This window comes from Microcoleus sp. D2_18a_B4 (assembly GCF_036702475.1).
Taxonomy (GTDB): Bacteria; Cyanobacteriota; Cyanobacteriia; order Cyanobacteriales; family Microcoleaceae; genus Microcoleus.
The window spans coordinates 1-57,671 of record NZ_JAUBTL010000021.1 but is presented as its reverse complement, the minus strand read 5'-3'; the positions used below and the strand labels follow the sequence as shown (position 1 = coordinate 57,671).

54 protein-coding genes and 1 riboswitch (1 of these 55 running past the window's edge) are annotated in these 57,671 nt (G+C 46.9%); of the genes, 29 read left to right on the top strand and 25 right to left on the bottom strand.

Going from position 1 to position 57,671, the window contains the following annotated elements:
* On the top strand, positions 1-156 hold the final stretch of the coding sequence (locus tag QUB04_RS14570) for a polysaccharide deacetylase family protein (RefSeq protein WP_333285270.1). The gene continues 780 nt to the left of window position 1, outside the view; only the last 156 of its 936 coding nucleotides appear in the window; the start codon falls outside the window, past its left edge; it ends in the stop codon at positions 154-156.
* A 20-nt stretch (positions 157-176) separates the two neighbouring features.
* Here the strand turns inward: QUB04_RS14570 and QUB04_RS14565 are convergent, their stop codons facing one another.
* On the bottom strand, positions 177-437 hold the full coding sequence (locus QUB04_RS14565; protein WP_333285268.1) for a hypothetical protein: 261 nt from the start codon (positions 435-437) through the stop codon (positions 177-179).
* Between the two features lie 61 nt (positions 438-498).
* Here QUB04_RS14565 and QUB04_RS14560 point away from each other — a divergent pair, with 61 nt between their 5' ends.
* Complete coding sequence (locus QUB04_RS14560; RefSeq protein ID WP_333285266.1) at positions 499-1,383, top strand: Uma2 family endonuclease; 885 nt, start codon at positions 499-501, stop codon at positions 1,381-1,383.
* A 68-nt stretch (positions 1,384-1,451) separates the two neighbouring features.
* Here the strand turns inward: QUB04_RS14560 and QUB04_RS14555 are convergent, their stop codons facing one another.
* Both QUB04_RS14555 and QUB04_RS14550 read right to left on the bottom strand, forming a co-directional pair.
* Positions 1,452-2,519, bottom strand: a complete 1,068-nt coding sequence (locus QUB04_RS14555; RefSeq protein ID WP_333285264.1) for an FAD-dependent oxidoreductase — start codon at positions 2,517-2,519, stop codon at positions 1,452-1,454.
* Positions 2,520-2,583: 64 nt separating this feature from the next.
* Positions 2,584-3,336 (bottom strand): methyltransferase domain-containing protein, encoded by a 753-nt coding sequence (locus QUB04_RS14550; protein ID WP_333285263.1) that lies wholly within the window; start codon positions 3,334-3,336, stop codon positions 2,584-2,586.
* Between the two features lie 476 nt (positions 3,337-3,812).
* Here QUB04_RS14550 and QUB04_RS14545 point away from each other — a divergent pair, with 476 nt between their 5' ends.
* Together QUB04_RS14545 and QUB04_RS14540 are read left to right on the top strand one after the other, a co-directional pair.
* Positions 3,813-4,658 (top strand): YaaW family protein, encoded by an 846-nt coding sequence (locus tag QUB04_RS14545; RefSeq protein WP_190659331.1) that lies wholly within the window; start codon positions 3,813-3,815, stop codon positions 4,656-4,658.
* Positions 4,659-4,701: 43 nt separating this feature from the next.
* Positions 4,702-6,201 (top strand): O-antigen ligase family protein, encoded by a 1,500-nt coding sequence (locus tag QUB04_RS14540; protein WP_333285261.1) that lies wholly within the window; start codon positions 4,702-4,704, stop codon positions 6,199-6,201.
* On the opposite strand, the gene QUB04_RS14535 is transcribed toward QUB04_RS14540, so the two are convergent.
* The 6 genes from QUB04_RS14535 to QUB04_RS14510 form a co-directional block, all read right to left on the bottom strand.
* Positions 6,166-6,339, bottom strand: coding sequence for a hypothetical protein (locus QUB04_RS14535; protein WP_333285259.1), 174 nt, complete (start codon positions 6,337-6,339; stop codon positions 6,166-6,168). The two genes, QUB04_RS14540 and QUB04_RS14535, sit on opposite strands and share 36 nt — an antisense overlap.
* Before the next feature lie 127 nt (positions 6,340-6,466).
* Positions 6,467-8,389, bottom strand: coding sequence for a glutamine--fructose-6-phosphate transaminase (isomerizing) (glmS, locus tag QUB04_RS14530; protein WP_333285256.1), 1,923 nt, complete (start codon positions 8,387-8,389; stop codon positions 6,467-6,469).
* Between the two features lie 159 nt (positions 8,390-8,548).
* A complete protein-coding gene (psaC, locus tag QUB04_RS14525) occupies positions 8,549-8,794 on the bottom strand; it encodes a photosystem I iron-sulfur center protein PsaC (protein ID WP_015175986.1) in 246 nt (81 codons plus the stop codon).
* A 598-nt stretch (positions 8,795-9,392) separates the two neighbouring features.
* A complete protein-coding gene (locus QUB04_RS14520; RefSeq protein ID WP_333285254.1) occupies positions 9,393-10,604 on the bottom strand; it encodes a chloride channel protein in 1,212 nt (403 codons plus the stop codon).
* A gap of 579 nt (positions 10,605-11,183) precedes the next feature.
* Entirely contained in the window at positions 11,184-12,089 is a 906-nt protein-coding gene (locus tag QUB04_RS14515) for a CoB--CoM heterodisulfide reductase iron-sulfur subunit B family protein (protein ID WP_333285251.1), read from the bottom strand.
* A gap of 244 nt (positions 12,090-12,333) precedes the next feature.
* Positions 12,334-12,456 carry a hypothetical protein gene (locus QUB04_RS14510; RefSeq protein ID WP_333285248.1) on the bottom strand — a complete coding sequence of 41 codons (123 nt, stop codon included), beginning with the start codon at positions 12,454-12,456 and terminating at the stop codon, positions 12,334-12,336.
* Positions 12,457-12,601: 145 nt separating this feature from the next.
* On the opposite strand from QUB04_RS14510, the gene QUB04_RS14505 reads away from it, so the two are divergent.
* The 3 genes from QUB04_RS14505 to fabF all read left to right on the top strand — a co-directional run bounded on the left by QUB04_RS14505 (position 12,602) and on the right by fabF (position 14,810).
* The gene (locus QUB04_RS14505; RefSeq protein WP_333285246.1) at positions 12,602-12,913 is read left to right on the top strand and encodes a hypothetical protein; all 312 of its coding nucleotides are present in this window, start codon (positions 12,602-12,604) and stop codon (positions 12,911-12,913) included.
* 291 nt (positions 12,914-13,204) lie between these two features.
* Positions 13,205-13,459 (top strand): acyl carrier protein, encoded by a 255-nt coding sequence (gene acpP / locus QUB04_RS14500; protein ID WP_333104466.1) that lies wholly within the window; start codon positions 13,205-13,207, stop codon positions 13,457-13,459.
* A 97-nt stretch (positions 13,460-13,556) separates the two neighbouring features.
* Entirely contained in the window at positions 13,557-14,810 is a 1,254-nt protein-coding gene (gene fabF / locus QUB04_RS14495) for a beta-ketoacyl-ACP synthase II (RefSeq protein ID WP_333285244.1), read from the top strand.
* A 443-nt stretch (positions 14,811-15,253) separates the two neighbouring features.
* Here the strand turns inward: fabF and psbA (QUB04_RS14490) are convergent, their stop codons facing one another.
* Positions 15,254-16,336, bottom strand: coding sequence for a photosystem II q(b) protein (psbA, locus tag QUB04_RS14490; protein ID WP_333060032.1), 1,083 nt, complete (start codon positions 16,334-16,336; stop codon positions 15,254-15,256).
* Positions 16,337-16,566: 230 nt separating this feature from the next.
* Positions 16,567-16,646: riboswitch (adenosylcobalamin-variant (AdoCbl-variant) riboswitch) on the top strand.
* Positions 16,647-16,654: 8 nt separating this feature from the next.
* On the opposite strand from psbA (QUB04_RS14490), the gene cobG reads away from it, so the two are divergent.
* From cobG to QUB04_RS14465, 5 genes are all read left to right on the top strand, one after another.
* The gene (cobG, locus tag QUB04_RS14485) at positions 16,655-18,232 is read left to right on the top strand and encodes a precorrin-3B synthase (protein WP_333285242.1); all 1,578 of its coding nucleotides are present in this window, start codon (positions 16,655-16,657) and stop codon (positions 18,230-18,232) included.
* A 154-nt stretch (positions 18,233-18,386) separates the two neighbouring features.
* Positions 18,387-19,016 (top strand): precorrin-8X methylmutase, encoded by a 630-nt coding sequence (locus QUB04_RS14480; protein ID WP_015176091.1) that lies wholly within the window; start codon positions 18,387-18,389, stop codon positions 19,014-19,016.
* On the top strand, positions 19,013-19,723 hold the full coding sequence (locus QUB04_RS14475) for a precorrin-2 C(20)-methyltransferase (protein ID WP_333285239.1): 711 nt from the start codon (positions 19,013-19,015) through the stop codon (positions 19,721-19,723). The genes QUB04_RS14480 and QUB04_RS14475 overlap by 4 nt, the downstream gene beginning before the upstream one ends.
* 228 nt (positions 19,724-19,951) lie before the next feature.
* Positions 19,952-21,034, top strand: coding sequence for a photosystem II q(b) protein (psbA, locus tag QUB04_RS14470; protein WP_333070606.1), 1,083 nt, complete (start codon positions 19,952-19,954; stop codon positions 21,032-21,034).
* A 424-nt stretch (positions 21,035-21,458) separates the two neighbouring features.
* Positions 21,459-22,229 (top strand): GerMN domain-containing protein, encoded by a 771-nt coding sequence (locus QUB04_RS14465; RefSeq protein ID WP_333285237.1) that lies wholly within the window; start codon positions 21,459-21,461, stop codon positions 22,227-22,229.
* Positions 22,230-22,498: 269 nt separating this feature from the next.
* On the opposite strand, the gene QUB04_RS14460 is transcribed toward QUB04_RS14465, so the two are convergent.
* From QUB04_RS14460 to QUB04_RS14445, 4 genes are all read right to left on the bottom strand, one after another.
* Positions 22,499-22,891, bottom strand: a complete 393-nt coding sequence (locus QUB04_RS14460) for an ArsR/SmtB family transcription factor (RefSeq protein ID WP_006631662.1) — start codon at positions 22,889-22,891, stop codon at positions 22,499-22,501.
* 30 nt (positions 22,892-22,921) lie between these two features.
* On the bottom strand, positions 22,922-23,479 hold the full coding sequence (gene accB, locus QUB04_RS14455) for an acetyl-CoA carboxylase biotin carboxyl carrier protein (RefSeq protein ID WP_333285235.1): 558 nt from the start codon (positions 23,477-23,479) through the stop codon (positions 22,922-22,924).
* A 200-nt stretch (positions 23,480-23,679) separates the two neighbouring features.
* The gene (efp, locus tag QUB04_RS14450; protein WP_333058573.1) at positions 23,680-24,237 is read right to left on the bottom strand and encodes an elongation factor P; all 558 of its coding nucleotides are present in this window, start codon (positions 24,235-24,237) and stop codon (positions 23,680-23,682) included.
* A 563-nt stretch (positions 24,238-24,800) separates the two neighbouring features.
* Positions 24,801-24,947 carry a DUF6290 family protein gene (locus QUB04_RS14445; RefSeq protein ID WP_333285233.1) on the bottom strand — a complete coding sequence of 49 codons (147 nt, stop codon included), beginning with the start codon at positions 24,945-24,947 and terminating at the stop codon, positions 24,801-24,803.
* 36 nt (positions 24,948-24,983) lie between these two features.
* Between QUB04_RS14445 and QUB04_RS14440 the strand changes: the two genes are divergently transcribed.
* The 4 genes from QUB04_RS14440 (at position 24,984) to thiL (ending at position 29,219) form a co-directional block, all read left to right on the top strand.
* Entirely contained in the window at positions 24,984-26,258 is a 1,275-nt protein-coding gene (locus tag QUB04_RS14440) for a transposase (protein WP_333285231.1), read from the top strand.
* 89 nt (positions 26,259-26,347) lie between these two features.
* Positions 26,348-27,472 (top strand): peptidylprolyl isomerase, encoded by a 1,125-nt coding sequence (locus tag QUB04_RS14435; protein ID WP_333285335.1) that lies wholly within the window; start codon positions 26,348-26,350, stop codon positions 27,470-27,472.
* A 344-nt stretch (positions 27,473-27,816) separates the two neighbouring features.
* A complete protein-coding gene (locus QUB04_RS14430) occupies positions 27,817-28,131 on the top strand; it encodes a hypothetical protein (RefSeq protein WP_333058575.1) in 315 nt (104 codons plus the stop codon).
* Positions 28,132-28,163: 32 nt separating this feature from the next.
* Positions 28,164-29,219: a thiamine-phosphate kinase gene (gene thiL, locus QUB04_RS14425; protein WP_333285230.1), complete on the top strand. Its 1,056-nt coding sequence runs from the start codon at positions 28,164-28,166 to the stop codon at positions 29,217-29,219.
* Between the two features lie 71 nt (positions 29,220-29,290).
* Here the strand turns inward: thiL and QUB04_RS14420 are convergent, their stop codons facing one another.
* From QUB04_RS14420 to QUB04_RS14410, 3 genes are all read right to left on the bottom strand, one after another.
* The gene (locus QUB04_RS14420; protein ID WP_333143339.1) at positions 29,291-29,947 is read right to left on the bottom strand and encodes a hypothetical protein; all 657 of its coding nucleotides are present in this window, start codon (positions 29,945-29,947) and stop codon (positions 29,291-29,293) included.
* A gap of 562 nt (positions 29,948-30,509) precedes the next feature.
* A complete protein-coding gene (locus tag QUB04_RS14415) occupies positions 30,510-31,700 on the bottom strand; it encodes a cysteine desulfurase family protein (RefSeq protein ID WP_333285228.1) in 1,191 nt (396 codons plus the stop codon).
* Positions 31,701-31,775: 75 nt separating this feature from the next.
* Positions 31,776-32,177 (bottom strand): DUF7682 family zinc-binding protein, encoded by a 402-nt coding sequence (locus QUB04_RS14410; protein WP_333285226.1) that lies wholly within the window; start codon positions 32,175-32,177, stop codon positions 31,776-31,778.
* A gap of 191 nt (positions 32,178-32,368) precedes the next feature.
* Here QUB04_RS14410 and QUB04_RS14405 point away from each other — a divergent pair, with 191 nt between their 5' ends.
* Together QUB04_RS14405 and QUB04_RS14400 are read left to right on the top strand one after the other, a co-directional pair.
* Positions 32,369-34,033 (top strand): DUF655 domain-containing protein, encoded by a 1,665-nt coding sequence (locus QUB04_RS14405; RefSeq protein WP_333285224.1) that lies wholly within the window; start codon positions 32,369-32,371, stop codon positions 34,031-34,033.
* Between the two features lie 326 nt (positions 34,034-34,359).
* On the top strand, positions 34,360-35,004 hold the full coding sequence (locus tag QUB04_RS14400) for a hypothetical protein (protein WP_333285222.1): 645 nt from the start codon (positions 34,360-34,362) through the stop codon (positions 35,002-35,004).
* A gap of 252 nt (positions 35,005-35,256) precedes the next feature.
* On the opposite strand, the gene cax is transcribed toward QUB04_RS14400, so the two are convergent.
* The gene (gene cax, locus QUB04_RS14395) at positions 35,257-36,357 is read right to left on the bottom strand and encodes a calcium/proton exchanger (protein ID WP_333143346.1); all 1,101 of its coding nucleotides are present in this window, start codon (positions 36,355-36,357) and stop codon (positions 35,257-35,259) included.
* A 195-nt stretch (positions 36,358-36,552) separates the two neighbouring features.
* On the opposite strand from cax, the gene QUB04_RS14390 reads away from it, so the two are divergent.
* Positions 36,553-37,281 (top strand): Uma2 family endonuclease, encoded by a 729-nt coding sequence (locus QUB04_RS14390; protein ID WP_333285220.1) that lies wholly within the window; start codon positions 36,553-36,555, stop codon positions 37,279-37,281.
* Between the two features lie 84 nt (positions 37,282-37,365).
* Here QUB04_RS14390 and QUB04_RS14385 read toward each other — a convergent pair whose 3' ends face one another.
* From QUB04_RS14385 to QUB04_RS14370, 4 genes are all read right to left on the bottom strand, one after another.
* Positions 37,366-37,986, bottom strand: coding sequence for a DUF6391 domain-containing protein (locus QUB04_RS14385; protein ID WP_333285218.1), 621 nt, complete (start codon positions 37,984-37,986; stop codon positions 37,366-37,368).
* A 178-nt stretch (positions 37,987-38,164) separates the two neighbouring features.
* Positions 38,165-38,881 (bottom strand): MORN motif-containing protein, encoded by a 717-nt coding sequence (locus tag QUB04_RS14380; RefSeq protein WP_333285216.1) that lies wholly within the window; start codon positions 38,879-38,881, stop codon positions 38,165-38,167.
* A 102-nt stretch (positions 38,882-38,983) separates the two neighbouring features.
* Positions 38,984-39,736, bottom strand: a complete 753-nt coding sequence (locus QUB04_RS14375) for an MORN motif-containing protein (RefSeq protein WP_333285214.1) — start codon at positions 39,734-39,736, stop codon at positions 38,984-38,986.
* A 183-nt stretch (positions 39,737-39,919) separates the two neighbouring features.
* A complete protein-coding gene (locus QUB04_RS14370; protein WP_333285212.1) occupies positions 39,920-41,416 on the bottom strand; it encodes a hypothetical protein in 1,497 nt (498 codons plus the stop codon).
* 231 nt (positions 41,417-41,647) lie between these two features.
* On the opposite strand from QUB04_RS14370, the gene QUB04_RS14365 reads away from it, so the two are divergent.
* The 5 genes from QUB04_RS14365 (at position 41,648) to QUB04_RS14345 (ending at position 46,505) form a co-directional block, all read left to right on the top strand.
* Complete coding sequence (locus QUB04_RS14365) at positions 41,648-42,295, top strand: retropepsin-like aspartic protease (protein ID WP_333285210.1); 648 nt, start codon at positions 41,648-41,650, stop codon at positions 42,293-42,295.
* A gap of 426 nt (positions 42,296-42,721) precedes the next feature.
* A complete protein-coding gene (gpmI, locus tag QUB04_RS14360; protein WP_333285208.1) occupies positions 42,722-44,323 on the top strand; it encodes a 2,3-bisphosphoglycerate-independent phosphoglycerate mutase in 1,602 nt (533 codons plus the stop codon).
* Positions 44,324-44,953: 630 nt separating this feature from the next.
* On the top strand, positions 44,954-45,193 hold the full coding sequence (gene secG / locus QUB04_RS14355; RefSeq protein ID WP_333103648.1) for a preprotein translocase subunit SecG: 240 nt from the start codon (positions 44,954-44,956) through the stop codon (positions 45,191-45,193).
* 81 nt (positions 45,194-45,274) lie between these two features.
* Entirely contained in the window at positions 45,275-46,000 is a 726-nt protein-coding gene (locus tag QUB04_RS14350; protein ID WP_333285333.1) for a peptidase, read from the top strand.
* 37 nt (positions 46,001-46,037) lie between these two features.
* Positions 46,038-46,505, top strand: coding sequence for an NUDIX domain-containing protein (locus tag QUB04_RS14345; protein WP_333285205.1), 468 nt, complete (start codon positions 46,038-46,040; stop codon positions 46,503-46,505).
* Between the two features lie 260 nt (positions 46,506-46,765).
* Here the strand turns inward: QUB04_RS14345 and QUB04_RS14340 are convergent, their stop codons facing one another.
* A complete protein-coding gene (locus tag QUB04_RS14340; RefSeq protein ID WP_333285204.1) occupies positions 46,766-47,245 on the bottom strand; it encodes a rhodanese-like domain-containing protein in 480 nt (159 codons plus the stop codon).
* Between the two features lie 765 nt (positions 47,246-48,010).
* On the opposite strand from QUB04_RS14340, the gene QUB04_RS14335 reads away from it, so the two are divergent.
* From QUB04_RS14335 to QUB04_RS14325, 3 genes are read left to right on the top strand one after another with little or no spacing between them, the layout of a single operon-like run.
* Entirely contained in the window at positions 48,011-48,733 is a 723-nt protein-coding gene (locus QUB04_RS14335; RefSeq protein ID WP_333285203.1) for a hypothetical protein, read from the top strand.
* Positions 48,734-48,780: 47 nt separating this feature from the next.
* A complete protein-coding gene (locus tag QUB04_RS14330) occupies positions 48,781-50,760 on the top strand; it encodes a P-loop NTPase fold protein (RefSeq protein WP_333285202.1) in 1,980 nt (659 codons plus the stop codon).
* Positions 50,761-50,762: 2 nt separating this feature from the next.
* The gene (locus QUB04_RS14325; RefSeq protein ID WP_333285200.1) at positions 50,763-52,223 is read left to right on the top strand and encodes a DUF1802 family protein; all 1,461 of its coding nucleotides are present in this window, start codon (positions 50,763-50,765) and stop codon (positions 52,221-52,223) included.
* A gap of 59 nt (positions 52,224-52,282) precedes the next feature.
* Here the strand turns inward: QUB04_RS14325 and QUB04_RS14320 are convergent, their stop codons facing one another.
* A complete protein-coding gene (locus tag QUB04_RS14320; protein WP_333285198.1) occupies positions 52,283-52,546 on the bottom strand; it encodes a hypothetical protein in 264 nt (87 codons plus the stop codon).
* Positions 52,547-53,352: 806 nt separating this feature from the next.
* Between QUB04_RS14320 and QUB04_RS14315 the strand changes: the two genes are divergently transcribed.
* Positions 53,353-53,547 (top strand): hypothetical protein, encoded by a 195-nt coding sequence (locus QUB04_RS14315; RefSeq protein ID WP_006631905.1) that lies wholly within the window; start codon positions 53,353-53,355, stop codon positions 53,545-53,547.
* Between the two features lie 890 nt (positions 53,548-54,437).
* Positions 54,438-55,679 carry a bifunctional ornithine acetyltransferase/N-acetylglutamate synthase gene (argJ, locus tag QUB04_RS14310; protein ID WP_333285331.1) on the top strand — a complete coding sequence of 414 codons (1,242 nt, stop codon included), beginning with the start codon at positions 54,438-54,440 and terminating at the stop codon, positions 55,677-55,679.
* 484 nt (positions 55,680-56,163) lie between these two features.
* On the opposite strand, the gene QUB04_RS14305 is transcribed toward argJ, so the two are convergent.
* Positions 56,164-57,477, bottom strand: a complete 1,314-nt coding sequence (locus QUB04_RS14305) for a hypothetical protein (RefSeq protein ID WP_445301059.1) — start codon at positions 57,475-57,477, stop codon at positions 56,164-56,166.
* Between the last annotated feature and the right edge of the window lie 194 nt (positions 57,478-57,671).

The window sequence follows — 57,671 nt, the reverse complement described above, 5'->3', positions numbered from 1 at the left end:
ATGCACGACGGCGGCGGCAATCGAGCGAGAACAGTAAAGGCTTTACCTGATATTATTGCTCGATTGAGAAAGGAAGGGTACAGTTTCGTAACAGTTCCCGAGTTATTGCAGATGCAAGAACAAGACTTACAGCAACAGGAAACAGCAAAAAAATAACAATTTGGAAAAGTGGGATTTTACACCATTTTTCCATTTTTTTGTATGTCGTTAGATGAATTTTTCATAACTCTAGCCGAACGAAGAAGGAAGAAGTAGCAACCTCGCCCGATTCCCGGCGACGTTCTTAACTCCTGAAACCATTGCTTTAATTCCATTTCCTTCTTCCTTCTTCCTTCTTCCCTTTTCCCTCTTCCTTCTTCCCTTTTCCTTCTTCCCTCTTCCTTCTTCCTTCTTCCTTCTTCCTTCTTCCTTCTTCCTTCTTCAACTACACAAATCAATCGAAAATCGCTAGGCTATAACAGAGCATCAGTTCGATCGCCAGTTGATCGCGTACCAGCCATGACCCAAAGTCTTAGTGCGACAGGGTTGCCCCCCGCCTTCCCGGATCACACCCAACTCCCCGAATCCGACGGCACGTTTGTGAAAAACTTTCAAGAACATCCCCAGAGTATTCTGCTAACCGACTCCCTAGAAAGCACACTGCAAACGCTTCACCCCGACGGACAATATGCGATCGGGCAAGATTGTGGCATCTACTGGCGCGAAACCGACCCACCAGAACGCGGAGCCGAAGCCCCTGACTGGTTCTACGTCCCCAACGTTCCGCCTTTGTTAGACGGCGAAATTCGCCGCTCTTACGTGATTTGGCGCGAGTATATGGTGCCAATAATTGCGATCGAATTGGCGAGTGGGGATGGTTCCGAAGAACGAGACAACACGCCTTTATCTCGTTTGCCAGAAGGTACTAATCAGAAACCAGGGAAGTTTTGGGTATACGAACAGATTATCCGCATTCCCTACTACGCCATCTATACAATCAAAACCAGCCAACTGGAAGTCTACAACTGTGTAAACGCCCGTTATTGTCGATTGGAACCCAACGATCGCGGACATTACCCGATCGAGCGCATGGGAGTAGAGTTAGGCGTATGGGAAGGCAGCTATCAAAATCAGACACAGCGTTGGTTGCGCTGGTGGGATAATCAGGGGAATTTGTTGCTGACGGGGAGCGAGCAAGCTCGACTAGAACGCCTCCACACCGAACAGGAACGCCAGCGGGCTGAAGCTGAGAGTCAACGGGCTGAAGCTGAAAGTCAACGAGCCGATCGCGTGGAGCAAACACAACGAGATGCTATCCCCCAACTACTGGCAATGGGTTTGACTGTCGAACAAGTTGCCCAGGCGCTTTCTCTGTCGGTGGAAGATTTGCAGCGATTGGGATAAATGGCGATCGAGCTGACCATTTCCTAGCAAGGACTCTGGTCTTTTTCGATACATTAATTGGAGCCATATTACCAATTTAGGCTTGAATCTAAGGGCAAATTTTGCAACTGAGAATTCACCCAATTAGCCGCCGCCAAACCCGATCGCAAAGCACCCTCTATTTGACCTTCCCCGCACAAATCCCCCGCACAAACCAGCGGCAAATTCCCCCCAGCAGGCAAACAAGAAACAGGCAAAGGATTTCGACAAAAAGCATAGCGCCAGCGGTGAACCTGCAACCATTCCGGCTGTTTCAGCCAAGGGATTAAATATTCAGAAGTGCGATCGAGCAATTCCTGACCGACAGTTTCCAAATCAGCAGCTTCTAAATAGCGTTCTGCAAAATTTGCGCTGCTGTGAACCACAAACACCGGCTGCTGCGGATCGAGCCGTTTGCTGCTGTCCAAACCAACCCAAGCTAAATCAGAATTATCGGGAAAAGAAACAGCTTTCCACGGCGGATTTAGATTGCTCAAATCTTGCTGTTTTGCCGCAGGATAGCCAGCCATAACCGTAATGCAAGGCTCGTACTCCACAGAAAGCAATTTGTCAAGAAAATCCGATTTCAAACCAATTTCCGAATTCAAAAACATTAAAGCTTGAGGTGCAGGAATTGCCACAACCACAGCCTTAGCAATCAATTCTTGAGGTATCTCTAAATTGCTGTCAGTGACTTCTAGGGAAAGATGCCACATTTGGTTATCTGTAGTCGAAATAGCTTGTACGCGGCGGCCAAACCAAATATCTACCCCCTCCGCCAGATACTTACCGATCGCATTCATACCCGCAGGTGCGACATAGCAAGAACTAGCAATAGCAGAAAGTTTCCCCTGTCTGAATTCCCAGACAGTATCAGTCCAGAGTTTGAGGATGTGGCGATCGACCAAAACCTCAATTAACCCCTGCACCGCATCCCCCTGCGGTTCCAGATACCGCGCCCCGTGATCGGCCCTAGTACCCTGTACGCGGCGGGTAGCAACACGTCCCCCCGCGCCGCGAGATTTCTCAACAACAGCCACAGAATAACCAGCTTGACGCAACCGTTGAGCGCAACTCAGCCCCGCCATACCCGCACCAATCACCGCAACATCGAACATAATTGGACTTTCAGATACATTACTTACCGGACTTTTTCTAGGAAATAAGCCTTAAGCTAATTTCTTAACTTGCAGTTAATTTGCGATAGCAACGAGCGGTGATTAAATGAGGGTGAAAAACCTCGATAAAATTAGACTGAAGTTTAGTAAAAAATGTGTTCATTTCTTGCTGGTCTTCTAAATGAAAAGGAAATTCTTGATTAAAACCTTTAAAGAAATACCAGTTAAGGATCATCTTCCCTGACGGAGCCAGCATTTGGTGAAACTCCATCAATTGCTGACTGGGCTTGACTAAATGTTCCATCACATCTAAACAAATAATCGTATCGAAAACTTCGGTCGGAGATACTTCCAGACTACACGAAATTTTTTCACTCAATCCTAACTTAGCAGCTCGGCTTTGAACAAAATTGCAATTTATGGGGTTAAGATCGCAATAGACTACTTGTTCTACTTGAGGACAAAGAGCTGCTGCAATAGCATGAGTGCCAATACCGCCGCCAAAATCTAAAACTCGACCGGCAGCCATATCTGATATTAATGTTAAAGTGCCTCCTATGTAATCCTGATTGGACATATGCCAAGCTCCGAGGTCAAATAGGTAAGCTTGTCCGACTCGATCGCGATAAAACTCGCTAGCTTTTTCCCAATCAAAATCCCGATGGCCTATTTCTTTTAGGGATTTTTGACCGAGGGCTAGCTCTTGTTCAATTGTTTCTAAATCTAAGTTTAAAAAATCCTGTAGATGCTGCTTGAGATTGAAAGTATCTTGCCAATATCCCTGCAAAAAAGACGGTGCGACAGAAGAAGACATCATTTACTTTGTTCTAAAAAAACCAAACTCATTATAGGATTAACTGACATTTTTGAACAGAAGTACACTAAATTATTTTTCCTTTGTTTATAGCGAATAAAATAGTGGGGGTTCAGGGCGACGGTTTGACTCCTCAAGCTGCGGGGTTGCAAGCGTACCGAGGGGTTCGGGGTTGGCTGCTGGGCATCTAAATTGTATTTTTAGGCTCGGCGGGACACCAAACTTGACTGTAAAATTTAGATGCGCGTCCGCCGATCAATGTAGCTGCTGAGGTTATGGCTTATAGCACTCGGATATTCTGTGCAAAGCCTGTCGATCGTCCTGCGCCAGGTAGTAGAATAAGGGACAGCACGAATCCATGATTAAGACCCGATAAAAAATGCCACTGTAGGTAAATCCTAAATCCCACTGGTTGTCAACCAGCAGCAATCTAAAATCTAAAATCTAAAATCTAAAATCGTATACGGGAGGGCAAAATTTTGGACGAACTCAGAGCAGCACTCGAATTGACAACAGAAGAAGAATTGCAGCAACTAACAGAACTTCTGTTCAGCCGCAAGTTTAACCCTTTAGATTACGTACAAACCCCCGCACCGATAGATGTACAAAGTCGCGATCGCCAAGCATGGCTCGACGCCGTAGAACAGCGGTTTCGCTATCTTGCAGCCGACGGGTTGACGGTACTCAGAGGGCGAACCCAACAAGTAACTTACAGACAAGCACTAATTCAAGTTTGTCGCTATCTCAAAATCCCTTATCCCAGACAGTTGTCAACCACCGACTTAGAGGCAGAAGTATTTCTGCACTTAATGGGCCGCGCGTGGAAGCGTTTACCTGCAGACGAACAGCAAGCGCTGACAGTGCGCGTACAGCGAGCTATCGTTGATTCTAAACTCTCAGAACCCCTGCCCATTTCTGCTGAAAAAGACCCGCTGGGTTTACTGTTCAAAGGTGGCAGCGCTTTAGCTGTTAGTTCCATCTTAAAACCAATGTTGCTCAAACTAATGGCAAATCAATTTGCGCTGCATTTTGCCACCTATCAAATGGCAAAACAAGGAGTGCTTGCAGGCACTGCAACTGCAGCAACCCAGTTTCAAAATTATGTCGCAATTCAGACGGCGCGGCGCGGTATGGCGGTGAGTGCGGCTCGTTACGGTGCAACGCGGAGCGTATTTTCGTTAGTCGGCCCGGTGATGTGGACTTGGTTTTTAGCGGATTTGGGTTGGCGATCGATTTCCACGAACTACGGCCGCATTATCCCGACCATTTTTGCCCTAGCTCAAATTCGATTAACGCGATCGGAATGCGTTTGGGAACTAGCTTAACGATGGTAAATTGTAGATTTTAGATTTGAGATTGGGAGTGTGGGTGAATATCAAAAATCGGTTGAAATTAGCTGCCAAACAGACAGCCGAAAATCTTAAGTCTCGCCTGCAAAAACATCCAGATCCCCGCCTGCAAATCCCTTGGAATTTCGCGCAAGTGGGGATGCTGATTTTTCCCTTAATTCCGATTTTAGGAGCTTTAGGTTTATTCTTGGGATTGGCCGGCACTTGCAAGCAAAAGTTCCGTCAAATTAGTCGCCGCCCGTTGAATCGAGGATTCGCAATTCTGAGCGCGCTGCTCGTCATCACAGCGGTTTTTGCCCACAATCGCATTGAGGCTTTTGTAGGGTTGTACAATTTCTTGCCGTTCTTTATATTGTTTGCCACTTTTAGCAGTTTAATTCAAACTCTGCCTCAATTGCGGCAATTGTCTTGGGTGATTGTAATTAGTTCAATCCCAGTGATAATTTTAGGCCTGGGACAGCAATTTTTAGGATGGAGCGGCATCGATCAATTGCAGCCTGTTTTTGGCTGGGTACTCGAACCCCAAGGCAATCCCCCCGGCCGCATGGCTTCTGTATTTATGTACGCTAATATTTTAGCTTGCTATCTGACAATTGCTTTTATTTTAACACTGGGACTGTGGATGGAAGAAGTCAATTGTCAGTTGTCAGTTGGCAGTTGTCAGTTGGCAGTTGTCAGTCGTCACCAATTACCAATGGCCAATTCCCAATTCCCAATTCCCAATTCCCAATTCCTATTTTTAAGTTGTGCAGTGCTCGGAAATGCTCTTGCTTTGATTTTTACTAATTCTCGCAATGCTTGGGGACTGGCAGTTTTGGCAGTTTTGGCTTTGGCATTTTATGTGGGTTATAAAAAATTATTAGCTGCGGTTTTGAGTGTGGCTAGCACAGTTTTTTTGTCTGCCTTTGGCCCGGAACCACTGCGGCAATCTTTACGAAGAATTGTTCCGGCTTTTTTCTGGGCTAGACTCACCGACGAGATGTTCCCAAATCGGCCGACTGCTACTTTAAGAAAAACTCAGTGGGAATTTGCTTGGTCGATGACTCAGCAGCGTCCTTGGACTGGTTGGGGATTGCGAAATTTTACGCCTCTCTACCAAGCTCAGATGCAAGAATGGCTGGGCCATCCTCACAGTTTGATACTGATGTTGACGGCGGAAACGGGGATACCCGCAACGCTTTTGTTGTTGGGTTTAGTTGGTTGGGTTTTGGCTAGGGGTGTTTTGCTGCTGGCGAATTGGCCGCTTTTTCCTGGGGATATTAAACACGAGAAAATAGCCACACAGGAAGTAGCGGAAAATGCTTTAGTGCTCAATCAAAAATCAATAATTAATAGCCAAAATCAGGTAGTTTGTCAAGAGGTAAGAGCGACCGATCGCCTAATTTTTTTCAGTTATTTATTAGCCTTCGTCGCCTGTACGCTATTTAACACTGTAGATGTGACGCTGTTTGATTTCCGACTCAATACTACAAGCTGGTTGCTGTTAGCCGCAATTTGCGGAGTCAGCCAGAGGGAATAGGGCATCGGGCATCGGGCATCGGGCATCGGGCATCGGGCATCGGGCATCGGGCATCGGGCATTGGGCATCGGGCATCGGGCATCGCGCATCGCGCATCGCGCATCGCGCATCGGGCATCGCGTATCGCGCATCGGGCATCGCGCATCGCGCATCGCGCATCGGGTATCGCGCATCGGGCATAGGTTATTGGTTATTAGAACGAACAACCAACAACCAACAACCAACAACCAACTACTGACTAATGACTACTGACTAATGACTTCCTTTATTCTACCGTCACCGATTTCGCCAAATTGCGCGGCTGATCCACATCCAAACCCCGACGCGCCGCAATGTGATAAGCCAATAATTGCAGCGGAATCACTGTTACAATCGGTGACAACAATTCATCCACCAAAGGCACCGGCAAAATGTGGTCAAAAATATCGGCTTCCGCCACACCTTGCTTCGGCGTAACCCCAATTAAACGGGCGTCGCGGGCCTTCGCTTCCTGAGCGTTGGAAAGCACCTTTTCGTAGACGCTTCCGGGCATGGCGATCGCCACTACAGGCACTTTCGCATCCAAAAGGGCGATCGGGCCGTGTTTCATCTCTCCCGCCGGATATCCTTCGGCGTGAATGTAACTAATTTCCTTCAGTTTCAGCGCCCCTTCCAAAGCAATCGGAAAGTTAATTCCCCGCCCCAAAAAGATAAAATCTTGGGTGTCTGTAAACTGGTGGGACAATTCCTCCACATACTGTTCTTGAATCTCCAAAAACTTCTCAATTTCTGCCGGCAACTGGCGCAAACCAGTAATAATTTCTGCCAATCTCTCAGTGGTGATTGTTTGCCGCTGGTGCGCCAAATCCAAAGCTAAGAAATAGAATGCCATCAACTGAGTGACAAAAGTTTTAGTGGCAGCAACGCCGATTTCTATACCAGCGTGGGTGTTGATTACGTGCGGCATCATGTGGGCGATCGAACTTTCGGTTCTATTAGTAATGCCTAACATTCTTGCCCGGAATTTATCAGTAAAACCCGCGCGGCGCTGCTGTTCCATCCCCAAAGCAGCCAGCGTATCCGCCGTTTCTCCCGACTGAGTTACCCCAATAGTTAAAGTATTTGCTGTCAGCGGTGGCGGTGCGTAGCGGTACTCCGAAGCGTACTGCACGGCAGTGGGAATATTAGCTAGTTGTTCCAACAAATATTTGCCAATTAGCGAGGCGTGCCAGCTCGTTCCGCAGGCGAGAATTGAAATTTGTTCGACATCGGCGCAAAGTTCTTTGGGCAAGTTGAGATTGATGGGAGAGCGCGGATTTCCTGGCTGCCAATCACTATCTAAGTAAGCCTCCAAACAAGCTCTGACTACGGCTGGCTGTTCATAAATCTCCTTGTGCATGAAGTGTTTGAAGCCTTGCTTTTCGACTAAAACCGGACTCCAACCAAGGATGCGCGGGCTTTTTTTCAGCCTTTCCCCTGCAAAGCTGTAAACTTCCACTCCCATCGAAGTTAGCCTTGCCAATTCGCCATTTTCCAAGGACAAAACAGTGCGGGTGTGAGATACTAAGGCCGGCGTGTCGGAAGCGCAGAAAAATTCGCCAGCACCAAAGCCAATCACCAAAGGAGCTTGCTGTCTGGCGACAATTATTTCCTCGGGAAAATCTGCACAGATAACGGCGATCGCAAAAGCTCCTTCTAATTTGTTTACCGCCTTTAAAACAGTTTCCAAAAACGATAAATCAGCAATTTTCTCTGTTTTTTTATCTTTTTCTTCTTCCTTCTCCCTTCTTGCTTCTTTCAAAAATTCAGCTATTAAATGAGGGATAACTTCTGTATCGGTATCCGAGACAAATTTATGTCCCTTCGCTTTCAATTCTTTCCGCAACTCGCGATAATTTTCGACAATTCCATTTTGAACTACCGCAATTCGCCCGCTATTATCTAGGTGAGGGTGAGCGTTATATTCTTCAGGCTTGCCGTGAGTTGCCCAGCGGGTGTGTCCGATGCCGATGGGAGCCAGAGAGTCAATCTCTGCTAGCTTTTCCCGGAGGCTGTGCAATTTGCCCTTTGCTCGGATGCAAGTAATTTCTCCTTCGGAGATGGTAGCGAGGCCCGCTGAATCGTAGCCCCGGTATTCTAGTTTCTCCAATCCTGCTAGCAAAATCTCGCTTGCTGCTTGCGTGCCGATATAGCCAACGATTCCGCACATTTAACGTACTACTCCTGCTTAGCGATCGCAATAAAACTCAAGTTTTATCATTTTTACCTTCTTCGGGCCCCGAATGCAGATTCCGCTACAAAAAAAGAGGGGGCGATTACATTGCCCCCTCTCTTGTGCCCGTAATTCGATCGGTGTGTCGATCGATATTTAGTAGGCTAGACCCATACTGCGAGTGGTTTCTGCTCCCAGGTAAACCCGGATGCTCAGAAAATCGGTGGGGCAAGCAGTTTCGCACCGCTTGCAGCCTACACAGTCTTCGGTGCGGGGAGATGAGGCAATCTGAGCTGCTTTGCAGCCATCCCAGGGCACCATCTCCAAAACGTCAGTCGGACAAGCGCGGACGCATTGAGTGCAGCCGATGCAAGTATCGTAAATTTTGACTGAATGAGACATTGAATAAAGGCTCCCAACGAGTCACTAAAAATTTGCTGCCTCTGCGAATTAACAGATTTGACGGCGAGGTGCCACCGCTATAGCCTGCACAGAGAATTAAAGGTTAGTCTACCGCAGTGCCTGGAAGCACTTCGCGAAAAAGCGACAAAACTTCACAGTTATTCACGCTGGGACTCTTATAGAACCCATTTGGGCTCTCTATCATTCGCCAACCGTTTGAGCATCAGCCTGATGAAATACAAATTGAGTTTGGCAGTAGGATTGGTGAGAGTGGGTTCAAAGTTCTTGACCAAACTGCGATGATTTTATGCGGGTGATACCCCTTACCCTTGCAGAATGGTAATCTTCGGAATATTGACGGGCCCGAGTGTGAAAATCATCGAGGTTGTGACTCAACATTTCAATCAAGCCACAGTCATCGGACACCCTGGCTTTTGTGGAATGGATAAAAAACGGCAAGCTGAATAGTATCAACGGCTAGATGTTGTTTTATGCCATTGGTGCATTTGTAATGGCAGAAGCCTTTAGACTGGACACTCGCAAATTGCAGGTATTTTTTACCTCTACACGGAGCTATTAGAGGATTTCTAGCCGTTTGTTAATCAATTTTACGCTGCGAGGTAATGAAGGGATATCGGGGAGCCAAGAAGAAGCCCACGAGACTAGCGAAGAGAATCGGTGTAAAAGTGCTGAATCCTGTTAACTTGGCGAGTAGCAGAGTTGTACTAATTGGAGTTCGAGTAACTGTTGAATTCAGGGCAGCCATTACACAAATCATTGCCAAAGTCTCGTTGGATGCGGGATTAATGATAGCGATTGCCTTTCCTAAACAGGCTCCTATAAAAAACAGTGGGATGATAATCCCCCCCCGCCAGCCTCCATTTACAGTCGTACTAATGGCAAACACTTTAGCAATAACTAAAGTTAAGAGAAATCCCAAAGAAAAGTTTCCCTCAACAATTTTTTCAATTTGATGTTCACCAAAGAAACGAGTGAGCGGAAATAATGCTGATAAAACACCAAGTCCTAGTCCAGCTAAAGTCGTACGCACATAGATTGGACTGGGTATCGAATCAAACAAGCGGCCTACACCGCGAAATACAGCGATAAAAAGCCACCCCATGAGCGCACCTACGATTCCATAAGCAATCGCTGCGCCAAAGTCATAAAGGCTGTCCACATTGTATTGAGGAAAATGCCAGGTAGGACCAATTCCTAGCTTGGTAATTGCTACAAAGATGGTATAACTTGCACAACTTGCCACGACCGCAGGCAATATTGCTTCAAAATACTCCACAACATTCTGATGATGCAGGATTTCTAAAGCAAAAAAAGTACCACCCAATGGAGCGCCGAACAAAACTGTAAAACCAGATGCCATGCCAGCAATACTCAAAGTTCGTAGTGCCTCTCCACGCAATTGAAAGCGATCGGCAAACCACGTACCAATTGAACCTGTTACTTGCACCATTGGTGCTTCTGGACCAGCACTGCCTCCACTGGCAATACTGATTAGCGACGACAGAATCATCGAAGGATTCTCGTTCATTGGTAACCGCCCACCATTGAGATGAATATTGTCAATAATCAACCCTATTTCGCCAGGATTTCCCAGCCAATGAATGAGCAAACCGATGAGTAAACCCGCAAGCGGCATGATGATTAGTAGAGAATGTCCACTAAAATATTCAAATCCCACCATCATGTAAGACAAAAATATCCAATAACTTGCACCAAACAAACCACAAATGATTCCTAGCATTGCCCATAGGAATACCGAACGGGTGAGATTTACTGGGTTTCGTTTCATTGCTGATTCCTTATCCATAACTAGGCAGTTAGGAACTCTTAAAAAACTATTTTGTGTAATTGTATACAACTTTTGTTTCTGTTGTCTGCATATTAACCTACCAACCACCACACTTGCTTTGGAGTGTAGATCCGGGCTATGGAATGCGAAGAGAGTGATCGCAGTCTAACAAGGGCTGGCAAAGGAACTGAGGCATCGGTTATCAGTGGTGTAGCCACCGTGCAACGCCGTTCGCTGAAGCCCCCGTCGTTAGACCGCTTCATCTTTTGGTGGTGTCAATAGCTTAAAGAACCCATTTGGGCTCTCTGATGACGAGCTAAGATCAGAAATAACTGGCATTGTCGAGCAACTTCACCAACAACGGGTGATAACTCCGCAGCGCGATTGCTGCCCCACAAGAAGAAGACTAGACCACCTCTGGGGACAAAACGACAAATTGTGGACGGTATCTTCTATCAACTCAAGAGTGTATGAGCGCGATCGATCGTCCCGCTAGCACTCGGGTATAATTCCGCTCTAACGGGATTTGATATTAGAAAGGAGTAAAGTCCTTACTACCAAGCCGCGCAAATCGATCGACTAAAAGCCTAATTTTTCTAACACGGGCTTAGTTGAAACAATATGTCGATCGAGCCCTAGTTTTTTTGGCTCCACACCCACAGCCAAAGCCACCAATTGTGACAAATGCAACACGGGCAAACCCAACTTGCGCCCGATTACTTTTTCCACCTCCGGCTGCCGCGAATCCAAATTCAAGTGACAGAGAGGACAAGGCGTTACCATACAATCAGCCCCATTGTCAAGAGCATCTTGAATATGTTTGCCTGCCATCTGAAAAGATTGGTTAGTGGCATAACTCGCCAACGGCCAGCCGCAGCACTGCGTCCGCCCTCGATAATAAACCGGAGTTGCCCCGATCGCGCGAAACACATTTTCCATCGATTCCGGTTGGTGCGGGTCATCGTAAAGCAGCTTATCCTGAGCTCGCAGCAGGTAGCACCCGTAAAAAGACGCGCACTTCAAACCCGAAAGCTTGCGGGTGACTCGCTTCTGCACCTCGTCGAGCCCGTAATCTGCAACGATCGCCCACAACAGATGTTTCACCTCGGTACTGCCTTGATAAGGCGAACAGCCTTGTTTTTTTAGTAAACCGTTGACTTTTTCTATGTAGTTGGGATCGGTTTTCTGAGATTCCTTGAGGCGATCGTCCACATGACCGATGACCCCTTGACAAGTGCTGCAATGCGTCAGCAAAGGCAGATTCAGTTCCTCAGCCAAAGCAATATTGCGGGCGTTGACAGTATCTTCGAGTAACTGCGAATCTTCCTTGAAAGTGCCAGAACCGCAGCAGGAAGCTTTCTTTAGTTCCACCAGTTCAATCCCCAACGCTTGAGTCAGCGCTTGGGTAGACAGGTAAAGTTCACGGGCGGCCCCTTGGGCAACACAACCGGGAAAGTAAGCATATTTGAGATTTGGGGATGGCATAGTCGTTTCTGCTGGGGAGAAAAGGCAAGGGACAAGAAACGAGAGCGGTGGAGGTCGGGATGCTTCCTGCTTCGTTTCCCCTCTTCTATCCTTACCCAGTTTTAGACAATTTATTGACTACAAAGGGTTCAAAAACATTGGCTATATTGGCGTACACCTAACAAGCGCTTGCACTCGGAACGGAGGTATACGCCATCAGTTATGATGCAAACATTCAGGCAATGTTTAGAAATACTCACTTAGATTAAAGTTGGCTGATACCACCATCAACCGCAATTACAACGCCCAAAATGTAAGCAGAGTCTGAAGCGATCAGAACTAAGACTGCTTTGGCAATGTCTTCATGCGCGCCAAACCGCTGTCTCATCGTCACAATTCCATCTGAGCACCAAGCCCGGCCAATTCAGCCCACTCGGTTTGGTTCGAGTGCAGAATCATAGCCGCACCTCCCCGCGTGCCAAACTCTGACCCATAGCGATAGAATAGCATGCAGCGCAAGATCGGGAGATGCCATGAAGTCAGATCCAAGACCCAATCAAGAAATCCTGCCTTCGATTGAAAATGAAGACGCGGGCTGGGGTAATGGAGCAAGAAATTTGCTTTGCCCTGTGTGCGGTGGCAACTACAACCATGTTAAACCGCCGTACTTAAAAGACGGCGGAGATAACTACGAGGCAAAGTGGGGTGGCCGCGGCGATCTGGCGGTCATTCCCATGTGGGGCGAATGCGGTTCCGAGTGGGAGGTTTGCATCGGATTCCATAAGGGGCAAAGCCTAATCTTCGTGAGGGTTAGCGAGTCCTGCAAGGCGCAGGATCAGCCATAGGCAATGCTCCACGAAGAGCGCTCTAGCCCTTCCATCGAGCTGCAGGCAAAAGGCTACGCCTTTTGCCTGCAGCTCATGTCAAACGTTATCGAAACTCAAAAAGCATTTCAGCATACTTGTTGTTTTCCTATGTACGAGCCACTGTGCCCCATAAAAGTCCTTAAGTAGACACCAATGCCCACGGCCCACTCGCTACACAGAGGGTCACTTAGAAAAGCGGCCACCCTTTCTCTTGCCGATCCCCCTTTCGGATAAGATTAGATACGCAGCAACCAATGAGGACACGAGGTTATGAGTCAAGACGACATTTTTGCTAGAGTCAAGAAAATTGTGGCTGATCAATTGGAAGTCGATCCAAGCGAAGTCAAGCCCGAAGCCAACTTTGCTAACGATTTAGGAGCAGATTCCTTAGATACAGTAGAGCTGGTCATGGCCTTGGAAGAAGAGTTTGATATTGAAATTCCCGACGAAGCAGCCGAAGGAATTACTACGGTTCAAGCTTCTGTAGATTTCATCAGCAGCCAACTTGCAGCTCCAAAAGCATAAAATACCTGTCTTTTCCCCTAAGAGGAGAGAAGTTAGAAAACTGGAAACTCCTCTTTTGTTCTGCGTTCTGGGTGTTTAATTTTTTGAAACTGAAATCATGACAAATTTAGAGCGTAAGCGCGTTGTTATCACGGGTCTCGGCGCGATTACACCGATCGGCAATACCTTGTCTGAATATTGGGACGGGTTGCTTGCCGGGAAGAATGGTATAGGCCCGATCACCTTATTCGACCCGTCGCGGCACGACTGCCGCTTTGCCGCAGAGGTGAAGGGTTACGACCCACACGACTATTTAGAGCGCAAGGAAGCAAAGCGGATGGATCGCTTTGCTCAATTTGGGGTGTCAGCGAGCAAGCAAGCTCTTGCTGATGCGAAGTTTGAGATTAACGACCTGAACGCAGAACAGGTGGGTGTCATTCTGGGCACTGGCATTGGCGGCCTGAAGGTTTTAGAAGACCAGCAAGAGATATATCTGACTCGCGGCCCCGATCGATGCAGCCCGTTTATGATTCCCATGATGATTGCGAATATGGCCGCGGGCCTGACGGCGATTCACACGGGCGCTAAAGGGCCCAACTCTTGCACGGTGACGGCCTGCGCTGCCGGGTCAAATGCCGTGGGCGATGCGTTTCGCTTAGTTCAGGCGGGTTACGCGCAAGCAATGATTTGCGGCGGTACAGAAGCTGCGGTGACACCTTTGTGCGTGGCGGGTTTTGCTGCGGCGAGGGCGCTTTCGACTCGCAACGATGACCCGACTCATGCTTCTCGTCCGTTCGATCGCGATCGTGATGGTTTTGTCGTCGGCGAAGGTGCTGGCATTCTGATTTTAGAAGAAATGGAACACGCTCTGGCGCGTGGCGCGAAGATTTACGCAGAAATCGTCGGCTACGGTTTAACTTGCGATGCGTATCACATGACTTCTCCGGTACCGGGGGGGAACGGTGCGTCGCGCGCGATGGCTTTAGCGCTCAAGGATGCGGGTTTGACGCCGGATCAAGTGAGCTATATCAACGCTCACGGCACGAGCACGCTTCCCAACGATTCTACTGAAACAAAAGCGATTAAGCAGACTTTGGGAGACCACGCTTACAAAGTAGCAATTAGTTCTACCAAGTCAATGACCGGTCATCTTTTGGGCGGTTCTGGGGGAATTGAGGCGGTGGCGACGGTAATGTCGATCGCCAATGACAAAATCGCGCCGACAATCAATCTGGAAAACCCAGATCCTGAGTGTGATTTGGACTATGTTCCTCATACAAGCCGCGATCTAAAAGTTGATGTGGCGCTGTCGAATTCTTTTGGATTTGGCGGCCACAACGTGACTCTGGCATTCAAGAAGTTTGTTCAGTAACAGGTAATTTGAAAGTCGAGAGTTAAAAGGTGAAAAATTAATTTTTCACCTTTTAATTTTTAGATAAATTTTAGATGAGGCGATCGGCTATTAAGTAAATCAAATTAACTCAACCTAAAATGCGATCGCACGTTAGAGTCCCGCAACACTGTAACTGCTGCGGGGTTCTGGATATTCTATTTTTTGATTAGCCGTTGCTCATATCAGGTCCGGGCGATCGCTTGACTCAAAACGCTTACTTGTCATGAGTCAAGCGCAACAAAGTAAGGGCATTGCCGAAAGGGCGAGATTCTTCAGTTCCTTCAAAACTCAGAATGACAACTACTCAAGCGGACTTGATATCACTTAGTTTGTTAACAGAAGGAGAACTTTAAAAATCTTTTTTTCCCAAACAAAAAGCGCCCCTATTTCTAGGAGCGCTTTTTGTCAATCTAGACTAAAACTTAGCCGTTGATAGAAGGAGCAACCAAAGCTACGGGAGTTGTTTCACCAGCAGCCAAATCAAGCGGGAAGTTGTGAGCATTGCGCTCGTGCATTACTTCCATACCCAAGTTAGCGCGGTTGATGACATCAGCCCAAGTATTGATAACGCGACCTTGAGAGTCGATAATCGATTGGTTGAAGTTGAAACCGTTCAAGTTGAAAGCCATCGTGGAAATACCCAAAGCGGTAAACCAGATGCCGACTACTGGCCATGCACCTAACAAGAAGTGCAAAGAACGGCTGTTGTTGAAAGAAGCGTATTGGAAAATCAAACGACCGAAGTAGCCGTGGGCTGCAACGATGTTGTAGGTTTCTTCTTCTTGACCGAATTTGTAACCGTAGTTTTGCGATTCGGTTTCGGTTGTTTCACGAACCAAAGAAGAAGTAACGAGAGAACCGTGCATGGCGGAGAACAAAGAACCACCGAAGACACCAGCAACTCCCAACATATGGAAGGGGTGCATCAGGATGTTGTGCTCGGCTTGGAACACGATCATGAAGTTGAATGTGCCGGAGATACCCAAAGGCATACCGTCAGAGAACGAACCTTGACCAATTGGGTAGATCAAGAATACTGCGGTTGCTGCTGCAACAGGTGCAGAGTAAGCGACGCAGATCCAAGGACGCATACCTAAGCGGTAGGACAATTCCCATTCACGACCCATGTAGCAGAAAACGCCAATGAGGAAGTGGAAAATTACCAATTGGTAAGGGCCGCCGTTGTACAACCACTCATCGAGGGAAGCTGCTTCCCAGATTGGGTAGAAGTGTAAGCCGATCGCGTTAGATGAAGGAACGACAGCACCTGTGATGATGTTGTTACCGTACATCAAGGAACCTGCTACTGGTTCGCGGATGCCGTCGATGTCCACTGGAGGGGCAGCGATGAAGGCGATGATGTAGCAGATGGTGGCGCTGAGCAAGGTAGGAATCATCAAGACTCCGAACCAACCTACATAAATGCGGTTGTCGGTGCTTGTGACCCACTCACAAAAGCGTTCCCAGACGTTGGCGCTTTCGCGCTGCTGTAAGGTTGTTGTCATGGTTTTATGATTGCTGTATTTGGTTGTCAATGTTCGGATGATGTTTCTATTATTAACGGTATTGTTAACGTTTGTAAAGGGGTTTGAGGACAGTTAAACTGATGAGGGTTATTAGGAAAGCTGATGAAACCAGAGACAGGGGCGTAGCTTGCGGGGCGCGACGCCATCGCCAGAAGTTTTGTTAAGAAAGTTGAGGGTTTTGCTTTCTGTGGGTCAGGTCGTGATACCTTTCTAAAACCTGAAAGCGGGAAAGTCCGGTGCAATTCCGGCGCTGTGCCGCAACTGTAAAAGTCAGAATGCCGATTTCGGGGGCGCTTTGTGGGCGTTTACTTTTGGATTCCCTGCGTAGCACGGGGAGGAGATTATTTGTTAGCTTTGACTGATTTGCCGACTTGTCCGGGTTTATTTTACGGTTCCCAAGCCCGAGACGGAGTTTTATCGAGAATGCGGATTCCGGGGGGAATTTTAAACGCGCAGCAGTGCCGGACGATCGCCGATTTGGCTGATCAATACAGTACCGGCTGTTTGCAAGTGACAAATCGGGCAAATTTGCAAATCCGAGAAGTGAACTCGGAAATTGCCCCGGAAGTCTGGAACCGCTTGCAGGAATTGGGGATAGCCTCTCGCCGCGTTGAAGTTGACCCGATTCGCAATATTATGGCAAGCCCGACAGCAGGGATCGATCGCCAGCAGTTACTGGATACTCGCCCGCTAGTCAAAGCTTGGGATGATTATCTGCAAACACATCCCGAATTGTCGGAACTTTCGCCTAAGTTCAGTATTGGCTTCGACGGCGGAGAATCGGTTTCGATCCAGGCTTTACGCAACGATATTTTATTAGCTGCTGAAGGGCTTTCAACCCAATCAGAAATCTTTTTTCGGCTGCATTTAAACGGCGATACAGGAATTTTAATCCCAGAATCGCAATGTATTTCAGTATTAGCCGCCCTGGCTAGCGCCTATCTTGAATACACCAAAAATCGACCTCGAATTGATGGCAAAAAACCGCGTTTGCGTCACCTGCTGGCAGATTGGGGCGCTGAAAATTATCTAGAAAGGGTACAGCAGAATTTACCATTTTTATGGCAATTCACATCTTGCACATTTCCCAAAAACAGGCAAGATGCCTGTTCCACAAAGAGTGAATTTCCTTGTGGGGTGGGCCTCTTGCCCGCCCGATCGATCGACTCATCTGAAAAATCCCTCCCCAATCACCGACATCTCGGCATCCACCCTCAGCGACAGTCGGATTTATCCTACATGGGAATTGCGCTGCCTCTGGGTAGGCTAGAATCAAAGCAACTGCGGAATTTGGCAAATTTAGCCCAAAATCTAGCCAGCGGTACCCTGAGACTTACGCCGTGGCAAAATCTGTTGATTTCTGATATCCCCAACTCCCAGCTTTTTGAGGTGAAACAGCAAATCGCCGATTTGGGATTGCACTCGTCGGCGACGCGCCTAGATTCGTGCTTGGTGGCTTGTGCCGGCAGCAGCGGCTGTGCGTCGGCGGCGACAGATACTCAAAGTCACGCCCTAGCAATGGCGAGGGATTTAGCGCAAAAATTGACGATCGACCTGCCGATTAACATTCATTTCAGCGGTTGCCAAAAGTCCTGCGCCCAGCACCAGCCACTTGATATCACGCTGGTGGGAATTCAGATTGAGCGAGGAGACGAGACGATCGAAGGTTACGACATTTATGCGGGTAGAAAAGATTTGCCCTTTGGGCGACCAATTTTTCCGGCGGTGAGTGCGGTCGAGATGCCCGGTGCGATCGAGCGAATGTTGCAGGTATATCAGCGGTTTCGAGAGCCTTTGGAGTCCTTTGGTGAGTTTGTCGATCGGTGGGCGATCGACAAATTGCAGGAGTTGTTGAGCGCCGAAAATCGGAATTGAAAGTGAAAAAAGATCCCATGAAAACCGACAAATTTTAAGCATTTCTCTTCCTATCTCTCTTGATATTTCTTCCTTCGCGTCCTTCGCGCCTTCGCGGTTCATTCAAAAAATCTATTTCACAAATCCCACAAAATTCCCATAGCAGTTTTAAACAATGATTGACTACATTCGAGACGGAACAGAAATCTACACCAAATCCTTCGCCACAATTCGAGCCGAAGCAGATTTGTCAAGCTTGCCGCCCGATTTAGAATCGGTAGCCGTGCGACTAATTCACAGTTGCGGCATGACCGATATTGTTACAGATTTAGCCGCTTCCCCCGGTGCAGCCACCTGCGGACGCCAAGCCCTCTCCGCAGGTGCGCCCATCCTGTGCGATGCCCGGATGGTGGCCGAAGGCATCACTCGCAAACGCCTTCCGGCTGACAATCCGGTGATTTGCACCCTCTGGCATTCCGAAATCCCGGAGTTGGCGCGGCAAATGGGAAATACTCGATCGGCTGCGGCGCTTGATTTATGGCTGGATAACTTGCAGGGTGCGGTTGTGGCAATTGGCAATGCCCCGACTGCTTTGTTCCGACTGCTGGAAATGCTGGATGCCGGAGCACCCAAACCGGCTTTAATTCTGGGTTTCCCGGTAGGATTTGTGGGGGCTGCCGAATCCAAAGCCGAACTCGCTGCCAACAGTCGGGGAGTGCCATTTATTACGTTGCACGGGCGACGCGGTGGCAGTGCAATGGCAACGGCGGCCGTGAATGCGTTAGCGAAAAAGGATGAATTATGACTAAGGCTACTGGTAAATTGTACGGTTTGGGTATTGGGCCTGGCGATCCAGAATTGATCACATTGAAAGCTTATCGGATTTTGCAATCGGTGCCGGTGATTGCCTATCCGGCGATGGAAAATGGTAAGGTGCTGGCGCGGGCGATCGTCGCAGATTATCTGCGCCCGGAGCAAATTGAGATTCCGATGCCGCTGCCTTTTAGTCCGACGCGATCGTCTCAACCTTATTATGATATTGCTGCCGAGAAAATTGCCGCACATCTGAGCGAGGGACAGGATGTGGCAGTGCTATGTGAGGGCGAACCTTTTCTCTACGGCTCGTTTATGTATCTATTCAACCGTTTGTCGGCGAGATTTACCACTGAAGTTGTGCCGGGAATTTCTTCGACAATGGCGAGTGCGGCTGCGTTGGGAGTGCCGCTGACTTATCGTAACGATGTGTTAAGTATTATGCCTGCGACGCTGGATACTGAGGTTTTGCGCGATCGACTGGCGGTTGTTGATGCTGCTGTGATTATTAAGCTGGGGAGGCATTTTGCGAAAGTCCGGGACGTGCTGATTGGGTTGGGACAGTTCGATCGAGCATTGTATATAGAACGCGCAACTATGCCGAATCAGCGAATTCGGGCGATCGCAGATGTCGAGCCCGCTGAAGTTCCCTATTGGGCTCTCATTATGATACCTAGCCAGCAAAAGTCTGTATCTTAATATTTCCATGCCTGAAGGCGACGCGCTTCCAGGCTTTACCTACTTTTTTGTGCATTCTTACCTCTTTATCCTGTTTTCTTCATATTGATAACTTAACCTTATAACTTACATCAGTTAATCTGTTGTTAAAATACTTTACAAACCTTAGAATATGCTTTATGTTTATTTACATGGCGGAACACAAAGCCGTCACGAACATTGAAAACCAAATAAAGCAATCATAAACAAATGACAACAACCTTACAGCAGCGCGAAAGCGCCAACGTCTGGGAACGCTTTTGTGAGTGGGTCACAAGCACCGACAACCGCATTTATGTAGGTTGGTTCGGAGTCTTGATGATTCCTACCTTGCTCAGCGCCACCATCTGCTACATCATCGCCTTCATCGCTGCTCCTCCAGTGGACATCGACGGCATCCGCGAACCAGTAGCAGGTTCCTTGATGTACGGTAACAACATCATCACAGGTGCTGTTGTTCCTTCATCGAATGCAATTGGTCTTCACTTCTACCCAATCTGGGAAGCAGCTTCCCTCGATGAGTGGTTGTACAACGGCGGCCCTTACCAATTGGTAATTTTCCACTTCCTCATTGGCGTTTTCTGCTACATGGGTCGTGAATGGGAATTGTCCTACCGCTTAGGTATGCGTCCTTGGATCTGCGTCGCTTACTCTGCACCAGTTGCAGCAGCCACCGCAGTATTCTTGATCTACCCAATTGGTCAAGGTTCGTTCTCTGACGGTATGCCCTTGGGTATCTCCGGTACATTCAACTTCATGATCGTGTTCCAAGCCGAGCACAACATCCTGATGCACCCCTTCCACATGTTGGGAGTTGCTGGTGTCTTCGGTGGTAGCTTGTTCTCCGCCATGCACGGTTCTTTGGTAACATCTTCCTTGGTTCGTGAAACAACCGAAACCGAATCGCAAAACTACGGTTACAAATTCGGTCAAGAAGAAGAAACCTACAACATCGTTGCAGCCCACGGCTACTTCGGTCGTTTGATTTTCCAATACGCTTCTTTCAACAACAGCCGTTCTTTGCACTTCTTGTTAGGTGCATGGCCAGTTGTCGGTATCTGGTTTACCGCTTTGGGTATCTCCACGATGGCTTTCAACTTGAACGGTTTCAACTTCAACCAATCGATTATCGACTCTCAAGGTCGCGTTATCAATACTTGGGCTGATGTCATCAACCGCGCTAACTTGGGTATGGAAGTAATGCACGAGCGCAATGCTCACAACTTCCCGCTTGATTTGGCTGCTAGTGAAGTCACTCCAGTAGCTTTGGTTGCTCCTTCTATCAATGGCTAAGTTTTAGCTTTTGATTAACAAAAAGCGCTCCTAGAAATAGGGGCGCTTTTTGTTTGGGGAAAATATTTTTCTAGAGCTGTTTCTATCCGTTAAATCCCTTAAATCCGTAACCCCCCTTACCTCCGTTGCCTTCCTTCTTGCTTTTTACTTATTTTTTCTTCCTTTATTCTTTAATTTTTTATGATTACTATAGAATATAGCCACTAGGCCGATCGAGATACTGTGACATACTCCACGGGCGAAATCTTATATTATGGTCTAGGATTCCCATAGTCGGATTCAGAATATGTTGGGCTTGCTATAAAGTGTTCGCTAGCAGCAATGCAATTGTGTCAATTCCAGAATCTAACCATAGACAAATGTAGCTGATCGGGAGTCGCTCCTCACCGTCCCAAGCGCTCTATCTGTAAGGAGAATTTGTATTATGAAAGATGGACAAGAAGTACGCCGCGTCTCCACATCCGTCATTGCGGGTGTTTGCGGGTTGGCTTTACTGGCGGGAGGGGGCATTGCCTGGTGGACAGCGAACCGTTCGCCAACCCCCGCAGATACGCAGTCTTCTGCTCAAACTACGGCTCCGCCGCTGTCCCCAAGTCCTGCGGAATCTCCTGCTGTAATTATCCCCGTACCCCCTCCAAATCCTGTACAAGTGCCACAGGTTCAGACGCCACAGGTTCAGACGCCGCAGGTTCAGACGCCTACAGCTCAGACGCCTAACGCTCTGGTGCCCAAGTCACCGCAGCCAAAGCCTTTGCCGCAGACTGATGTCCAGACAGTGCAAGTCTACTGGGTTAAAGATGCGATCGGCAAATTTGAGGGAGTTCCTACGAAAGTAGCTGTCAAACAAGCTGACAAGCCTGATGCAGCTTTACAAGCTGCTTTTAACAGTTTGTTGGCTGGGCCAAAGGATGCAACTGTTTCTAGCGAAATTCCTAATGGGACAAAACTCAGGGGTTTGAGTGTTAAGAATGACGGAGTTTATGTCGATTTGTCGGCAGAATTTACTTCCGGGGGAGGGAGCAATTCGATGACTGGCCGGTTAGGGCAAGTTATCTATACGGCTACGAGTTTACAACCGAATACCAAGGTTTGGATTTCGGTAGAAGGCAAGCCTTTAGAACTTTTAGGGGGCGAAGGTTTGGAGGTGGCTCAGCCGAGTACCCGCCAAAGTTTTGACAAAAATTTTCCCCTTTAGTAATTATGAGTCATTAGTTAGAAATCATTAGTTAGGAGTCATTAGTCATCGGTCTGAAGGCAGAGAGTAGGGATTGATAACTGATGACTCATGGCTGATGACTAATGACCACGAATTTCAAAGGTGGTACAAGCCGCCGGATTTATCCGTGGAATCAATCCCAAATCGAAAATCTAAAATCCTCCAGCCCCCGCATTTATCCGTGGGGTCAATCTAAAATCTAAAATCTAAAATCTAAAATCGATTGACTGGGGGCTGAGAACTAATTTTCAGTGCTTCGTAGTTAGACTAAATGCCCGAAAGTGTAGGGCTTGCTGTTCGATCCGGCTGGCAAGCCGATCGCACACCATATTACACAGCTCGAATATTAGCTCGTCTTGCACCTTATAATAAGCTGAAGTTCCTTCACTCCGGCGAGTGAGGATACCAGCTTGGAGCATTAGTTTTAGGTGCTTAGAAACATTGGCTTGACTCGTTTGAGTAGCTTCCACCAATTCTTGCACGCATTTTTCGCCGTCGCGAAGCAAGTTCAAAATTCGTAAACGCATGGGTTCGCTCAAAATACTGAAATACTCAGCAACTTGTTGCACAACCTCTTGCGGGACAGGCTGGGATGACTTCATCAAACTCACCGGAGAGAAGTGATCGGGAAATATTAGCATTTATTCTGTCCATAACAATAAAGTAATCCTTCAATCCGGATTAATTCGCATCAACACTTGACCGTATTCGACAGGTTCGCCATTTTGAACTAAAATTTCCATCACTTGACCGGAGACTTCATCAGCATCGATCTCGTTCATCAGCTTCATCGCTTCGATAATACAGACTGTCTGGCTGACCTTGATGCGATCGCCCACATTGACAAAAGGTGGCTCATCAGGAGCAGCCGCGCGATAAAAGGTTCCTACCATCGGCGAGATAATTGGCACCCATTTCGTATCTACAGAAGCAGGTACGGCAGCAGGTGCGGCGACAGGGGCGACGGGTACAGGGGCAGCCAGATCCGCTGCTAAATTTTGGTCAACAGCAGGAGGTGACGCTAAGGTGGGGCTAGGAACCGCGCCCAACGCGATCGGAGCGACAGTCGCCACGGCAGCAGGGAGCGCCGCAGAGGTGCCTGGTGAACTTGCCAGAATGCCTTTGCGTACTGTCAGTTCAATATCCCCACTTTTTAATGTCAGTTCCGAAATGCCAGTTTTGTCTAATACAGTTAGCAGGTCACAAAGCTGGTTTAAGTCTAGTTGCACAGCAGATTCAAGGGTAATTGAGAATTGAAAATTGAAAATTGAAAATTGAAAATTCCGAATCAGGCGACGCTAGGAGAATTCACCGATTTTGGAGGCAAAAGGGATAGTTCTTAAGCTGTGAGCGATGAGTATTGAATTTTAACTTCTTTAACTCATAACTCAGAAATAAAAACTAAAAACTCCCTTTTCCTCCCTCGTTTCTACTCTCGACCGAGGTACTTGTCTTCACGAGTATCAATCCGAATCCGTTCTCCAATGGAAATAAATAGAGGCACCATAACCTGAGCTCCGGTGGAGACGATCGCGGGTTTGCTGCCACCAGTGGCAGTATCTCCTTTGACTCCGGGATCGGTTTGCAGCACTTCCAAGACGACAGAGTTGGGGAGTTCCACTTCCATGATTTGGTCGTTCCAGCGCAGGATGCTGACTTCCATCCCTTCACTGAGGTACTTGACACGATCGCCTATTTGCTTAGCATTGAGGCGACTTTCCTCGTAAGTTTCCATATCCATAAAGACGAACTCGTCGCCCTCTTTATAGGTATGCTGCATCACACTCTTTTCCAGGTTGGCTTGAGGCATAGTCTCGCCCGCCCGGAAGGTTTGTTCTACTACGTTTCCGGTTTGGACGTTTTTTAATTTGGTCCGCACGAAAGCCGAGCCTTTTCCTGGCTTGACGTGGAGGAATTCGATAACCCGCCACACGCCGTTATTCCATTCAATTGAAACACCTGGTCGAAAGTCGTTACTAGAGATCATATAAATTTTTGTGGGCAATCCCGTCGCCTTTGGGCACGGGGGAACTAGAGTCAGTCGATTTTAGATTTTAGATTTTAGATTTTAGATCTACTCCACAGATGAATTTGGGAGATTGAACCTTGGTCTAAAATTTTGATCTCTCCACGACAGGAGTCTGGGGATTGTATCCGTTTTTGAGCGGGTCAGGTTAAAGCCGCAGTCTAGCTGACGGCATCAAAAAGCAATTGGCATTTTATTTTACCGTTCAAAGGGAGCAAGTGCTGTACTGAAATGTTAATGGCAGGGGGCAGTGGGCGGTTGTCAGTTGACCGAAAGCATCCAGGATACAAGCCCCCGGATTCATCCGTCCAGAAATAAAAAACCTGTATCCGATCAACAAGCCCCCGAATTTATCCGTGGGGTCAATCTAAAATCTAAAATCTAAAATCTAAAATCTAAAATCGATTGACTGTTGCTAGTGGGCAACTCCCTCCCCAGCCAAACCAACAGACACTTTAGATATTAGACGGGAAGCCCCGCGCTGTACCTGTACTCAGCAGGTCAGCGTCGGGATGAGAGGCGCGTCAATCGATGGGGTTCAACACCCCGGAGATTGACAATTTTCTTAGCAACTCACGAATAACATCACTCTGTGTTCGCTCGGTCAACTCGCAGTACTTTCGCAAATGCTCAACCTCTCGTTCCGGCAACCTAATACTGATTTGTGACATGGTAGCAATACTGTAGCAATATGCTATAATCTTATCATGAGACTTGCATATCAGTACCGATTACTTCCGACCTCAAGCCAGCAGGCTACGCTCAACAGGTGGCTTGATATGTTGCGACATCAGTACAACTGGATGCTCGCAGATAGGTTTGACTGGTGGGAGTCGAATCGGTGTGCAGTCAATTCCTGCCCGTTGGTTTGCAGTATCGCCCAAACCAGAGAGCAGCCCGAATACTATGGGCAGAAGCGTTCTCTGGTCGGCTTGAAGCAGGATAGACCCTGGTACAAAGAGATTCATTCTCAGGTGCTTCAGGACATGGTGAAGCGGGTTAAGCTCGCGTTTGACCGATACCTAAAAGGGGACTGCAACGGCAAGAAATCAGGGAAGCCAAGATTCAAAGGCGCAAACCGATACCACAGTTTCACCTACCCTCAAGCTTCGATAGATTGGATTGACGGCAACAAAATCGAGCTGCCCAAAATCGGAGCAGTTAAGGTTGTTTGGCATCGTCCGCTACCAGAAGGTTTTGAAGTTAAGTCAGCCATTCTGACTCACAAAGCAGATGGTTGGTATGTGACGCTCAGCCTGCAAGATGAATCTGTGCCAGAACAAACCGTTGATGTTGTTCCCGACTGGGATAACTCGATTGGAATTGATATGGGGCTAGAGTACTTTGTTGCAGACTCGGAAGGAGATTTAATCGACTATCCTCGTCACCTGAGAGCGGCTGAATCGAAGCTTGCCTTGCTGCAACAGAAGAGAGAGTTGCGCCCAAAGGGTAGCGTTGCAGGAGCGCGATTGAATCAGCGGATTGCAAGGCTTCATCAGAAGATAGCAAGACAGCGCTATCAGTTTCATTGTGAAACGGCTAACCTTCTACTTTCAAAGGCTGATGTGATCTTCACCGAGGATCTAAACGTCGCCAATATGATGAAGCGCTGCAAGCCAAAACAGGATACAGATGGAACGTTTTTACCCAATGGGCAAGCCGCAAAGTCAGGACTGAACAAGTCTTTTGCTGATGCTGGAATAGGTCAGTTTGTCAACCAAATCCTACCTTTCAAAGCTGAAAAAGCTGGGAAGCAAACGATTAAGGTAAACCCAACTGGCACCAGTCAGCATTGCTGTATCTGCTTGAACCGAGTACCGAAAGAGCTGTCAGATCGGTGGCATTCCTGTTCTTATTGTGGGAACCAAATGCCACGCGATACAAACTCTGGAGTGCTGATCAAAAAAGTGGGGTTGGGACTCGCCTCACTCAAAAAAGCTCGAAAGCCGAAAGGTCTAGAGAAGCCTGCGCTGTATGCGTAGCATCAGCGTCGGGAGTAGTTCACATGGGTAGCAGCTTAGAGGGCGGGCAGCGCTGTGGGAAGATAAGAGAGGCAATCAAAGTTAAAGTTATGTTGCATTGGCCTAATTTCTCGATCGATACGTGCAAGCGCTGGGTCAAAACCGTCGCTTTAGCGCTCTTGCTGTTCACTCTCTCCCTGAGTTTCAGTGCAGTCTCCCATGCCAAACGCCCCAGTAGCAGTATGCCTGCAGGGAATGCGATTACGGACGGCCGGGCGCTGCTGCGCTTCGCTTTACCTATTGACAATCAGACTGTGCGAGATTTGCAAATCAGTCTCGAAGACATTGGCAACCACATACGATCTAAACGTTGGGGGCCCATTAGCAGCGATGTCAGCAAGGCTTCCAGGATTCTCAACCTTCGGGAATCTGACCTTTTAGAGAGTATTCCTGACGCCAAAAAGCCGGAAGCTGAGGCGCTAGTTGCAGGAGTCAAGGAGAAAGTTGCTCAACTGGAAAAGGCTGTTGAGGCTAAAAACAGGGACAAAGTGATTGACTTGAAAGCCACAATCCTGGGTTCGGTAGGCGAAATCGAAGAGTTGATGGTGACAAAGTTTCCGTTTGAAGTGCCTGCCAAGTATGCTAATCTGCCTCAACTGAAAGGGCGCGCTACTGTGGCTGTACAAACTGAAAAAGGGGAAATTACTGTTGTGGTTGACGGCTACAGCGCCCCGGTTACGGCTGGTAATTTTGTGGATTTAGTCGATCGAGGTTTTTATGACGGTTTGCCGTTTATTCGATCGGAAGAATCCTACGTTTTGCAAACGGGAGACCCCGAAGGCAAGGAAGAGGGTTTTATTGACCCAGCTACTGGCAAATACCGGAATATACCGCTAGAAGTGCTCGTCAGGGAGGAAAAAGAACCTATTTACGGGATTACTCTAGAAGATGCGGGGCGTTATCGCGACGAACCTGTTTTGCCTTTTTCTGCTTTCGGTACTGTGGCAATGGCCCGTACAGAAACTGACCCTGATAGCGCTTCTTCTCAGTTTTTCTTTTTCTTGTTTGAACCTGAACTCACGCCCGCTGGTCTGAATCTGTTGGACGGCCGCTATGCTGTTTTTGGTTACATGATTGAAGGAAAAGAAGTTTTGGAGCAACTGAAGCAGGGAGACAAGATTGTATCTGCTAAGGTAGTTAAAGGAATCGAAAATTTGGTGCGACCTCAAGTTTAATTAATGAGGGCGATTGAAATCGCTTTGACACCAAAGTGACGGCGATTGAAATCGCTTTTACAGAAACAAAGCCCGCCTGCGCGGGCTGAAAAAATCAATAGTGACAGGCATTGAAATCTTTTCTAAATAAAGCAAGGTAACGGCGATTGAAATCACTTTTACACAGACAAAGCCCGCCGGAATCATGCTGGAAGAAGAGATAATTTTTATATAGCCTTTCTCAGAAAGATGAGGTACTCATGGGCATAGGGCATAGGGCATAGGGCATAGGGCATAGGGCATACCTCACCACGCTTGAGAACCGCTATAGTTACGTTATTGAAATTAGGAATTCCATCGAAAATATGGCTATTTTACAATTTTTATTGGTAATGGGTTTGGGCGGCTTCGCAGGTTTGTTGATTGTCAAAAATGTGAATGAAAACAAGCAAAAGCAGCGGTTGGATGAGGCTTTTTATCAGTTGTTGGAAACTCAAAACAGTCAAATTTCGCTGATTCAACTGGCTGCTAGTGCTAGGGTTGAGGCTGAAGTTGCTCAGCAGTATTTAACTCGGCAAGTTAAGATTTTTTCGGCGGTTTTAGAGGTAGATGATGAAGGAGATACTTTTTATAGGTTTCCTAGGTTGCGCTTGCCGCCGAGTTCTGGTAAGGAATGGTGAATTGAGAAAGTGCGATCGACTAATTCCAAATTATGCAAGTTAAAGATATCGGTGAACAAGGTCTTTTAAGAATATTGCAAAAATTCTGCCCCGCAGAAATAGTGGGTGATGATTGCGCCGTAGTTCCGACAAATCCCAACCAATCTCTGGCTATCACTACAGATATGTTGGTGGATGGAGTGCATTTTAGCGATCGCACTACGGGGCCTTATTACGCAGGATGGCGCGCCGCAGCGGCGAATTTGTCGGATCTGGCTGCGATGGGAGCAACACCTCTGGCGGTGACTGTAGCCCTCGCTGTGGCGGGGGATACGGCTGTGGAGTGGGTTGAAGAGTTTTATCGGGGGATGACGGCTTGCTTGCAAGAATATGATACGCCGATCGTCGGTGGCGATGTTGTGCGATCGCCCGTGGTGACTGTGGCGATTACGGCTTTTGGACAAGTTGAGTGCGATCGTACCATTAGTCGGTCAAATGCGCGATCGGGCTGGGCGATTGTCGCTACTGGGGTTCACGGAGCATCGCGCGCGGGATTAGAATTGCTGTTAAATCCAGAATTCGGGCAAAATCTGGAAAAGGTCGATCGGGCTTCCTTAATTCTCGCTCATCAGCGCCCTAAACCGAGGCTGGATGTTTTGCCGGTTGTTTGGGAAATATTAGCTTCCGAAGGCGCGATGGAACCCCCCCTCAGTCCCCCCCTTGCTAAGGGGGGGCCGGGGGGGGTTCCATCCCCAATTGCAATCGCCGGAATGGACAGTAGCGACGGTTTAGCAGATGCTATTATTCAAATTTGTCGGGCTAGCGGTGTTGGCGCAAAAGTCGATCGCACAAAAATACCAATTCCCGATATTTTCAGCGAAATTGGATCACCAGAACAAGCTTTAGATTGGGCATTATACGGCGGAGAAGACTTCGAGTTAGTGCTGTTTTTGCCGATCACAAATGCTCAGTTATTAGTGGAAAGAATAGGAAACGCAGCCGCGATTGTGGGAATCACTACTGAGAGCATCGATATCTGGTTGACTGATAGCACCGGTGTTTATCCTGATGCTATATTAAAGCTCGATCGAGGATTTCAACACTTTTGAATTATCTCGCTTGTCCGCATAGGCGGACTTGGTTTGTGTAGAGGCGGTTTCAACCGCCTGGTTTTTGCCCGTTACAGATTTTCCGCCCCCGAAATGTTGACTCTGTTATTGTAAGCAGTAGCCAGATTATTTTGGGTTTGCGTCCATTTTTCGCTACCGGGCTCCCGATTATTTAAAACTATTTGATAACCCGCAATGGCAATTTCAATATTATTCCCTTTATTCCCACTCGGAAACTCACTAATATGACTACTCAAATTTTCAATCAGACCGATAATTGAGCTAATTGTTGGGGCATTTTCGCCAGTAATTAACTTCTGACTTACTTGCTGTAAAGTCTCGGAAAAACTGGCATTCAGGAGATGTTGCCGTTGCTCTAGCATTGGGTAAATTACTGCAATATCGCTATTGCTATCTTGTTCTGCTTGCAATAATTCAATGAAAAAATTTGCATACTCTTGGGAATTTTCGCCTTGAGAGTTCTCGCTATTGCCCTGATCGTTCATCTCGATGAGTGGCCATAGCTGACTGGCTAGATTTCGCAGGAAATTAGCGCCATTCTCCCCTCCTTGTTCTGCTAAGGTTGATGCTACTAACTCGCAGGTTTCCATAAATCCGCGATCGAGTAATTCGGAGTTATCCTGTAAAATCTGCGGTTCCTCTCCGTTGGGGCAATTCAGGAGAGTGTGAATTAATTGCAGATAGGCTTGGGCGCGGTTTTCTTCCATTGTGGGGAGTTGTGAATAACACCGGAATTGATTTTAGCATAATTTTACGATATTTTGTAGGGGCGGATTCGCCAACCATATATAACAATTACCCACCATCTATATAAACCCACCCTCCCACCACCTATAACCCACGTCAACCTAAAATTTGCCTCGCCTCGCCCAAATGTAAATGATGATTCTTGGGGAGTTGTGAATAACATCGGTATTTATTTTAGCATAATTTTACCATATTTTGTAGGGGCGGGTTCGCCAACCATATATAACAATTACCAACCATCTATATAAACCCGCCCTGCCACCACCTATAACCCACGTCAACCTAAAATTTGCCTCGCATCGCCCAAATGTAAATGATGATTGTTGGTTGGGTGGGGCGGGTTTTTTAGATTGTTTATTTCAGGCAATTATGGTTGGTGAACCCGCCCCTACAGGATGTATGAAAGATTATTTGGATTGTGCGCGGGTGGCCAGAAACCGGGTTTTTGGGAGATACTTCATTACAGTCGATAAAAATCGTAAACACCCGGTTTATTTGGAATTTTAACCGCATATTTTCATGCTAACGTCTAGATAATGCTACCTTTGGCATTAATCTATCCAAAATTTGCTCGATCGCAATTACTGTCCAATCAATATCAGCTTCTGTGGTTTCTCGCCCTAGAGTCAAGCGAATTCCACCAACTGCACCGATTTCGTCATATCCCATTGCTAATAATATCGGACTGGGAGTTAGTTTGCCGCTGCTACAAGCAGAACCGGAACTAATGCCAATTCCTGCTAAATTTAGCTGCCGCACCAGAGTTTTGCCTGTGATTCGCCCTGTATCTCTTTGTTGATAAGGGCGGGAGGAAGGGGAGACTATGCAAAAACTGACGTGGTGCGGTAGCCGACAATATCGATCGCCAGTTGGTACTAAACTGGGTACGTGGGATAATCGGTCAAAAAGTCGATCGCGCAATCCAATTAACCTCGGCGTTTCCACATCAATTTCCTGCAATGCTAACTCCGCCGCCACCCCAAAACCGACAATTACCGGCAGCGCTTGTGTCCCGGAACGCAGTTTCAATTCTTGGCCACCACCGCCTAACATTGGCACTAATTCTACTCCCGGACGCACGTAAAGCGCCCCCGCACCTTGCGGCCCGTAAAGTTTGTGACTGGAAAGGGAAAGCAAGTCTACGGGCAGTTTTTGCACGTCAACTTGCAGCTTGCCGGCAACTTGAACTGCATCGGTATGAAACATGATATTGCGATCGCGAGCAATTTGTCCTAATGCCTCAATTGGTTGGATCGTCCCAACTTCGCTTTGTCCGTAAATGATTGAAATTAACACTGTATTCGATCGCAGCGACTCTTGCAAATCCAAAGGGTGAATGCGCCCAAATTTATCCACTGGTAGCCGCGTCACTTCCCATCCCAACTGTTCGAGTTGTCGCGCCGGTTCTGCTACTGCGGAATGCTCTACGCTGGAGATAATAATATGCTGCGGCTTTGTATAAAGACGGGCAATTCCCATAATTGCCAAATTGTCCGCTTCAGTGCCACCACTGGTAAAAATCATCGATTCCGGTAGCGCGTTAATCAAGCTAGCAACCTGCATTCTTGCTAATTCTAAAGCTGTCGCCGCCCTTTGTCCCCACTCGTGCAAACTGGAAGGATTGCCCCACTGCTGAGTCAGGGCTTTTTGCATGGCTTGAATCGCTTCTGGGCGTGCGGGTGTTGTGGCACTATAGTCTAGGTAAATTTGCATGATTTTAAATAACTAATGACTAAGGACTAATGACTAATGACTAATGACTAATGACTAATGACTAATGACTGATAACTAACTTCCTGGTTTGCAGACGTTGTAGTCTTCGTGCGACAAAACTTTTTGGGGAGTTAAGAAAGTGCCACAATCTTCACAAAGCATTCTGTAGTTGCGAGTTACAGGAATACTGATTATTAAACGGTTGTGACGCAGGCGTTTGCCGCCGAAATCTCTGTAATTCTTATTTTCGCCCAAAGCTGCTATAATTGCCCGGGCTTTAGTGACTACGTGGTCGGGCAGACCTCTGAGATCGATGGTATCTCTAGCAAATGATGCTTCCCTCTCTTGTTTTTTGGTTTGTTTTTGTGTCAGCACTTCAACGTACTGCTGCTGCGCCACCAACTCTTGCGTGCAGCGATGGCACGCTTTACCATATCCTTTGTGACCGCACGGAAAAATTCTTTTTCTTTTAGCCATAAAGCAGCGGTATCGGGTTTGACCCACGCCCCTGAATGCTGCTACCCTACCAGTGATGCTTCCGGCATCGAGGCAGTTCTACAAGACGTAAAATCTATTCCCTTGCATAAATTTAATAGGTTGTAACTTTACTTGATCCAATAGCTTTGAACTGTGAGAAGGCTAATAACCTCTATATTTATTAAAATTTTGTGGCTGTATTGTATTATCATTTACTCGGTTTCTGTTGTGCGGGGCTGCTGGCGATCAATCTGGCGGGCTGCGGACAAACAAAGCAAGACGTGCAGAATTTACCTCTCAGTCTGGCTCCATTGCCTCAAGACCCCTTGTTGCAAGTATACTTCAATCAGTCGATCGCTTCGAGTTATACAGAGCCTTACCGCCAGCAAACTAGACCTGGAGATGATTTAGAAAACTTGATCGCTGTGGCGATCGCTAGTGCTGGATCGACGGTAGATGTTGCGGTTCAGGAGTTTCGCTTGCCCGGTATTGCGAGGGTTTTGGCCGATCGACAGCGATCGGGAATTAAAGTTAGATTAATTGTCGAACATATGTATAGTCGCCCTTGGAGCGATTTTACAGCCCAGGAATTGGCGAAATTACCGGAAAGAGAGCGCGATCGTTATAGCGAATTTGTGCAACTTGCCGATCGCAATAAAGACGGTAAATTGACTGCCGATGAAATCAAGCAAAACGATGCTTTGGTAATTGTCAAAGATGCGGGAATTCCTGTAATTGACGATACTGCTGACGGCAGTAAAGGCAGCGGTTTGATGCACCACAAATTTGTGGTAATTGACGGCAAAACGGTAATCGTCACTTCTGCTAATTTTACCACAAGCGATATACATGGCGATTTCAAGACAGCAGCAAGTCGCGGCAATGCGAACAATTTGCTGAAAATTGAAAATGCTCAAATAGCGCAACTATTTACTCAAGAATTTAACATCATGTGGGGCGACGGGCCCAAAGGCAAACCGGACAGCAAGTTTGGCATCAAAAAGCCGTTTCGTCAAGTGCAAAAAGTAAGAGTAGGGAATTCGACAGTTGGGGTGCAATTTTCGCCGACTTCTCCGACTTTGCCTTGGGAAAAAAGCGTTAACAGTTTGATAAATCGAAATTTAGGTAGTGCGAAAAAGTCGGTTGATTTGGCATTGTTTGTATTTTCGGCTCAGCGGTTGTCAAATACTTTGGAAATTGAAGCTAGCCGGGGAGTTGCGGTGCGAGCTTTAATTGACTCTAATTTTATTTATCGCTCTTACAGTGAAGGTTTGGATATGATGGGGGCGACTTTGATGCAAGATTGCGGGTTAGAAACTGACAATCGCCCTTGGAGAAAGCCGCTGACTACGGTGGGAGTGCCGCTGTTACCAATGGGCGATCGCCTGCACCACAAATTCGGCGTTGTGGACGGCAAAACGGTGCTTACAGGTTCTCACAATTGGAGTGAGGCTGCAAATCACGGGAATGACGAGACGCTGCTGGCGATCGAAAGTCCCACAGTTGCGGCCCATTTTGAGCGGGAGTTCGATCGGCTTTACAAAGGTGCAACCTTGGGAATTCCCCCCCGCATCAAACAGAGAATTGACGCTAAGAAAAAAGAGTGCGATTCACTACAAGCAGCATCAAAATCTGCGAGTGCTAAACCTCAAATTGCTGCGGGTAAAAAGTTAGTTAATTTGAATGCAGCGAGTCAGGAAGAATTAGAAACCTTGCCTGGGGTTGGCCCGAAGTTAGCCGAGAGAATTATTGCAGCGCGGCAACAGCAACGTTTTACCTCTTTGGAGGATGTGGCACGGGTACAGGGAGTTGGGGACAAGATTTTAGAGAGATGGCGCGATCGAGTAACTTGGTAGTTAAGTTCGTACTCCTGAAATGTTGCACCATTCTCAAGAACAGGCAAGATGCCTGTTCCACAAGAAAATTCACTCTTTGTGGAACGGGCATCTTGCCCGTTCATAAAAGGCTTATTGACAATAGTGCAACATCTCAGTAATCAGGACTTCATTCCTGACTCTAAAAAGTTCACAGTCATAACTTCCGCCCTTCCTTTGGAAACTCAGCATCCAAGACTCAAGCCCTCACTAGAAACCTATTCGATATACTTTGACAACACCTCACCTCTCAAGTTAAAATAACTCCTAAAAAAAATGCTATCTATTCACATTAGAGGTAGAGAGAGATGAAACACGCCAGATTTATTACGGGGAGGCCACAAATCAAATTCCTAGCTATTTTGGTGGGGGCTTTTTTTTTGACGCTAGCAGCTTTCACAGTTAGCGCCCAGCAGACTAGCGAAGCACAATTTAGGGTCAAAAACGAAAACGCTTTTAATATTAATTTGATTCAATTTAAGCGCACTGAATATGTAGGGCCGTGTGCCGGTACTGTCTTCTCCCCTGATTCGCAAAGCGCTCGATTTGTCTCCAGCAAGACTCCTCCTGGCCCTAACAGAAGGGTGATGATTAAAAATGTGACTGATGGCATGGAAACTAACCCCTATCCCTACACAGACAGAGGTTACAACAAAGGTGAGTTTTCCGAGGATTTTGGATTTAAGTTGGGTAACAGTCACAAAACAAGAACTTTTTCGGTTTTAGAGGGAGAAAATAAGTTTCTCTATGAAATTAAAGAAAATGACCAAGTTATAGAACAGGGTTCGCTGACGGCTGAAGTTTCTATACAAAACTTAGGGACTTTTCCCCGTCAGCAAATTTGTCAAGATCAGGTAGAATGTCGGGATACTTCTGACTGTCGCGATCGTAAAGGCAGAAAAAGAACTTGCAGACAAGAGTGTTTTCCTGTTCAACAGTGTCGTTGTCCGTAACTACTTTCTGTCCTAAAATTATTTTCTTTAATTAACGGCAGAAGACAAAGAGGAATAACCAACCCGAAACAAGATAAGTTATTACTCGTTACCAGGCAGAGCCTGGTAACGCAGATCCGGAGGCTCGGCCTCGTATTTTCATGGGAGCAAACGAGGCAGAGCCTCGCTTACATCGGTTCCAGGCACAGCCTAGGAACCAGTTAAGAAAATTGAGTTTTTGTGGAACAGGCCGGAGTGCCTGTTCCGCGAGAATTAAGTAATGGGGTGAAAGTAAAATGCTGCTCCTAACACGATATATGTTGCTAAAAGCAGCACTCCTTCGAGCCAATTAGAGCGGCCGTCGATACTGATTAGATTGGCAATTGTCACTGCAATGGCAACTGCCACTACTTCAAACGGATTGAAGTTTAAATCCATCGGCTGATGAATCACTAATCCGATAATTACCAACACCGGCGCTACCAGTAAAGCAACGAGCAAACTCGAACCCATTGCGACAGAAACTGACAAATCCATATTGTTTTTCATCGCCACTCCCACCGCAGTTACATATTCGGCGGCGCCGCCAACTATCGGCAACAGAATTACCCCTGTAAACAGTGGCGTTAATCCCAATCCTTTGGTAGTTTCTTCGACAACACCAACGAAAATTTCTGATTCAAAAGCAACGGCAACAGTTGAGGCAACTAGCACCCCTATCCACAACCACAAATTCGGTTTGTGCGTAGTAGATTCTTCTTTGGTATTTTGAGGATTTTCTGACTCTAGTTCTACTAAGCCAACATCGTAAAGATAGCTGTGCGTTTTTAATGAAAATAGGAGAGTTAGAGCGTAAACTGCAATTAGGACGATCGCAGTTATTAAGGAAAGATTTTGAATGGCTGCGGGTTCGACTCCATTGGAGGTGTAAATTACCATTGTCGGCAGCAGGATTGCAATCACTGCTAGAGTCATTGTGGAACCGTTCACCCGCGCGATAATCGGTTTAAATTCTTGTTCTTTGTAGCGGATTCCTCCTAGCAGCATGGAAAATCCCATGACTAAGAGCAAGTTGCTGATAATTGTACCGGTTATGCTGGCTTTCACAATGTCAATTAAGCCGGCTTTCAGGGCAACGATGGCAATAATTAATTCCGTAGCATTGCCGAAGACTGCATTTAATAAGCCGCCTATGGAGGGGCCTGTAACGATCGCCACTTCTTCTGTTGCTGTGCTCAACCAAATCGCCAGAGGTATAATGCCTAAAGCGGATGTGATGAAAACTGCAAGGGAACCCCAGTGCAAATACTCAGCGGCGATGGAAATGGGGATAAAAATTAACAGCGCTATGGAAAGAATCTTTTTGATTGACATAGGAACTCGGATGGTGTAAGGAAGGGTGAGGTCGAGTTGTCGGGGCGATCGCAAAGTTGATTTTACACTATTCAACTATTCTCTGACAATTCTGGCGGCAAGTGCGATCGATAAATTGGGAATATTTAACCGCAAATGCACCCAGAGCGAGGCAGATTGAATATAATAGAATTATATCGACATCGGTGAAAAGATATGTCTCAATCTGTAGTGCCTGTTGTTGAATCAAATCAAATTGATACTTCACCCACCTTGACCTTTGAAGAATACCGATTTTATCAAACTGATTCCGATCTACAATATGAACTGTACAAAGGCAAATTAATTCCGATGCCAACCGCCACAGTTTTACCTATCAAAATTTGCGAATATTTAGTTTACAAATTGCAGCGTTACCTAGCTGAACACAATCTTGACTTAGTAGCAAAAACAGGTCTGGGAGTAAGAACAGAAGAAGATATCTCTCGGATTCCTGATGTAGTTGTTTGCACTCAAAGTCTTTTGGAACAAGCTGCTGCTAGACCAGGTTCTGGTATCCTCGATTTTGAGGAAAAGCCGCTGTTAGTCATAGAAGTAGTGAGTCAAAATCGGCGCGCCGATTATGTGGTTAAACGAGCTGAGTACGAACTAGCTAACGTACCTGAATATGTAATTGTTGACCCTACACCTAACAAAGAACTGGTGCGAGTTTTAGCTTTTCCTGAAGGTGAAGACATCTATACACAAACAGATTTTGTGCCGGGGCAACAAATGGTGTCTGTAGTATTTCCTAATCTGACATTATCAGTGGATGAAATACTGTCTCCGCCATTAGTTGAAGGGTTGATTAAAGCAGAAAAAGCTCGGTTCCAGGAACTTGAACAACGGGCTGAAAGATTAGCGGTGAGGTTGCGAGAATTAGGAATAGATCCCGATCGCATTTAGGAGGTTTCTGTCAGATCCCCGAATTCTTAAAAAAGTCGGGGATCTGGGTATTCTGTTGTTTGAGGTGGGCTTGATACTGTGCAGCTATTCAACCCAACGCACCCGCACAAAATGAGCTTCGCGTCCCCAGAAGTCGTGACTTACAGTAATATCAACAACACTCAAATTAAACGGAATAGCAGTGGTGACGTACCGCTGAGCCAGAGATCCCACATCAGGGGCTAACTGAGCCGCTGCTGCTGCTGCTGCACCCAAACCTAAAAGTTGTAGAAGGGGCCCGCGAGGCAGGGCTAAATTGATGCCAACAGCAAGTCCTGCCGTTAGCAGCATTGCCACCGACAAATTCGTGCCACAGCGGGGATGTACAGCTAAATCCCACTCTCCGCTGGCAATCCGCTGCAAAGCCTCGCGCACAGCCTGACGCAACTGTGCAATGTTAACGTGGCCATAAAGATAAAACCCTTGGTCTGTGGACATTCCGCCCAATAACTCATTATCGGTTCTTCCTGTCGTCGCACCAAACGATTGGCTTAGTACCCAAACCGTAGCGTGTTCCAAAGCATGAACTTGGCGCAAAGTCAAGACTTCCTTCAAACCGGGCACAAAATTGAGTTGTCGCAACAAATCAGCATCTTGAGTCCGCTGCGGGGCAAAGTCGAAGGGAAACTGGCCGGTGCGGCCGGAAGCAGAAGCAGTAGTTGTCATATCAAAACGCCTCCATTAACTCCAATTAAGTGGATATTTAAGATTAGCAATTCGGTTGAGAAAAAGCCGATCGTAAATTATCAATAGTTGTGACTTTAAAACCTAGCAAGGGCAGGTTTTGTGCAAAAATTATTAGCCATCAACCTGCCCTTACTAATAGATCGCACTTATTCCCAGTTTATTGCTCTACCCGTTGACCCTCACGAAATACTCCCGGAATTCGCCGGCCTCTGGTATCGATAATTGTCCCTTTGCCGTGAGGTAATCCCTTGCGTAACTCTCCCTGATAGCGGATACCGTTGGAGAACGAACAGTTACCCCTGCCATCAAGTTCTTGACTATAGAACTGTCCCGAACACCGACTGCCGTCAGCCCGGGTGAACGCTCCCGTACCTAAAGGCTTGCCCCCTAAAAATTGACCCACAAAGCGATCGCCATTAGCAAAAATGAATTGCCCTTGTCCCGTGGGCACGCCTACTTTTTGATCGAGAGAAAATGACCCTATATAGCGATCGCCATTAGTAAAAATAGCGGTCCCGGAACTAACTTTGCCATCTCGGAATATGCCCTCGACGCGGGCGTCGTTCTTAAATATAAATTGTCCTCGACCATTTGGTTGACCTTGACGGAACAGTCCCTCATAGCGATCGCCGTTGGAATATATGTATACCCCCGTGCCACTCGGCAAACCGTTAACGAACTGTCCGATGTAGCTATCGCCATTGTCGTAATCGCACCTAACTCTACCTGTAGCGATAGCTGGGACGCAACTACCACTCGGAGATCCTACCCCTACTTGCGCCATTGAGGGCAAGGGATAAGTCGCGTAACTACCAATTCCCAACACTGATCCCACTAATAAAGCGATTCCACTGGTTTTAAAACGGGAAATCATTAACAAAGTCTCTCCTATACGCTTCTGGATATTATTTTCCTTCGTCTTTTGTCTTTTGTCGGATTTCTGGTCAGAAATCCCCTGAAAAACTGAATTTATCCTTTAGGAAACTCCGGGTTTGCCGTTGCGAAATACCCCCGGAAAGCGCCTGCCGCTAGCATCGATCATCGTCCCGACACCGTGAGGCAGTCCCTTTCGCAATTCTCCTTCATAGCGCGTACCGTTGGGGAAAGTGCAGGTGACACTAGCGTCTAGTTCTTGATTAAAAAATCTGCCGGAACAGCGAGTGCCGTCTTTGCGTACTAATACCCCTGGGCCAAAGGGCGAACCTGCAAAGAATTGTCCTTCGTAGCGATCGCCGTTGGAGTAAAAAAATTGACCCCGCCCTGCGGGTTGGCTGCTAATAACATCAGTCTGAACGTTCCTGACGACTGCGAACTCTCCGACGTAGCGCTCGCCGTTGGGAAAAACGACCGTCCCCGATCTCATTGTGCCGTCTTGGAACACGCCTGTGTAGCGGGCATCATCTTTAAAAATGAATGTCCCTCTACCATTTGGCACTCCATTCCGAAAATTTCCTTCGTAGCGATCGCCATTAGCGTACACGTAGACTCCACTGCCGTCGGGCAGGCCGTTGACGAAATTTCCCTCGTAGTTATCGCCTCCCTCGTAATTGCATTTTACTCTCCCCGTCGGAGGGTTTCCTTGGCAGAAGGGAGGGCGTTTTCCTTCTTCTGGTTTTGGTTCAGGTGTTGGTTGAGCCATTGATGGCTGGGGATTCAAGAGATTAGTGGCGCTGCCGATACAAGAAGCAACTAATATCACCATCCCTAATTTTTGAATTGAACCGAGCATGATCGATCTCCTTTAACTTCAATTACTAATAGGGATTTTCTCAAAGCTAATACTCGCTGAAAAGTCCTCTATTTTTTAATCCTTCTACTAATTTTACCTTCAGGTTCGAGATCTGCCCTAAATGCAAAAAGGCAAAAATTAGAGTTTTTGCCTTTAGCATTTTTCCTGCTTTACTGTCAATTTTCAGCGTCGCGCTGAGCTATTCGGATTGGGGAGACGGCTAATAACTGCATTTGCTGGTTGTGTTTGGCGACTTGCAGGTTTTTCGCCAACACCTTTGGCAACCTCAACGCCGTTTTCCTCCAGAATCACGACTGGATCGGCTCCGGGCTTGATATCCACCCGCTTCACCAACACTTGCCCGTTAGACAGCCGCTGCCCGACTTTGACATATCGGCTGGTTGGTTCATTCGGTACTTTGACAATCACTTGCGTCTCGTTCCCGACTTTTACCACCCCGCTGACTTCAGTGCCTGTAGCGAGGTCAGTAGAAGGCGGTGGCGGAACTACTGGGATGACGGGAGGAGGCGGGGGATTTGGATCTACCCACTGGGGCGGGCGCTTGTCTACTGGCAGTTCCGGCAGATCCGGTACTCCTATGGGTCTCGCTGCTATTGGCTGGGGCGGGCGCGGGGGTGCCGGAGGGCGAGGCTGGCGAGGCTGCGGATTCCGCCCATCTTGGGCTCTACCTCCTATTGGCCCAGTTGTACGACGACCGGTGCCAGGGCCTGTTCTGGCAACAGGATTTGGGTCTCTCCATGGGGGCGGGCGCTTGTCTACTGGCAGTTCCGGCAGATCCGGCACTCCTATGGGCCTAGCTGCAATGGGTTCGAGTCCAGGCGGGGATGTACGACGAGTACGATCTAACTGAGGAGGAGTTAGCCCCGGAACTAGGGGCGGCGTGCCAATTTGTCCCCCGGTGCCTCCGGGTAAGGAACCATTGCTGCCACCGCCACCTACCCGAGGAGGAGTTAGCCCTGGAACTATGGGAGGCGTGCCAATTTGCCCACCGCTGCCTGCGGCTAAGGAATCATTTCTGCCACCGCCACCTAACCGAGGAGGCGTTAGCCCTGGAACTATGGGAGGCGTGCCAATTTGCCCCCCATCTCCTCCGGGAAATAAAGAGCCTCCCGATCGACCTCGTAGTTGCTGAGTGCCCGCTCGACCGCCCGTAGGTTGCCTGGGGATAGTAAACGTCTGATCAGCCGTAATTGGGGGGGGAGCCAATAACTCGGGAAGTTGGGGTAGCACGGCAACTTGTCGCTCTGGCAGTTTGGGGATTTCTGAGGTAGTCCCACCCCCTCCTGCAGGGATTTGAACTGCGATCGGCGGCAGCGGCCCAAAGGGATCTAACTGAGAAGGATTGCCTGTCACAGGGCCTTGGGGCACAGGCTGAAGCGGAAGCGTTGGATTCCTGTTTTTGTTGTCGCCGATATTTGTTTGAGCCTGTCTTGCTCGTTCGTCTGGGTTGGTCGATCGAATTAACCCTGGAGGCTGGGCCGCTACTATTGGAGACTGGAAAGTCTGAGTTCCTGGGGTGGGGCTGGCAGAGGCTGCCGGAGAGGGAGAGGCTGCACTCGGGCTGGGGCTGGGGCTGGCTGTGTTGCTGCCCTCGCCACCGCAGCCTGCGATCGAGAAAGCTAGTAGTCCTATAGTTGCAAAATATAAAAGTTTGTACATTGCCGATCGCCCCCAAATGCTTAATTTCAAGATATCCAACAAGGCTCTGCAATTACAGCCTGTTGCCGTTTATCAGTTTATCTGTGTTTCGATGTTATGTGATCGCTTGAAAATTGCCAAGTTTTCCTCACGATCTGATCGGACTCTTCGGCCGCTGGGTTTTGTGGAGCAAGTTAGGATATCAATGGCGGTCGTTGTGGGAAATATTGAAGCAATTAAGGTATTTAGATCATGGCAAAAGTGATTCTCAAGCGGATTTGGCGATCGGGCTTTGTTTTTGCGACTGTTTTGGTGGGTGTGGGATCGGTGGGGGGCGGCGAGGTGCATTCTGATTCACATCAGCCAGAAACCCAGGTGATGACATTGGTGTCCGATGGGAATTCTCAGCAGCTCGATCGCACTATAACGGGATCGGGATTCACAACTGGCAAATTGTACTCTCAGTTTTGGAACCCGTCAAATGGTGGTGCCAAACCCCCAGCAAATCAACGGGCGAAGCCTCCGGGGAATCCACAGGTATTTCAAGCTAAAATCAAGCGTCGCGCAGGCGGGACGCCGGTGATTGATGTGGTATTTAACGGCAACAAGACTTTTGAGATGATTCTCGATACCGGGGCGAGCGGCACTTTGATTTCTCAGCGGATGGCTACTGCACTGGGAGTGAGGCCGGTGCGTACCATCAGAGCGGGGATCGCTGACGGTAGCGTTGTCGAGTTCCCGATCGGCGTAGTGCGATCGATTCGGGTTGGGGGTGCTGCGATCCAAAATGTCGAAGTGGCGATCGCCAAACAAATGCCAATAGGTCTGCTCGGTCACGATTTCTTTGGCAATTACGATGTCAAAATTAAAAAAGATGTTGTAGAATTTTATGTCCGCTGAGAGTGAGCTGATTCGGAAACGGATTTTTGCTCAACTGGTTTAAAGTTATTCCCAGCCCAGTCAAAGCTGTTTAATCTCTTCCTTGAGGCAGTAGTAAAAGTCCGCCATCTGTGGTATTATTTTTAGTGTTTCAATAGCAACCTACCGTTGAACAATTCGTAAAAATGCGGCCGCAAAAGCAGGGTCGCTGTTGGTTAGATAGGTAACAGCCTCCGACTGTGCATTCACAGTACAGCCCAAGGCAATCAATTAAACAATTCCCAAAGCAGGTCGAAATTAGTTCCCACAATGCTGTGGCTAAGGGAATTTTGGTTGGCATTGTTCAGCCGGAGCCGAGAAAATATGTAAACTGATTAGCGGCAGATGTTCCGCAAAATCGGAAATCATGAAAATCGAGAAATTAATTATTGTAAATAAGGTATTCACATGGCACAAGCGTCTGTATCTCCTGTAGTGCTGATTATTCTAGACGGCTGGGGTTATCGTGAAGAACAAGACGGAAATGCGATCGCCGCTGCGAAAACACCCGTGATGGACAGTCTCTGGGCCGCTTATCCCAGAACTCTGATTAAAACATCGGGTCGGGCGGTAGGACTGCCAGACGGGCAAATGGGTAACTCAGAGGTTGGTCACTTGAATCTGGGCGCGGGTCGCGTGGTTCCTCAAGAGTTGGTGCGGATCTCGGATGCAGTGGAAGATGGTTCTTTGCTCAACAATAAAGCGCTGGTTGGGCTTTGCGAGAAAGTCCGCGCCACGGGCGGCAAGTTGCACCTGACTGGTCTTTGTTCTGAAGGTGGGGTTCATTCCCATCTCAGTCATATTAAGGGTTTGCTGCAATTAGCAAAGGCACAGGGAATTTCGGATGTTTGCATTCACGCGATTACAGACGGTCGTGATACTACTCCGAAAGAAGGTGTCGAAGCTCTAGGCAAGATTGAAAGTTATATCGCAGAGGTAGGGGTGGGTCGGATTGCGACCATTAGCGGCCGCTACTACGCGATGGACAGGGACAAGCGCTGGGATCGGGTGCAGCGCGCTTACGAGGTGATGACGACTGAGATTGCCCCTGACGGTCGATCGGCGGTTGATGTGTTGCAGGCCTCTTATGCTGAAGGAGTGACGGACGAGTTTGCAGTTCCGACTCGGATTGCTCCAGGGGCGGTGGCATCCGGCGATGGGATGATTTTCTTTAATTTTCGCCCGGACAGGGCTAGAGAATTGACTCAGGCTTTTGTGGTGCCGGATTTTAAGGGGTTTGAACGGCAGTTAATTGAGCCGCTGACGTTTGGGAGTTTTACTCAGTACGACCCGAAGTTGTCGTCGGTAATGGTGGCTTTTGAACCGCAGAATTTGAACAATATTCTGGGCGAGGTGATTTCTAAGCACGGTTTGCAGCAGTTGCGGACGGCGGAAACTGAAAAGTACGCTCATGTGACTTATTTTTTTAATGGGGGTCTGGAAGAGCCTTTTATCGGGGAACACCGGGAGTTGGTGCAGAGTCCGATGGTGGGGACTTACGATGAGGCGCCCCAGATGTCGGCGGATTTGGTGACGGATGGGGTGGTGACGGCTTTGGAAAAAGGCATCTATTCGTTGATGGTGATTAACTACGCTAACCCGGATATGGTTGGTCATACGGGGATGATGGATGCGACGATAATTGCGATCGAAACTGTGGATAAATGTTTGGGGCGGCTGGTGAGCGCTATTAGTAAAGCTGGGGGAACGGCAATTATTATTGCTGACCACGGAAATGCTGAGCAGATGTTTGACGAGGACGGGAATCCCTGGACGGCTCACACTACTAACCCCGTGCCGTTTATTCTGGTAGAAGGTGAAGGTCTGAAGATTCCGGGTCACGGAACGGATGTTCCTCTGAGGACTGATGGTTGTTTGGCGGATATTGCGCCCACGATTCTGGAGCTGTTGAGGTTGCCTCAGCCCCCGGAGATGACGGGACGTTCTATGATTCGATCGGCTGAGTTTGAAGTTCGTGCCAATCGCACTCCGGTGCGAGTCCGATTGTAGTAGGGACGCAGGATTAGGGACAAAGGCTTTCGCCGTTCTTCGTGTCAATTTAAGCTGTCATCCGCCCAGTCCTCCCGCCCATCCCAAGGCTGTTTCATTCTCAAGAAAACGATGATTTTGTAGGGGCGGTGCCCCTGTGCCCGCCCTCCCCATCGACCCTTTGTTAGGTGTTTCAGGGATTGGGGCAGCCACGGGGGGCAGCCCCTACAAGAGAATGAAACAGTCCTCCCGCCCATCCGATAGTCCGCCAGGGAATGAATTCCCTGTCTAATAGCGAAAGTCCTCTCAAGAGGACTAATGAGTTTAAAAATTCGGCGTTGGTGAATTGGGGTATGAAATTTGTAGGGGCAATCCCCCCGTGGTTGCCCCACTGCTGACAGCGTAAGCACTTAGAATTACCCCATCAGGCAAAATCATACTTGGATTCAGCAGTACCAAAATTCTTCTTTTCAGTCCTCTTAAGAGGACTTTCGCTTTGAGGCAGGGAATTCATTCCCTGCCGGACTGCGGGTTTGACGTTAAGTTGACACGCCTTGGGCTCTTGGAGTGTCTCTGCATAAATTGCGGGCGATCGACCAAATTTGATATCATAATAAATTACCGATTACTAATTACCAATTACCCCGGATTATGGATATTGTTTCTGTGTTACAAGTTATCTGGTCTTTGTCTGCTTTAGGACTTGTGATTTTTGTGTTGCTGCACAGTCCTAAAGGCGATGGTATTGGAGGGATTGGCGGACAAGCTCAATTGTTTACCAGCGCCAAGAGTGCAGAAACGAGTCTGAACCGGATTACTTGGGGTCTGTCTATTGTTTTTATGGGTTTGACGGTGATTTTGAGTGCTGGTTGGTTGACGCCTAAGTTATAAGATTCGGATTTTTAACCGCAGATGAACGCAGATAATATCAAGTTCATCTGCGTTTATTTTTGTGTAGCTGCACTCAGAAAAATGCGGTTGGGGAAAGTGACAGTAAAACCTCGATTACTGGCTGGTTTGGGATTGGCTCTATGTTGTTTTAGCCTGATAATTTTTAGTCAGGTTAATACTCCGGCAACGAGTCTTTCTTCTCTCCCGAATAGTTTTCCGCCTCCACAGGTTCACCCTTTGCCGCCAACGCTGGCCAATTGGCAAGATTCCACCGATAGCGGTGATTATTTTGACCAGATTAAGCCACCGAATTTCGGTCATTTGTTGTGGTCGAAGTTTCCGATTCAGGTTTATGTAGAGCGTCCAGTTGATGCTAATAAGTCTGAAGAATGGGTGGCGGCTGTGTTGGGTGTTGTGCGGGAATGGGGGGTTTATTTGCCTTTGGAAGTGGTGGATAGTTCGGAGGTGGCTGATATTAGGATTTTACGTCGGGCTCCGCCTTTGCGTCAAGGGGTTTTGCGATCGCGTTCTGGAGAAGCTACCTATGAATTATATGCCCGTCGCGATGGGGATAAAACTGTGTTATCTCATCGGTTTTCGGTTTATTTGAATCCGACTCAAGTGGGTAAGTATATTCCGGCGACGGCGCGGCACGAGTTGGGTCACGCTTTGGGAATTTGGGGCCACAGTTTGATGGAAACTGATGTGCTTTATTTTTCTCAGGTGAGAAACCCTCCGCCTATTTCGGCTAGGGATGTCAATACTTTGAAGCGCGTTTATGAACAGCCGACTCGGTTGGGGTGGTAATATTAGTTTTGATATGTAAAATCGTGTCAGTAAAAAGATGAAAGATGAAGCTTTTGGCATTGTGCCAGTTTTTGCGACTGAAACTGATAGTTTGTTTTTGTTGATTCAACATCAAGCGGGACATTGGGCGTTTCCAAAAGGTCACGCGAATCAGGGAGAATCGGCGCTAGAAACGGCGAAGCGGGAGTTTGAGGAGGAAACTGGCATCCGCGATTGTGAAGTGCTTGAGGAGCCTAGTTTTGTGGAACGTTATTCCTTTGTTAAGGAAGGGAAGCCTAGTTCTGTGGAACATTATTCCTCTGCGAAGGAAGGGGAATCAATTGAAAAGACTGTTACTTACTTTTTGGCTTTTGTAAATTCAATGGAAGTTCAGTTGCAAGTAGAGGAAGTTCAAAATTCGGCCTGGAGTTCCTTTGAGGATGCAGTTAAGCTGATTACTTTTGATGGGAATCGGCAAGTTTTAAGGGAAGTCAAAGCATTTTTGGACGCGAGGAAAGAGTGTTAATCAGTCTTGGATACACACACTTGTTTATGTAGAATGTGCATTATTCACTTTACGCTATAAGTAGCCTGTTAAAGCACTTTTTGCGTCCGCGAATGTTAATATCTAGTCCGGTTATACGATCGCAATTAAGTTTGTAGTAAGGACTTTAGTGCTTAGTGACTGCAAGCTTTAAGAGAGAGCTTGATTCCTTACTACAAACAAATTATTTTGTTAGATACCCAACTTCTTCAATAAGTCGGGGATCTAGGTATTCTGTGTGATTATTTGTTGATTTTCTGGGCTTCGGCGTGGTGTTGCAAGCGAGAGAAAACGTTGTAGGCGTCGGGGCCGGGAGTATCGTGTTCCTGAGCGCCGTCGATGGGGCCGTCAATGGCTTTCCAAGCAGGAATTCCGCCTTTTAGTTCGGCTACTTTTTGAAAGCCTGCAGTGCGTAGAAGATTGGCAGCTTCGGCGGTTTGTTGGTCGTTTTCGCCGTAGATGTAGATGTCGCGGATGGGTTCTAAACTCGATTGTGCGCGCTCAACTAATTCGTCCATTGGCATCATTACCGCGCCGGTAATGTGGCTTTTGGTGAAGCTTTCAAAATCACGAGCGTCGATGATTGTGAGTCCGGGTTCGCCCCAATCTAAACGGGCTTTGAGGTCGTGGCTAGATGCTTGAGCTTTTAAACCAGGAGGGGTGGGAGTCAAATCGGGAAGCTTTTCTTTGATGTCGGAAATTTGATCGGGAATAGTTTTCATGAGTAAAATGTTGTTCAATGTTTTGATTGCTATTGCAATGTAACAAGATGTGTAGGTTGAATTCGTCTTTCTAAAGGCAGAACCCGGCATTGAACTAAAGTCGCAGTTAAGCTGGTTTGTGGGTTGTTAGCTGCGGTTGGGATCGCTACATTTGTTGAGGTTGCTAGAGCTTAGCGGGCTGTGCTTAAAATTGTTTCGATCGCATTTGGTGCAGAGAAGTTGAAGTGCGATCGCTCGTTCGATTCGCTATTTTATCAAAGAATTCAATTTTAGTCAATCCCTATTATTTTTAAATGAAATTTGCATAAGTTGTGCGTAGCCTCGCGCGGATTTTTGCGGAAAAGTTTAAATGTTGGCCAGCAAGGTTTCTGGTAAAATCTAAGAGTAAAAACAAGTATTTAAAGGTGTCAAGAACCTCAGCCTAAAGGCATGAGGCTTGAAAGAGAAATCTAACAAGCCATCTTGACCAGCCTAAGTCTTAACTGACTACGTTTTTTGAGTCACGACACCGGGAGAATGCGAAGCTAGTTCCCTGCTCTGTCGCTAGTGGTTAAACAGTTCTAAGGTCACTGGAACAGTGCTGCTAGCCTAACAAGCTCACTAAACATTGGCAAAGCTAACTTTACCCCAGAAATGGGAGATTGAGGACCCCCATATCCTCACGGGGGGGGCAACCATACCCCCCCTACCCCGCAAGGGAATTCAAATTAAATGTAAAGCCGTCCTGTAAGGACGGGGTTTCAGACCCGAGGAATTTTGATGAATATGTCTGAGAAAGATGAAATTGCGGTGCCTAACACTTTGACACCGGAAGAGCAAGCGGTGTGGGATGCGAAGGCGAAAGTTCGGGTACTGCTGAATTTGTGGGATTTGGGCGGCGGGAAGATGAAGGTGAAAAAGGGGGATTTGACTAAGCGGATTGTGCGGACTAATGAGACAAGTCAGAGATATCTGGGAGTGCTCGGCGAGTTGCAGGCGACTGGGGCGATCGAGTATTCGCTGGTAAATCGGGTGACGCTGGTGGAATTGAGCGCGAAAGGGAAAGAAGTTTTAGCCGAAGGCTTGAAAAGTAAGGATTCTCTGTTTGAGTTTGATGGTTCTCAAATTGGTACTCGGCTGGGAAATTCTTTGTTGAAGTGGATTCGGCATCAGGATGGTGCGGCAAGTGTTCGGGTTGAGAAGGGGAAGGGGGATGTAGGGGCGATCGCATCCTATGACGATTTTAAGGCTGTGGCGCTCGATGTGTATGACAGCTTGAACCGGGATTATAACTTAGACGATTTAGTGCCGATTTATCGGATGCGACGGGCGATCGGGGAAAGGGTAGGGCGATCGGAGTTCAATGAGTGGCTGTTGGAAATGCAGGCTAATGACATTTTTCAGCTAATGGCAGGGGAAACCCCAGACATCACCCCAGATAAACGTGAAGACTCAATCATCATTCCTGGTGGTACATTGCGTTACTACGCCAAGCGCTTAAATCCATAAAATTGTTCTCAATCTTTTTGTAGTTCGTTACCTCACACCCGATAACTATGAACAATATACCAGTTTCCCCGATAGAAGCCCTGAATGCTGCCATTCAAAATCACAATCCATTTAGCAAAGCTGGCATTGTCAAAGAGCAAGATATTTGGGGGAAAGGGTTCCCCGATCTTCCTACTCTAAATGCTCATGCTTCCGATGCAATTTTTCAGGCAGTTGAAAAAGTAAAGACAAGTCAATCCAGTCAAGAAAAGGTGACTTCACTGGTATTAACTGCTTCAATGGGAGTGGGTAAAAGCCACATTTTGAATCGTACTCGCCAGAGGCTAGAAAGCAATGGTAATGCTTTATTCGTTTATGCGAGTGTTAATAATTACACAGACTTAAACTTTATCAACTACCAATTTCAGCAAACTTTAGTTAATAGTTTAAGTCGCCTAAGTAGCCAAGGTGTCATGCAATGCCAGGAAATAGCAGCAGCAATGGCCAACGAATGTTTCAAAGCTATGAATGCTGCTACACCAAATCTTTCTCCTCAAAAACTACTCGATCAATTTGATAAAGTATGTGAGAGTTGGGCTAAGAAAAATAAAAATTACATGAAAGCCCTAACTAAGCAATTTCTTAAGACAAGATCAAATGTAGACCCTTATATTGTTCGAGCGTTTTTGTGGACATTATCAGACACTGAAACACCTTTTGCTATCAAATGGTTGTCTGGTGAAGAGTTAGATAAATCTAAAGCTGAGGAACTAGGATTGCCGACTAATTCCGGCAAGACTAATCAGGAGAGAGAAGTAGAATCTCTTAACAATGTCCAGAAAATTTTAAATTTGGTGAGTTACTACCGTCCTATCATCATTTGTTTTGATGAAATAGATGTAAATCGAGATTGTTGTAGCGATGATGGATTAACAACAGTGCACGTAATTGCCGCTCTAGTTAAGCGTTTGTACGATACTCTCGAACAATCAGAACTCAGTCAAGGTTTAGTTATTATCACAGTAATGGCACCCGATGCTTGGAAAACAGTTAATCTGATGCCTGGTAGTATACCCGATCGAATTTCAACATACACGCAGCGAAAACCCATCGATTTAAACCAGTTGAATGGTGATTATTTAGTTGATTTAGTCAAACTATGGTTGCAAGATTTTTATCATGTCAGAAATTTAAATCCTCCTCATCCGGTCTACCCATTTGAGGAAAGTCAACTGAGAGAATATGGCAGAGGTAAGCCAACTGTACGCGAAGCTTTGACATGGTGTGCGGAGAATTTTAAAGTTTTTATGCCTCCAATGCCTGAACTTCCAGAAGATCCTGCTGAACGGTTTGATCTTGCTTTTACCAAGGAACTTGAGGGAGACATCCGAGAGGATATGAAGGATAGTTTCACAATTGCTAATGCTATTTGCTTTGGCTTTTTAACCCTGATAGGTGAGACTGTAGATAATGTAAAAATAAATAACATTATGACAGAGGTTAAGCCAAAATTACAAAATGCGAATTGGATTGATTTCAAGATAATTGGTGTAGAAAATGGGAAAAGAATCAAGATTGGTGTTGCAGTCATTCAAACTTCTCAATCTGACTTAGTTGCTGGATTAAAACGCTTAATTGATTATCAAAAATTTGATTTGACTCGCGGTTGTTTAGTCCGTTCCCAATCAAAAATAGAGAAAATGAGCAAAAACTCTCCAGCATACAAGCTACTAGAACAACTCGTATCAGTAGAAAAAGGCGGTGAGTTGGTGTACTTGATTGAAGACCAAATAAAACCGTTATTTGCTCTCCGTGCTGTTTATGAAAAATGCACAGAGTATAATTTAACCCAAGACGAGGTTTTTAATTTCATATCTCAGAAAAAGCTCACTTTTGACAACCTTTTACTGCGAGAAATTTTGAGCGATCCGTCAAATCAAATGCCTGTGGTTGATGAGGAAGATGAACTCCAACTTTTAGAAGCTCTTTTCAACCCTACCAGCAGTGAGGATACAGATGATGGCGATCTAAGCGACCAATTTAGTTAAGTATGAACCAATCAATTTTGCTTCAAACAGCACTGGCTTTACCAGTTCCAGATATTGAAGCTTTAATCCAAGGGCGAATGATTGCAGCTATGCCTCGGATGTTTCTGAATCCGGGGCGGACATTTGCTTTGTATCCAGCTCATCTTTCGGTTGATTTGCTATCGGGCGATAGATATTATCGATCGCATTTTTTACCCGTTGCTCAAAAGGCACTTGCTCAGTTAAATTCAGATAAAGTTTCGATCAAAGCTTGGGCTAAGTGCGAATTGTGCCAAATGGTGAATGAGCCTGAATCATTAGAGGCTTTGTCGCGGTTAACAGTCTGGAAAACAGAGGCATTACAGCAAATTCTCCAGCAGCGTCCTTTTATTTTTGTAGCTCATCTTCGCGTTTATTTGCTGCCTCAGCCGCTGGAAATGCCAGTGCATCCCAGCGGCAATTTTGTACCTTTGCCAAAGTCTCTAAATGTTACTGATTCTTCACCTGTGTTGAGCGATACTATCTTTGCCAAACGCCGTCAAAAGCTGGAAAAACTAGAGCCTCCAGAACATCCAGAATTGGAAGAGTTGCAAAGTGCATTAGTGCATTTATCCACCACCAACCCAAAAGCCAAACAACTAGACGCAGAAATCAAAATGTTTCTAGGTTGGTCGGAAAATTCACCAACAGCAAAACCCGATCGAGATTTTGATTGGATTAAAACGATCGCACCTTTGGGCGATCGCAGCATAGAACTAGAAGAAAAAAAAAGCAATTATCAAGCAGGCACCGATTTTGAGAATATCACACGTCAAAGCCTTGAATTCTTAGGATTCAAGATTGAGAATGCCTACAAAGGCGGTGCTGGTGGCTTAGATTTATTTTGCTCCCAACCCTATCCCTTAGTTGGTGAGTGTAAGGCGGGTAGACTTATCCCCAGTCGAACTGCTGAGGAATTGATTAAACTGGGAGGAATGCACTTAAGTCGGGATAAATTTTTAGAATCTACCAAGTTAGTGATTGGCCCTGGCAATCCTTCGGTGGATATGTTGAAAGCAGCACAAGAATGGAAAGTTAGTATTATCAATGCCATGACTTTACAGAAGCTAGTTGAGTTAAAAGCTAAATATCCCGGTGCTGTCAACTTAGTTGAACTCAAGCCCTATCTAGAAATGGGGCGGCAAATTGACGACCGAATTAATGATTATATTCAGAAAGTTGCAAGAGAAATTAGGCTGCGATCGCAAATCATACAAGCAGTGAAACAACTTTGCTCAGATAGCGACTTTCCGACGGTTGTTGAGATTAAAGTTCAATACAATGCTAGATTTGCCGCCACTGATTCTAAGCTGACAAACGAATCAGTAAAGGATTTGACTATAGAACTTTCTTCACCGCTGACTGGTTACTTAGGGCGAATTAAAGGAGACAATTCGCAAAGCGATCGCTTTTATTTCCTGCGCGACTTGCCGCTAGATGATTAAGATACGTCAAGGGCGATTCCCTGCGGGATATCTTCGCTTCACGTACTTCATCCAATTTCCTACACAGCATCAGGATCTACGCCCAATTCCCGCAACCTCGCGGCCAACCTTTCAGCTTTCTGCAATTGAGCTTGTTCTGCCTTAATTAACCCTTCGACCAATGGCGGATATAAAATTTCATTGACTGATAATCTCAGATTGGGAAATACTACAGATTCCATTTCTTCACCCGGCAAGTAATTTACCTCTGTATAAATGTCATCACCTTCGAGAAATGCCATAACTCGCACCCGTGGCCTGGTTTCTGCTGGGTCAATAATCACATATTCCGGCACGGTAAACGCATCTAAATTAATTGGACAAAAACGTAAATTTGTGCATTACTAAATAACTAATCCCCAGGGGCGATCGCTCTTTTTTGTGGGAGGCTGCTGGGACTTATACCAATTTTTTATGAGGCCCCGTAGAATCCGATCCCCCCTAGCCCCCCTTAATAAGGGGAGTAGGGGGTGGGACAAGATTCCGATCAAAGTCAACCCCTACTACCCAACAATCAGGGGGATTTAGGGGGATCGAGATATGTGCAACTTCACATTAAATTGGTATTAATCTATTTTTATCAACAAAGAAAGCTCGCTTTTTGAGGATAGCGAGGGCGATTCACTTTGGCTCAACTCTATTATCTAGTTGACTAGAAAAAACTTGACTATGCTTGAGCATAGCTGCTTAATCCTTGTAAATCTAATTGTGATTCGCTACTTATTAAATTTACTATTAACTAAGGCCAATTCGACTTTCTTGAGAGGCAAAATTCTGCATCTATAACTGTGAACCAAACTATAAAGTTATTTTGGCCCTTGGCAATTAGGTAGCCGCCAAAATGTGGCTCTTAGAAGATGAATATTGTCAAATTTTGCCAACGGCTGCTTGGGGTTGGGCCTGAATCCACGAGCCCAAGCCCGATCGCACTCCCTGCAACCTCGATCGAGATTCTCGCCCCATAGCCGAATTGTAAAGTTTTGTGACAATTTTAATTTGGTAGCTTTAGATACAGAATTGTCTGTTATAGTGATAGAAGAGAAGAAAAAACAAGCCCAACATTAATCTAAAGAATACCGAGGAACCCCCTATGTCTACCGAAAATCAAGCTCGCTCTCTGATGATGCGCCACCACCAACTTGTGAAGAACCGTCAGCAATCCATGCTCAACCGCACCGCCACCGAAGTCGGGATGGAAGATACGCACTACTGGGGTCACATTCAAGGCAAACCGCAGCCCAGCTTTCAAGCCAGTTACGATCGCAGCAACGCCACTATGAGCTAGCCCAAGCTCAATTTCCTCAATTGCCTACGCAGTTATCAAGAAATTGGGTCTAAAACCCCGTCCTTCTAGGACGGCTTTGTATTAAGATGGATGTGCCAAGGTTAAACTCCATCACCATCGTGAAACTGTTAAGACACACTTTTAGGTGTAAAAATTGGGCACAGTGCTGCGAAAACACTTAAAACAGCGAGAGAATCAACGCATTCTCTGTACCAGAAAATACATCATTTGGTTTAAATCAATTAAGTAGGGTAGGGCATACCCGAACTCTAGGTTCGTATCCTAGTACGCTTTTGGAGATAGACCCTCTGGGGTTGCTGTGAATTAGGCTCGTCAATTGGTGTAATTGCACGGTTGAAAAGTTTAAAGATTGCCGAAAGGACATAGTGCTTAAAGGTCAGTCGATGAATTAAGAATCCCTACGCCTTTAGGCTAGGGAGTGTCAAGTCAACTCAAGAACAAGCCCGCAACCTGATGATGCGCCATCAACACGTCGTCAAAAACCGTCAGGAATCCATGCTGAGCCGTGTGGCTGCTGAAGTTGGTTTAGATGCTGGTTCTCCAGCGAGTATCGATCGCAAATAACTCGTTTTTTCAAAGGCGAGATAGTTGAATCGAGTTTGTTCTTTGCCAGCTAAAAATTAATAATGTCAATTACAAAACCGTCGCGACTTCTTCTTGAGTTATAACTCTAGATTGGAAGCCGCGATTAGTTTTATGGGAATTGGGAATTGGGAATGGGGAATTGGGTTCAAAAGAATGGGGAATCTAAAATCTAAAATCGTTCGACTGAGCGCTCACGCCGAAGTCTAAAATCTAAAATCTAAAATCTAAAATCTAAAATGGTATAATCCCCTTTCAGCAGATTGAAGGCTACTAGGGAGGTCATGATGTCGGACTGGAAAGAAATTGACGGCGGAGTTACAGCACCCAGAGGGTATAGAGCATCGGGAATTACAGCGGGCTTGAAGCCTTCAGGCTTGCCGGATTTAAGTTTAATTTTGTCAGAGGTAGACGCGATCGCCGCCGGAGTCTTCACAACCTCCACCGTCCGGGCCGCTTGTGTGGACTACTGCCGCCAGCGTTTGCAAGCTAAACCCAGCGCGAAAGCAATTTTGTGCAATGCGGGACAAGCTAATGCTGCTACTGGCGAACAAGGTTTGGCAGATGCCCTCGAAAGTGCCAAATTGTTGGGAGAAGCGCTGAATATTCCTCCAGAATCTATTCTTTTGGCCTCCACTGGCGTCATCGGACAGCGGATAAAAATGGAGCCGCTGAGGGCGGGAATTCCGCGATTAGTTGCGGAGGCATCGGAAACGGGTTCCGATGCGGCGGCTAAGGCTATTTGTACGACTGATTTAGTGCCGAAAACGATCGCCCTCGAAACCATGTTTGGCGATCGACCCGTCCGCATCGGCGGCATTTGTAAAGGTTCGGGAATGATTCACCCGAATATGGCAACAATGCTGGCATTTGTAACTTGCGATGCAGCAGTTTCATCGCATTTGTGGCAAGAAATGCTGAGTCGGGCGGCTAACAGAAGTTTCAATCAAATTACTGTTGACGGCGATACCAGTACCAACGATTCGCTAATTGCTTTGGCAAACGGCCAATCCCGCACACCGGCAATTACGGAAATGGGGGCAGATGCTGAAAAATTAGAAGCGATGCTGACAGAAGTTTGCGTGCATTTAGCAAAGGCGATCGCCCGTGACGGCGAAGGTGCAACTTGTTTGGTAGAAGTGCAAGTTAGTGGCGCGCTGGATGAAGTTTCTGCGAGTAAAATTGCCAAAACAATTGTCGGTTCTTCTTTGGTGAAAGCTGCTATTTTCGGACGCGATCCGAATTGGGGCAGAATTGCGGCGGCGGCTGGGCGCGCTGGTGTCGCTTTCGATCAAGAGAATTTGCGGATTCAATTGGGGGATTTTTTGATGATGGAAAACGGGCAACCTAAAGAGTTTGATCGCGCTGCTGCAAGTAATTATATGAAAGCGGCTGCGGAGGGGGAATATTTGAAGGCTGATACGGTTTTAATTCAGGTTAGTGTGGGGAATGGCAGCGGTTTTGCGAAAGCTTGGGGATGCGATTTGAGTTACGACTACGTGAAGATTAATGCGGAGTATACGACTTAAATAAGTCCAGGCGGTTACAAGTCCGGGCGGTTAGAAACCGCGCCTACACAAACAAAACCAGACGAGAGAAAGTTGAAGGCAAATTTCACACAATTTAAACTCAACTTCCCCCCGTGGGGCAGGGCTGTTTCATTCTCTTGTAGGGGCAAACCCCCCGTGGTTGCCCCGATCGCTGAAATGCCCAATTTATAGTGTCTGGGCCTGGGCGGGCACGGGGAGTAGGGGTCGCACCGCCCCTACAAAATCTTGGTTTTTCTGAGAATGAAACCGCCCTGCCCCGTGGGGGGAAATTAAAAAATTTGAAACCTTTACTCACCAAGTTAATCTCAGCTTTTTGCTCCTCATTTTAAAATCGCTAAAGCCGTTACAGAGCTCAGCTTTTTAGGATTTTAACAAAAGAGCGCTAAAAATCTTATTCAGACTAAGTTTCAAGACTTTTTAAGCTTATTATTAATAAGTCTAATATAAAGTTTGAAAACACGCCCTAACCAAAACTATCGGAGACAAACACATAGCCGCCGCCATATCCAACATTATCATCCACTAATATTAAGCCCTCGTTACCCTGCGGATCGCCACTCTGAGCAAGTCCATAATTCACCACGCGCAACAACCGCTGCGGCGTAAACGATTCCAATTCCACAAAATTGCCTGCATCCAGCCACGCTAGTTCTTCTGCTGTTAAACCTTGCCTTACAGCGTCGGGTAATTGACGGGCTGTTTGTGCCATTGTTTGAGATTGCTGCACAAACATCTCACGGGTTGCTAAGATTTGACGGGGAGAAATGCCTAAATCAAAAATTGTCACCTGTTGATTCGCAAACCAGTTTGGATTAGTTCGCAGTTGATGTACCAAGCCAACTCCAGCAGGGCTCGCATTGTGCAGCGCATAAACTTTCAAATCGGCATTGCGCCGCAGCATTTCAATCACGGTACTGAAGATGCTTTGGGGATAGCCACTAATACTAAGAATGGCGCAGTTGTTTTCAAAATGGACGTTGTTGGCAATTAGGAATTGAGCTATTTCGTCACTGTCACAGATAATTGCGCGATCGAAGCTGTAGGCGCTGACTTCGCGATCGATGGTTGCGGGCAAAGCCTCTTGACGAGCAGCAGGCAGCAGTTTTTCTAATGTGCCGTTTACCCTTTGCCAGTCTCCGAGCCATTTATCGCTCTGCGCTTGATTAACGAGAAATATTTCAACCGTTATCTGGGGGCGTTTTTTTTGTGAAATGCCGAGCCAGTAGGAAAATAGCCCTAGTGTAATCGCTACAATGTATCCTGAAGAATAATCAAATATTAGGCTTCCTGAAATGCCCAGCACTAAAATAATTCCCCCTAAAATCTGGAGGTTTTTAGCATTATTTCTTCTGCCACGAATACCTTGAGCAGGAGATTTGCTGTAGTGGAACAATAGCCCTATCCAAATCAAATTGTAGAGAGCGAAGGGAATAACAACAGAGAATTGTGACGGAAAAATAGCAGAAGCCCAGTTAATGCCGAAGATGCCCATAAATACGCTAAACAAGAAGTAGGTCAAAATCCAACTGGTTTCTGGGGCGCGAGATTTAAGCTTTTGGTCAATAAAATACAAAAACTGTTTGTGCGTAAAAAACAACATATTTTGGCTGGAAATATTTTCGATCGCCTTTTTGAAAAAGGGATCGGTAAATGCTAATTTTTGATCGGTGACGGTAGTGGGTTCAAAGACAAACGGATGGTTGCACTGTTTACAGCGACCTGAGTTCCTGGTACGATCGCTCAAAATGTTGTCTGTTTGACACTGGACGCATTTCATTCCCATTTCGGTTACTCCTGATTGATTTAATGGATTTATATCGTTGGCGATTGTTTCGGAATGATTTAACCGCAGAGGCCGCAGAGGACGCAGAGGAAGAGAAGAGAGATAATAAGTAGAAGGAAGAAGGAAGAAGGAAGAAGGAAGAAGGAAGAAGGAAGAAGGAAGAAGGAAGAAGGAAGAAGGAAGAAGGA

Excerpts from the sequence above, each read along its gene's own strand:
- QUB04_RS14335 (WP_333285203.1), top strand. The coding sequence starts at position 48,011 with ATGTCTGAGAAAGATGAAATTGCGGTGCCTAACACTTTGACACCGGAA.
- argJ (WP_333285331.1), top strand. The coding sequence starts at position 54,438 with ATGTCGGACTGGAAAGAAATTGACGGCGGAGTTACAGCACCCAGAGGG.
- QUB04_RS14350 (WP_333285333.1), top strand. The coding sequence starts at position 45,275 with ATGCGGTTGGGGAAAGTGACAGTAAAACCTCGATTACTGGCTGGTTTG.
- QUB04_RS14390 (WP_333285220.1), top strand. The coding sequence starts at position 36,553 with ATGTCTCAATCTGTAGTGCCTGTTGTTGAATCAAATCAAATTGATACT.
- QUB04_RS14445 (WP_333285233.1), bottom strand. The coding sequence starts at position 24,947 with ATGTCACAAATCAGTATTAGGTTGCCGGAACGAGAGGTTGAGCATTTG.
- efp (WP_333058573.1), bottom strand. The coding sequence starts at position 24,237 with ATGATCTCTAGTAACGACTTTCGACCAGGTGTTTCAATTGAATGGAAT.
- QUB04_RS14550 (WP_333285263.1), bottom strand. The coding sequence starts at position 3,336 with ATGATGTCTTCTTCTGTCGCACCGTCTTTTTTGCAGGGATATTGGCAA.
- QUB04_RS14410 (WP_333285226.1), bottom strand. The coding sequence starts at position 32,177 with ATGGCTAAAAGAAAAAGAATTTTTCCGTGCGGTCACAAAGGATATGGT.
- glmS (WP_333285256.1), bottom strand. The coding sequence starts at position 8,389 with ATGTGCGGAATCGTTGGCTATATCGGCACGCAAGCAGCAAGCGAGATT.
- QUB04_RS14345 (WP_333285205.1), top strand. The coding sequence starts at position 46,038 with ATGAAAGATGAAGCTTTTGGCATTGTGCCAGTTTTTGCGACTGAAACT.
- QUB04_RS14375 (WP_333285214.1), bottom strand. The coding sequence starts at position 39,736 with ATGCTCGGTTCAATTCAAAAATTAGGGATGGTGATATTAGTTGCTTCT.
- QUB04_RS14535 (WP_333285259.1), bottom strand. The coding sequence starts at position 6,339 with ATGCCCGATGCGCGATACGCGATGCCCGATGCGCGATGCGCGATGCGC.
- QUB04_RS14330 (WP_333285202.1), top strand. The coding sequence starts at position 48,781 with ATGAACAATATACCAGTTTCCCCGATAGAAGCCCTGAATGCTGCCATT.
- QUB04_RS14520 (WP_333285254.1), bottom strand. The coding sequence starts at position 10,604 with ATGAAACGAAACCCAGTAAATCTCACCCGTTCGGTATTCCTATGGGCA.
- QUB04_RS14415 (WP_333285228.1), bottom strand. The coding sequence starts at position 31,700 with ATGCAAATTTACCTAGACTATAGTGCCACAACACCCGCACGCCCAGAA.
- fabF (WP_333285244.1), top strand. The coding sequence starts at position 13,557 with ATGACAAATTTAGAGCGTAAGCGCGTTGTTATCACGGGTCTCGGCGCG.
- QUB04_RS14370 (WP_333285212.1), bottom strand. The coding sequence starts at position 41,416 with ATGTACAAACTTTTATATTTTGCAACTATAGGACTACTAGCTTTCTCG.
- acpP (WP_333104466.1), top strand. The coding sequence starts at position 13,205 with ATGAGTCAAGACGACATTTTTGCTAGAGTCAAGAAAATTGTGGCTGAT.
- psbA (WP_333060032.1), bottom strand. The coding sequence starts at position 16,336 with ATGACAACAACCTTACAGCAGCGCGAAAGCGCCAACGTCTGGGAACGC.
- QUB04_RS14465 (WP_333285237.1), top strand. The coding sequence starts at position 21,459 with ATGAAAGATGGACAAGAAGTACGCCGCGTCTCCACATCCGTCATTGCG.
- psaC (WP_015175986.1), bottom strand. The coding sequence starts at position 8,794 with ATGTCTCATTCAGTCAAAATTTACGATACTTGCATCGGCTGCACTCAA.
- QUB04_RS14325 (WP_333285200.1), top strand. The coding sequence starts at position 50,763 with ATGAACCAATCAATTTTGCTTCAAACAGCACTGGCTTTACCAGTTCCA.
- gpmI (WP_333285208.1), top strand. The coding sequence starts at position 42,722 with ATGGCACAAGCGTCTGTATCTCCTGTAGTGCTGATTATTCTAGACGGC.
- psbA (WP_333070606.1), top strand. The coding sequence starts at position 19,952 with ATGACAACAACCTTACAGCAGCGCGAAAGCGCCAACGTCTGGGAACGC.
- QUB04_RS14385 (WP_333285218.1), bottom strand. The coding sequence starts at position 37,986 with ATGACAACTACTGCTTCTGCTTCCGGCCGCACCGGCCAGTTTCCCTTC.
- QUB04_RS14315 (WP_006631905.1), top strand. The coding sequence starts at position 53,353 with ATGTCTACCGAAAATCAAGCTCGCTCTCTGATGATGCGCCACCACCAA.
- QUB04_RS14510 (WP_333285248.1), bottom strand. The coding sequence starts at position 12,456 with ATGAGACAGCGGTTTGGCGCGCATGAAGACATTGCCAAAGCAGTCTTA.
- thiL (WP_333285230.1), top strand. The coding sequence starts at position 28,164 with ATGCAAGTTAAAGATATCGGTGAACAAGGTCTTTTAAGAATATTGCAA.
- QUB04_RS14460 (WP_006631662.1), bottom strand. The coding sequence starts at position 22,891 with ATGCTAATATTTCCCGATCACTTCTCTCCGGTGAGTTTGATGAAGTCA.
- QUB04_RS14305 (WP_445301059.1), bottom strand. The coding sequence starts at position 57,477 with ATGAAATGCGTCCAGTGTCAAACAGACAACATTTTGAGCGATCGTACC.
- QUB04_RS14515 (WP_333285251.1), bottom strand. The coding sequence starts at position 12,089 with ATGCCATCCCCAAATCTCAAATATGCTTACTTTCCCGGTTGTGTTGCC.
- QUB04_RS14555 (WP_333285264.1), bottom strand. The coding sequence starts at position 2,519 with ATGTTCGATGTTGCGGTGATTGGTGCGGGTATGGCGGGGCTGAGTTGC.
- QUB04_RS14480 (WP_015176091.1), top strand. The coding sequence starts at position 18,387 with ATGATTGACTACATTCGAGACGGAACAGAAATCTACACCAAATCCTTC.
- QUB04_RS14435 (WP_333285335.1), top strand. The coding sequence starts at position 26,348 with ATGTTGCATTGGCCTAATTTCTCGATCGATACGTGCAAGCGCTGGGTC.
- QUB04_RS14420 (WP_333143339.1), bottom strand. The coding sequence starts at position 29,947 with ATGGAAGAAAACCGCGCCCAAGCCTATCTGCAATTAATTCACACTCTC.
- QUB04_RS14430 (WP_333058575.1), top strand. The coding sequence starts at position 27,817 with ATGGCTATTTTACAATTTTTATTGGTAATGGGTTTGGGCGGCTTCGCA.
- QUB04_RS14365 (WP_333285210.1), top strand. The coding sequence starts at position 41,648 with ATGGCAAAAGTGATTCTCAAGCGGATTTGGCGATCGGGCTTTGTTTTT.
- QUB04_RS14560 (WP_333285266.1), top strand. The coding sequence starts at position 499 with ATGACCCAAAGTCTTAGTGCGACAGGGTTGCCCCCCGCCTTCCCGGAT.
- QUB04_RS14505 (WP_333285246.1), top strand. The coding sequence starts at position 12,602 with ATGAAGTCAGATCCAAGACCCAATCAAGAAATCCTGCCTTCGATTGAA.
- QUB04_RS14400 (WP_333285222.1), top strand. The coding sequence starts at position 34,360 with ATGAAACACGCCAGATTTATTACGGGGAGGCCACAAATCAAATTCCTA.
- cax (WP_333143346.1), bottom strand. The coding sequence starts at position 36,357 with ATGTCAATCAAAAAGATTCTTTCCATAGCGCTGTTAATTTTTATCCCC.
- QUB04_RS14380 (WP_333285216.1), bottom strand. The coding sequence starts at position 38,881 with ATGATTTCCCGTTTTAAAACCAGTGGAATCGCTTTATTAGTGGGATCA.
- QUB04_RS14440 (WP_333285231.1), top strand. The coding sequence starts at position 24,984 with ATGAGACTTGCATATCAGTACCGATTACTTCCGACCTCAAGCCAGCAG.
- secG (WP_333103648.1), top strand. The coding sequence starts at position 44,954 with ATGGATATTGTTTCTGTGTTACAAGTTATCTGGTCTTTGTCTGCTTTA.
- QUB04_RS14340 (WP_333285204.1), bottom strand. The coding sequence starts at position 47,245 with ATGAAAACTATTCCCGATCAAATTTCCGACATCAAAGAAAAGCTTCCC.
- QUB04_RS14475 (WP_333285239.1), top strand. The coding sequence starts at position 19,013 with ATGACTAAGGCTACTGGTAAATTGTACGGTTTGGGTATTGGGCCTGGC.